The organism is Flavobacterium flevense (assembly GCF_900142775.1).
GTDB classification, from domain to species: Bacteria; Bacteroidota; Bacteroidia; order Flavobacteriales; family Flavobacteriaceae; genus Flavobacterium; species Flavobacterium flevense.
In genome coordinates this window covers 1-57,671 of the sequence record NZ_FRCC01000006.1, presented here as the reverse complement: position 1 = coordinate 57,671, position 57,671 = coordinate 1, and the positions used below count along the sequence as shown (strand labels likewise).

Annotated in this window: 58 protein-coding genes, 3 tRNA genes and 1 pseudogene (1 of these 62 running past the window's edge); 47 read left to right on the top strand and 15 right to left on the bottom strand. The window is 34.2% G+C overall.

Going from position 1 to position 57,671, the window contains the following annotated elements; genetic code table 11:
- Positions 1–482 carry the 5' end (the start) of a heavy metal translocating P-type ATPase gene (locus BUB89_RS11160; RefSeq protein ID WP_073245382.1) on the bottom strand. Its footprint begins 1,924 nt before the window's first position, so only the first 482 of its 2,406 coding nucleotides appear in the window; its start codon is at positions 480–482; its stop codon lies beyond the left edge, outside the window.
- A gap of 109 nt (positions 483–591) precedes the next feature.
- Between BUB89_RS11160 and BUB89_RS11155 the strand changes: the two genes are divergently transcribed.
- The 19 genes from BUB89_RS11155 to BUB89_RS11060 all read left to right on the top strand — a co-directional run bounded on the left by BUB89_RS11155 (position 592) and on the right by BUB89_RS11060 (position 18,889).
- A complete protein-coding gene (locus BUB89_RS11155; protein ID WP_073245065.1) occupies positions 592–1,269 on the top strand; it encodes a Crp/Fnr family transcriptional regulator in 678 nt (225 codons plus the stop codon).
- A 250-nt stretch (positions 1,270–1,519) separates the two neighbouring features.
- Complete coding sequence (locus BUB89_RS11150; protein ID WP_141384603.1) at positions 1,520–1,972, top strand: hypothetical protein; 453 nt, start codon at positions 1,520–1,522, stop codon at positions 1,970–1,972.
- Between the two features lie 58 nt (positions 1,973–2,030).
- Positions 2,031–2,612, top strand: a complete 582-nt coding sequence (locus tag BUB89_RS11145) for an O-methyltransferase (RefSeq protein ID WP_073245061.1) — start codon at positions 2,031–2,033, stop codon at positions 2,610–2,612.
- Positions 2,613–2,699: 87 nt separating this feature from the next.
- Positions 2,700–3,029 carry a hypothetical protein gene (locus BUB89_RS11140; protein WP_073245059.1) on the top strand — a complete coding sequence of 110 codons (330 nt, stop codon included), beginning with the start codon at positions 2,700–2,702 and terminating at the stop codon, positions 3,027–3,029.
- An 894-nt stretch (positions 3,030–3,923) separates the two neighbouring features.
- The gene (locus BUB89_RS11130; RefSeq protein WP_073245055.1) at positions 3,924–4,685 is read left to right on the top strand and encodes a DeoR/GlpR family DNA-binding transcription regulator; all 762 of its coding nucleotides are present in this window, start codon (positions 3,924–3,926) and stop codon (positions 4,683–4,685) included.
- 49 nt (positions 4,686–4,734) lie between these two features.
- Positions 4,735–6,138 (top strand): L-fucose/L-arabinose isomerase family protein, encoded by a 1,404-nt coding sequence (locus BUB89_RS11125; RefSeq protein WP_073245053.1) that lies wholly within the window; start codon positions 4,735–4,737, stop codon positions 6,136–6,138.
- Positions 6,139–6,153: 15 nt separating this feature from the next.
- Complete coding sequence (locus BUB89_RS11120) at positions 6,154–6,993, top strand: transketolase (RefSeq protein ID WP_073245052.1); 840 nt, start codon at positions 6,154–6,156, stop codon at positions 6,991–6,993.
- A complete protein-coding gene (locus BUB89_RS11115) occupies positions 6,993–7,955 on the top strand; it encodes a transketolase family protein (protein ID WP_073245039.1) in 963 nt (320 codons plus the stop codon). The genes BUB89_RS11120 and BUB89_RS11115 overlap by 1 nt, the downstream gene beginning before the upstream one ends.
- A complete protein-coding gene (locus BUB89_RS11110) occupies positions 7,952–8,872 on the top strand; it encodes a D-ribose ABC transporter substrate-binding protein (protein WP_073245038.1) in 921 nt (306 codons plus the stop codon). The genes BUB89_RS11115 and BUB89_RS11110 overlap by 4 nt, the downstream gene beginning before the upstream one ends.
- A 1-nt stretch (position 8,873) precedes the next feature.
- Complete coding sequence (locus BUB89_RS11105) at positions 8,874–9,485, top strand: DUF2291 domain-containing protein (RefSeq protein ID WP_073245037.1); 612 nt, start codon at positions 8,874–8,876, stop codon at positions 9,483–9,485.
- Between the two features lies 1 nt (position 9,486).
- A complete protein-coding gene (locus BUB89_RS11100) occupies positions 9,487–10,977 on the top strand; it encodes a sugar ABC transporter ATP-binding protein (protein ID WP_073245036.1) in 1,491 nt (496 codons plus the stop codon).
- Between the two features lie 2 nt (positions 10,978–10,979).
- Positions 10,980–11,954 (top strand): ABC transporter permease, encoded by a 975-nt coding sequence (locus BUB89_RS11095; protein ID WP_073245035.1) that lies wholly within the window; start codon positions 10,980–10,982, stop codon positions 11,952–11,954.
- Between the two features lie 550 nt (positions 11,955–12,504).
- Entirely contained in the window at positions 12,505–14,004 is a 1,500-nt protein-coding gene (locus BUB89_RS11090) for an FGGY family carbohydrate kinase (RefSeq protein ID WP_073245034.1), read from the top strand.
- A gap of 73 nt (positions 14,005–14,077) precedes the next feature.
- Positions 14,078–14,545, top strand: coding sequence for an SRPBCC domain-containing protein (locus BUB89_RS11085; RefSeq protein WP_073245033.1), 468 nt, complete (start codon positions 14,078–14,080; stop codon positions 14,543–14,545).
- 360 nt (positions 14,546–14,905) lie between these two features.
- Positions 14,906–15,202: a nucleotidyltransferase family protein gene (locus BUB89_RS11080; RefSeq protein WP_073245031.1), complete on the top strand. Its 297-nt coding sequence runs from the start codon at positions 14,906–14,908 to the stop codon at positions 15,200–15,202.
- Entirely contained in the window at positions 15,195–15,533 is a 339-nt protein-coding gene (locus BUB89_RS11075; protein WP_073245029.1) for a HepT-like ribonuclease domain-containing protein, read from the top strand. The genes BUB89_RS11080 and BUB89_RS11075 overlap by 8 nt, the downstream gene beginning before the upstream one ends.
- Before the next feature lie 375 nt (positions 15,534–15,908).
- Positions 15,909–17,564, top strand: a complete 1,656-nt coding sequence (locus BUB89_RS11070) for a sensor histidine kinase (protein ID WP_083552707.1) — start codon at positions 15,909–15,911, stop codon at positions 17,562–17,564.
- Positions 17,565–17,649: 85 nt separating this feature from the next.
- Positions 17,650–18,282 carry a response regulator gene (locus BUB89_RS11065; RefSeq protein WP_073245025.1) on the top strand — a complete coding sequence of 211 codons (633 nt, stop codon included), beginning with the start codon at positions 17,650–17,652 and terminating at the stop codon, positions 18,280–18,282.
- Positions 18,283–18,568: 286 nt separating this feature from the next.
- Complete coding sequence (locus BUB89_RS11060) at positions 18,569–18,889, top strand: hypothetical protein (RefSeq protein WP_073245023.1); 321 nt, start codon at positions 18,569–18,571, stop codon at positions 18,887–18,889.
- A gap of 132 nt (positions 18,890–19,021) precedes the next feature.
- Here BUB89_RS11060 and BUB89_RS11055 read toward each other — a convergent pair whose 3' ends face one another.
- The 4 genes from BUB89_RS11055 to def all read right to left on the bottom strand — a co-directional run bounded on the left by BUB89_RS11055 (position 19,022) and on the right by def (position 22,688).
- Positions 19,022–20,209, bottom strand: a complete 1,188-nt coding sequence (locus BUB89_RS11055) for a transglutaminase-like domain-containing protein (RefSeq protein ID WP_073245021.1) — start codon at positions 20,207–20,209, stop codon at positions 19,022–19,024.
- 484 nt (positions 20,210–20,693) lie between these two features.
- Positions 20,694–21,467 (bottom strand): nucleoside triphosphate pyrophosphohydrolase, encoded by a 774-nt coding sequence (mazG, locus tag BUB89_RS11050; protein ID WP_073245019.1) that lies wholly within the window; start codon positions 21,465–21,467, stop codon positions 20,694–20,696.
- Positions 21,468–21,550: 83 nt separating this feature from the next.
- The gene (locus tag BUB89_RS11045) at positions 21,551–22,021 is read right to left on the bottom strand and encodes a DUF5606 family protein (protein WP_073245017.1); all 471 of its coding nucleotides are present in this window, start codon (positions 22,019–22,021) and stop codon (positions 21,551–21,553) included.
- Between the two features lie 79 nt (positions 22,022–22,100).
- On the bottom strand, positions 22,101–22,688 hold the full coding sequence (def, locus tag BUB89_RS11040) for a peptide deformylase (protein WP_073245015.1): 588 nt from the start codon (positions 22,686–22,688) through the stop codon (positions 22,101–22,103).
- Positions 22,689–22,883: 195 nt separating this feature from the next.
- On the opposite strand from def, the gene BUB89_RS11035 reads away from it, so the two are divergent.
- Entirely contained in the window at positions 22,884–25,133 is a 2,250-nt protein-coding gene (locus BUB89_RS11035) for an FUSC family protein (protein ID WP_073245013.1), read from the top strand.
- Positions 25,134–25,198: 65 nt separating this feature from the next.
- On the opposite strand, the gene ychF is transcribed toward BUB89_RS11035, so the two are convergent.
- Positions 25,199–26,293 (bottom strand): redox-regulated ATPase YchF, encoded by a 1,095-nt coding sequence (gene ychF / locus BUB89_RS11030; RefSeq protein WP_073245011.1) that lies wholly within the window; start codon positions 26,291–26,293, stop codon positions 25,199–25,201.
- Between the two features lie 278 nt (positions 26,294–26,571).
- Between ychF and BUB89_RS11025 the strand changes: the two genes are divergently transcribed.
- A complete protein-coding gene (locus BUB89_RS11025; protein WP_073245009.1) occupies positions 26,572–27,315 on the top strand; it encodes a class I SAM-dependent DNA methyltransferase in 744 nt (247 codons plus the stop codon).
- A gap of 44 nt (positions 27,316–27,359) precedes the next feature.
- Here the strand turns inward: BUB89_RS11025 and BUB89_RS11020 are convergent, their stop codons facing one another.
- Positions 27,360–27,710: a 4Fe-4S dicluster domain-containing protein gene (locus BUB89_RS11020; protein WP_073245007.1), complete on the bottom strand. Its 351-nt coding sequence runs from the start codon at positions 27,708–27,710 to the stop codon at positions 27,360–27,362.
- A gap of 159 nt (positions 27,711–27,869) precedes the next feature.
- Between BUB89_RS11020 and BUB89_RS11015 the strand changes: the two genes are divergently transcribed.
- From BUB89_RS11015 to BUB89_RS10990, 6 genes are all read left to right on the top strand, one after another.
- Complete coding sequence (locus tag BUB89_RS11015; protein ID WP_073245005.1) at positions 27,870–28,928, top strand: acyl-CoA reductase; 1,059 nt, start codon at positions 27,870–27,872, stop codon at positions 28,926–28,928.
- Positions 28,929–29,021: 93 nt separating this feature from the next.
- The gene (gene serC, locus BUB89_RS11010) at positions 29,022–30,092 is read left to right on the top strand and encodes a 3-phosphoserine/phosphohydroxythreonine transaminase (protein ID WP_073245003.1); all 1,071 of its coding nucleotides are present in this window, start codon (positions 29,022–29,024) and stop codon (positions 30,090–30,092) included.
- Positions 30,093–30,301: 209 nt separating this feature from the next.
- Positions 30,302–31,252: a D-2-hydroxyacid dehydrogenase gene (locus BUB89_RS11005; RefSeq protein ID WP_073245001.1), complete on the top strand. Its 951-nt coding sequence runs from the start codon at positions 30,302–30,304 to the stop codon at positions 31,250–31,252.
- Between the two features lie 97 nt (positions 31,253–31,349).
- Positions 31,350–31,907 carry a hypothetical protein gene (locus tag BUB89_RS11000; RefSeq protein WP_073244999.1) on the top strand — a complete coding sequence of 186 codons (558 nt, stop codon included), beginning with the start codon at positions 31,350–31,352 and terminating at the stop codon, positions 31,905–31,907.
- A 74-nt stretch (positions 31,908–31,981) separates the two neighbouring features.
- Positions 31,982–32,419, top strand: a complete 438-nt coding sequence (locus BUB89_RS10995) for a DUF6146 family protein (RefSeq protein ID WP_073245380.1) — start codon at positions 31,982–31,984, stop codon at positions 32,417–32,419.
- A 32-nt stretch (positions 32,420–32,451) separates the two neighbouring features.
- Positions 32,452–32,766 carry a DUF6787 family protein gene (locus BUB89_RS10990; protein ID WP_073245378.1) on the top strand — a complete coding sequence of 105 codons (315 nt, stop codon included), beginning with the start codon at positions 32,452–32,454 and terminating at the stop codon, positions 32,764–32,766.
- Here the strand turns inward: BUB89_RS10990 and BUB89_RS10985 are convergent.
- Both BUB89_RS10985 and msrA read right to left on the bottom strand, forming a co-directional pair.
- Positions 32,763–33,029 (bottom strand): hypothetical protein, encoded by a 267-nt coding sequence (locus BUB89_RS10985; protein WP_073244997.1) that lies wholly within the window; start codon positions 33,027–33,029, stop codon positions 32,763–32,765. The two genes, BUB89_RS10990 and BUB89_RS10985, sit on opposite strands and share 4 nt — an antisense overlap.
- Positions 33,030–33,040: 11 nt before the next feature.
- Entirely contained in the window at positions 33,041–33,589 is a 549-nt protein-coding gene (gene msrA, locus BUB89_RS10980) for a peptide-methionine (S)-S-oxide reductase MsrA (protein ID WP_073244995.1), read from the bottom strand.
- Between the two features lie 130 nt (positions 33,590–33,719).
- Between msrA and BUB89_RS10975 the strand changes: the two genes are divergently transcribed.
- Both BUB89_RS10975 and BUB89_RS10970 read left to right on the top strand, forming a co-directional pair.
- Complete coding sequence (locus BUB89_RS10975) at positions 33,720–34,409, top strand: ABC transporter ATP-binding protein (protein WP_073244993.1); 690 nt, start codon at positions 33,720–33,722, stop codon at positions 34,407–34,409.
- Positions 34,410–34,500: 91 nt separating this feature from the next.
- Positions 34,501–35,265: a TIGR02757 family protein gene (locus BUB89_RS10970; protein ID WP_073244991.1), complete on the top strand. Its 765-nt coding sequence runs from the start codon at positions 34,501–34,503 to the stop codon at positions 35,263–35,265.
- Here BUB89_RS10970 and BUB89_RS10965 read toward each other — a convergent pair.
- Entirely contained in the window at positions 35,262–35,555 is a 294-nt protein-coding gene (locus BUB89_RS10965; protein ID WP_073244989.1) for a hypothetical protein, read from the bottom strand. The two genes, BUB89_RS10970 and BUB89_RS10965, sit on opposite strands and share 4 nt — an antisense overlap.
- 626 nt (positions 35,556–36,181) lie before the next feature.
- Here BUB89_RS10965 and BUB89_RS10960 point away from each other — a divergent pair.
- The 6 genes from BUB89_RS10960 to BUB89_RS10935 all read left to right on the top strand — a co-directional run bounded on the left by BUB89_RS10960 (position 36,182) and on the right by BUB89_RS10935 (position 44,545).
- Complete coding sequence (locus BUB89_RS10960) at positions 36,182–36,550, top strand: response regulator transcription factor (protein ID WP_073244987.1); 369 nt, start codon at positions 36,182–36,184, stop codon at positions 36,548–36,550.
- Between the two features lie 18 nt (positions 36,551–36,568).
- On the top strand, positions 36,569–37,672 hold the full coding sequence (locus BUB89_RS10955) for a HEAT repeat domain-containing protein (protein ID WP_073244985.1): 1,104 nt from the start codon (positions 36,569–36,571) through the stop codon (positions 37,670–37,672).
- Between the two features lie 128 nt (positions 37,673–37,800).
- Entirely contained in the window at positions 37,801–39,105 is a 1,305-nt protein-coding gene (locus BUB89_RS10950; protein ID WP_141384569.1) for a glycosyltransferase family 2 protein, read from the top strand.
- 30 nt (positions 39,106–39,135) lie between these two features.
- Positions 39,136–41,565: an LTA synthase family protein gene (locus BUB89_RS10945; RefSeq protein ID WP_073244981.1), complete on the top strand. Its 2,430-nt coding sequence runs from the start codon at positions 39,136–39,138 to the stop codon at positions 41,563–41,565.
- Entirely contained in the window at positions 41,562–42,827 is a 1,266-nt protein-coding gene (locus BUB89_RS10940; protein WP_234982626.1) for a YaiO family outer membrane beta-barrel protein, read from the top strand. The genes BUB89_RS10945 and BUB89_RS10940 overlap by 4 nt, the downstream gene beginning before the upstream one ends.
- A gap of 368 nt (positions 42,828–43,195) precedes the next feature.
- Positions 43,196–44,545, top strand: coding sequence for a DEAD/DEAH box helicase (locus tag BUB89_RS10935; protein WP_073244980.1), 1,350 nt, complete (start codon positions 43,196–43,198; stop codon positions 44,543–44,545).
- Positions 44,546–44,606: 61 nt separating this feature from the next.
- On the opposite strand, the gene BUB89_RS10930 is transcribed toward BUB89_RS10935, so the two are convergent.
- Positions 44,607–45,716: a lactonase family protein gene (locus BUB89_RS10930; protein WP_073244978.1), complete on the bottom strand. Its 1,110-nt coding sequence runs from the start codon at positions 45,714–45,716 to the stop codon at positions 44,607–44,609.
- A gap of 145 nt (positions 45,717–45,861) precedes the next feature.
- Here BUB89_RS10930 and BUB89_RS10925 point away from each other — a divergent pair, with 145 nt between their 5' ends.
- Genes BUB89_RS10925 through BUB89_RS10910 form a run of 4 tightly spaced genes read left to right on the top strand, consistent with a single transcriptional unit; the run spans position 45,862 to position 50,094 of the window.
- On the top strand, positions 45,862–47,787 hold the full coding sequence (locus tag BUB89_RS10925; protein ID WP_073244976.1) for a BatA domain-containing protein: 1,926 nt from the start codon (positions 45,862–45,864) through the stop codon (positions 47,785–47,787).
- A 15-nt stretch (positions 47,788–47,802) separates the two neighbouring features.
- Positions 47,803–49,056, top strand: coding sequence for a dihydroorotase (locus BUB89_RS10920; RefSeq protein ID WP_073244974.1), 1,254 nt, complete (start codon positions 47,803–47,805; stop codon positions 49,054–49,056).
- 5 nt (positions 49,057–49,061) lie between these two features.
- Positions 49,062–49,388: a hypothetical protein gene (locus tag BUB89_RS10915; protein WP_073244972.1), complete on the top strand. Its 327-nt coding sequence runs from the start codon at positions 49,062–49,064 to the stop codon at positions 49,386–49,388.
- Positions 49,389–49,446: 58 nt separating this feature from the next.
- Positions 49,447–50,094 (top strand): alpha/beta hydrolase, encoded by a 648-nt coding sequence (locus BUB89_RS10910; protein WP_073244970.1) that lies wholly within the window; start codon positions 49,447–49,449, stop codon positions 50,092–50,094.
- Positions 50,095–50,175: 81 nt separating this feature from the next.
- Here BUB89_RS10910 and BUB89_RS10905 read toward each other — a convergent pair whose 3' ends face one another.
- Positions 50,176–51,129 (bottom strand): BamM family beta-barrel-assembly machinery protein, encoded by a 954-nt coding sequence (locus BUB89_RS10905; protein WP_073244968.1) that lies wholly within the window; start codon positions 51,127–51,129, stop codon positions 50,176–50,178.
- A gap of 78 nt (positions 51,130–51,207) precedes the next feature.
- On the opposite strand from BUB89_RS10905, the gene BUB89_RS10900 reads away from it, so the two are divergent.
- Both BUB89_RS10900 and BUB89_RS10895 read left to right on the top strand, forming a co-directional pair.
- On the top strand, positions 51,208–51,600 hold the full coding sequence (locus BUB89_RS10900; protein ID WP_073244966.1) for an RNA-binding S4 domain-containing protein: 393 nt from the start codon (positions 51,208–51,210) through the stop codon (positions 51,598–51,600).
- Between the two features lie 52 nt (positions 51,601–51,652).
- Complete coding sequence (locus BUB89_RS10895) at positions 51,653–52,153, top strand: phosphoribosyltransferase family protein (protein WP_073244964.1); 501 nt, start codon at positions 51,653–51,655, stop codon at positions 52,151–52,153.
- Here BUB89_RS10895 and BUB89_RS10890 read toward each other — a convergent pair.
- On the bottom strand, positions 52,145–52,663 hold the full coding sequence (locus BUB89_RS10890; RefSeq protein WP_073244962.1) for a shikimate kinase: 519 nt from the start codon (positions 52,661–52,663) through the stop codon (positions 52,145–52,147). The genes BUB89_RS10895 and BUB89_RS10890 overlap by 9 nt on opposite strands.
- A 127-nt stretch (positions 52,664–52,790) precedes the next feature.
- Between BUB89_RS10890 and BUB89_RS10885 the strand changes: the two genes are divergently transcribed.
- The 3 genes from BUB89_RS10885 (at position 52,791) to BUB89_RS10875 (ending at position 53,101) form a co-directional block, all read left to right on the top strand.
- Positions 52,791–52,863: transfer RNA gene (locus tag BUB89_RS10885), tRNA-Lys, on the top strand.
- Positions 52,864–52,904: 41 nt separating this feature from the next.
- Positions 52,905–52,977: transfer RNA gene (locus tag BUB89_RS10880), tRNA-Lys, on the top strand.
- Positions 52,978–53,018: 41 nt separating this feature from the next.
- A tRNA-Leu gene (locus BUB89_RS10875) sits at positions 53,019–53,101 on the top strand.
- Between the two features lie 595 nt (positions 53,102–53,696).
- Here BUB89_RS10875 and BUB89_RS18240 read toward each other — a convergent pair.
- Positions 53,697–54,629, bottom strand: a pseudogene (locus BUB89_RS18240) (recombinase family protein); the annotation flags it as partial.
- Between the two features lie 63 nt (positions 54,630–54,692).
- A complete protein-coding gene (locus BUB89_RS18160; RefSeq protein WP_170215522.1) occupies positions 54,693–54,851 on the bottom strand; it encodes a hypothetical protein in 159 nt (52 codons plus the stop codon).
- A gap of 743 nt (positions 54,852–55,594) precedes the next feature.
- Here BUB89_RS18160 and BUB89_RS10865 point away from each other — a divergent pair.
- From BUB89_RS10865 to BUB89_RS10850, 3 genes are all read left to right on the top strand, one after another.
- The gene (locus BUB89_RS10865; RefSeq protein ID WP_073244960.1) at positions 55,595–55,987 is read left to right on the top strand and encodes a single-stranded DNA-binding protein; all 393 of its coding nucleotides are present in this window, start codon (positions 55,595–55,597) and stop codon (positions 55,985–55,987) included.
- A 43-nt stretch (positions 55,988–56,030) separates the two neighbouring features.
- Positions 56,031–57,125: a DUF932 domain-containing protein gene (locus BUB89_RS10860; RefSeq protein ID WP_073244958.1), complete on the top strand. Its 1,095-nt coding sequence runs from the start codon at positions 56,031–56,033 to the stop codon at positions 57,123–57,125.
- A 193-nt stretch (positions 57,126–57,318) separates the two neighbouring features.
- The coding region (locus BUB89_RS10850; protein WP_143161161.1) for a PRTRC system protein E at positions 57,319–57,671 on the top strand (353 nt) is incomplete at its 3' end.

Genomic DNA, 57,671 nt, shown 5'->3' with positions numbered 1-57,671 from the left:
TTTTGAGTTTCGTAATTTTCTAAACTAATATAAGGTTCATACCCAATAGAACTTAGCAAATACACCAATTCACTCAGCGAAACCTGAGCTGAATTATAAACAATACGCACTTTTTTCTCCGGAAAATTAACCTGCGAACTGCTTATTCCTTTTTGAAGGCGTTGTAAATTTTCCAGAATCCAAATACAAGAGCTGCAATGTATATGAGGAATGCTAAGTGAAACAATAGCGGTTGTATCCTCCTGAAATTCCAATATTTTTGAAACGATGTTTTCATTGTCTAAAAAATCATATTTCCCTTTAATTTCCTGCGGAGTTGCTCCCGGTGATTTTTCAAAATCATAATAGCAAGTCAAATCATTAAGACTAAAAATTTCGTACACGGTTTTACAGCCGTTGCAACAAAATGTTTTTGCGTCAAAAATAATTTCAGCTTCTTTTACAATATCTAAACCACAATGGAAACAGTTTTTTGTGTCCATAACTTTGCTCATTTTACCTTATGCAAAGCTCCTGAATGAATCTTACACAGAATATGATATATGTCATATAAATGATTAATTTTACAACGACAATTAAACTTCCTCTAAAATGAGTAAATGCGAACAATGTATCGTTAGAGAATTCAGCTCTTTAAAAGCACTAAACAAAGACGAATTAGTGAAACTTGCCGAGTGCAAGACGTCTCGTTTGGTGAAAAAAGGCGAAGTCATTTTTGAAGAAGGAGAAAATGTAAATGGTATATTTTGTATCAAAGACGGCGTTTGCAAACTCACTAAACTGAGTCCGAATGGCAAAGACCATATTGTAAAATTAGTCACTAAAGGAGAACTTTTAGGACAACGCTCGATGATAAGCGACGAACCTGTAAACCTGAGTGCCGTAGCCCTCGAAGACATGCAGGTGTGTTTTGTTCCTAAAAGCGAAATCATGGGTTTCTTTGACAAGAACAATCAGTTTTCTATGAATGTGATGCGTACCATTTGTGGCGACTTAAAAGATGCCGATAGCCAAATGGTGAATATGGCGCAAAAAACCGTTAAAGAACGCCTTGCCGAAACCCTGCTTTATCTTCAGGATACTTTTGGGAAAAATGAAGATGACACACTTAAAATCCAACTCACCCGCGACGAACTCGCCAGCATAATTGGTACCGCTACCGAAAGCTGTATCCGTTTATTATCTGATTTTAATAAATCAGGACTTATCGAAATCAAAGGCAAAAAAATCCTCCTTAAAGATATTCCTAAACTGAAAAAGATGGTTTAAGGTTTTACCAAGTTTAAAACAAAAAACAACGATTTTTTAGCTTTCAGAAGTAAGAATACAGAACGCAGCATAGAATAATAAAAAAAATCAGAAAATAATATCCCAAATTACAGCCGCTTTTAAAGCGGCTTTTGTTGCCTCTGTAAGAAATATTTTTATTTTTGTATTGCGCAATTATAACTTATATGCATAAATTCAAAACAAGTTTATATGTATATAAAATAGTTAGGCAACATTCTAAAAAAAACCTATGAAAAAAGTATGCTCATTTATTGCTCTCATCTTGATTTTATATTCATGCTCGAATAAAGAAGAAATGATCATTAGCGGAACATTAAATCCAAATATCAGGAGCTTTATTGATTTCCAGACTGCAAATGATATTGAGATTAATAATTTCATTAAAAGAATAGATAGTTTAGCGATTAAGTTCGATGATTCTGAATTAAAATCATCGTCAAAGTTTTATTATAATTTACTAAAATACAAACTAATAAGAACTCCTTCGATATATTTGAAGCAGAAAGATAATTCGGAAATTCATGTTTTTATAAACAAAAATCAATTCGAAAAAATCAAACGATATGACTATCTGGGAAGTGACCGTAAATACAAAATCAACATTAAACTTAAATATAAAAAAATAGATGAAAACATATTTTTATCTGATAGCATTCTTGAAGTAGACATCAATAAATTTTAAATAAAGAACATCGCATAACCTCTGTCCAAAAGTTATACCTTATGTTAAAAATAAAAACATGAAAGACTCAAACATCTTAGACCTACCTAAACTTCATTTTGAAATTGAAGCAAAATCAAAAGAAATAGGTTTCACAATGCCTTCTGATTTGTTTATTGGAACATTATTGAAAACACTTATTACCTCTAAACCAAAATCAAAAATAGTAGAACTTGGTACTGGAATTGGTCTGTCGCTTTCCTGGATGATTGACGGAATGGACGCTGATTCAACATTAATTACTATTGACAACGATCCTAAACTAACTGAAATAGCTAAAAGTTATTTTGGAACAGATCAAAGAGTTGAAATTATTTGTACAGATGCAAGTGAATGGATTAAAAACTACAAAGGAGAACAATTTGATTTAGTTTTTGCAGATGCCTGGCCTGGTAAATATAGCGAAACAGATGAAATTCTGGAATTGATAAAGGTTGGTGGTTTTTATATTATTGATGATATGTTGGCACAACCAAATTGGCCTGAAGGACATCAGGAAAATGTCAATAAACTAATCGAATATCTGGAAAACCGAGAAGATTTCAACTTAACAAAATTAAACTGGTCAACAGGAATAATAATTGCAACGAAAAGATATTAGGCACAATAGCCATTTTGAATATGTTTGATATTCCTCTGGCGCAGAGGAAATATAGATGAAAGAACAAAAAGAATAGCTAACTAGCTTATGATGAAATTTGGAAATAAAAAACATCAAAAAATTGCCTTAATAATTTGTACACTACCAGTCTTTGCAGGTATTACCACTCATTTAACACAAAACTATAGATTTAGTGAAAATTTAAGACACATCTACCTTATTGGAGTTATTGCTGTTTATCTTTCTTGGGGAATTTCACTTGTATGGAGTTTAGTAAACTCTACAGAAATATTTTTCAGCAAGAACAATAAGAAATCATTTAAAATAATATGGGGAATTATTAGTCTTCTTCCGATTATATATCTGATTTCGATGCTTTTAGTAAGTATGTTTTTTGATCCTCAAGGAATGATGTGATATTACCGAGTGGAGAACATTTCACGTGAATATCAGTGATTATATTTCTTTATTTTGAACACAAGCACAGAATTGTTATTCTACAAAAAAATCCCGACAGAACTTTAACCAATTTAACAGTAGCAAACTACATTTCCCTTTTTTCGAATAACAATATGTCAATAAAAGACATTTCTTTTCTAAATAACCGACTTACTTCCTCTATTTCACACCCTCCACATGAAAGAGTTATCCAAAAATCTCACCACTGGTGAGAGAAATCAGATCGGTATCTAATTTACTGCTTTTTCTACAAGCAAAAAATCATGCAGAATTTCAACCAAACTGACGCTCGTTCAATGTCATTAAGTTAAAAGTATTTTGTGTCATTTCGACGAAGGAGAAATCACATAACGCAGATCAACTAGTGAGATTCCTCCTTCGTCGGAATGACAAAACAAAAGGGCTTTTTCTTAACTTAAGACATTGCCCATCGGGACTCCACCTCCACCACCCAATAAAAAAATGATTTAAATAAATAATAACAACTGTTAACCAGTTGCTATAATTAATTCATCTAATTATCTTGACTTATAAACAGCTCGCTCCTAAGGAGCTTACTTTCATAATGCCAATCATATTCTACAAACAGTTTGCTCCTAACGGAGCATTTTTTAGTCCCATCGGGACTTTCTGTTTGTAGCAATAAATGTTTTCCCTTTTTTAGGTTCGTAGGAGCGAACTGTTCTCTTTTATCGAATAACCATATTTGCAATAAAAGACATTTCTTTTCCCAAATAACCGAATTCCTTCCTAGATTTAGCTTCTCCTGATTAAAAATTAACGTTTATTTTCTTTTTCTTTCGTTTATTTTCTTTTATATTTGTTTTTACACTAACACTAAAGAAAAAAAACATGTTGCCAAATCAACGAAGGGAGAAAATATTAGATCTGTTAAAAGAAGACGGATTTGCCAAAGTAATCGATCTCGCCCGCTTATTTAAAGTTACCGAAGTAACGGTACGTCAGGATCTTGAGAAATTAGAAAGTGAGGGGCTAATTTTAAAAGAACACGGCGGAGCAAGTATTAAAAATGTTGAAGATCAGGTACGAAGCTTTTCGTTACAACGCCAGGAAAACCTGGAAAAAAAATCGGCAATAGCCCAAAAATGTTTAGAATTTATTGAAAACGGAGATACCATTATTCTGGACTCCGGTTCTACCACTACCGAAATAGCCAAAAAACTAAAAGGCTTTAAACAACTTACTGTAATTACCAATGCCTTAAACATTGCATTGTTATTAGGAACTGATCCTGATATTGAGGTAATTATGACAGGAGGCGAATTCAAACCGCCTACATTGTCACTAACCGGTCAAAAAGCCGCTGATTTTTTCAAAGGCCTTAATGTGCAAAAATTATTTTTGGCTACAGCCGGAATCTCTTTAAAATCAGGACTTACCTACCCTAGCATTAGCGATTTAGTTGTAAAAAAAGCGATGATTGAAGCAGCAGAAGTCACTTATCTGGTTGCTGACAGCACTAAAATGGGCAAAAGTGCTTTAGCCAGTTTAGGCGCCTTATCCTTAATTGATTACATCATAACCGATGATGAAATTGAAGAAAAACACAAGCAGGTATTCAGGGATAATGAAATAGAAGTAATCGTATCCTGATCATAAATAAAAAGACAAAAAAAAGACAAAAAACCAAAGCAATAAAAAAATGACAACATCAACATTAGGAGTAATCATAGGGAACAGAGATTTTTTTCCGGACAGTTTAGTAGAAAAAGCAAGAACCGAAATCATTGAAGTTTTTGGAAAACTAAACATCAAACCTATTTTATTAGACAGTACAGCTACAAAACTGGGCGGTGTAGAAACGTATAAAGAAGCGCAAAAATGTGCCGATTTATTCAAAAAACATCAGGATGAAATTATGGGAGTACTGGTGTTACTACCTAATTTTGGTGATGAAAAAGGAGTTGCCGATACTTTAAAATTAGCCAATCTCAATGTTCCTGTTTTAATTCAGGCTTATCCGGATGAGTTAACTAAAATGAACGTGGTAAACAGACGCGATTCCTGGTGTGGAAAAATTTCTGTTTGCAATAATTTGTACCAATACGGAATCAAATATTCGTTGACATGTCAGCATGTAATGAGTCCTTCTGATCCCATTTTTCAAAAAGATTTACTAGATTTTACCGCTGTTTGCCGAGTGGTAAAAGGAATGCGTAATGTACGAATTGGTGCTATCGGTGCAAGACCAGGTGCGTTTAATACGGTACGTTATTCTGAAAAAATATTACAACGAAATGGTATTACGGTTACTACGGTAGATTTATCTGAAATTTTAGGCAAAGCCAATAAATTAACTGCCGAGGATGAATCGGTAAAGAAACATTTAGAATCCATTAACGCTTATGTAGCACAAGGAAAAACGCCTAACGAAGCGATGTTGCAAATTGCCAAATTAGATGTGGTTTTAAAAGAATTTATGGAAGAATATGCACTTGACGCCACAGCCATTCAATGCTGGACTTCCTTACAGCAAAATTATGGTTGCAACGTATGTACGAGCATGAGTATCATGAGCGAAAACATGCTGCCAAGTGCCTGTGAGGTGGATGTTACCGGAACTTTGAGTATGTATGCGATGCAATTGGCTTCGGGTTCTCCAAGTGCTTTGGTAGATTGGAATAACAACTATGCCGATGATCCTGAAAAATGTGTTTTATTCCACTGTGGTAACTGGGCCAAATCCTTTCTGCCGGATATTTCATTAAGCACGGCTCCTATTTTAGGAACCACTGTAGGAGTTGAAAACACTTATGGTGCCTTAGACGGAAGAACGCCAGCCATGCCGCTTACTTATGGAAGAATCAGTACTGATGACCCTAAAGGAATTATCAAAGTGTACATTGGCGAAGGCGAATTAACGAATGACGAACTAAATACTTTTGGGAACAGAGCCGTAGCTCAAATACCTGACTTACAAGGATTAATGCAATACGTTTGTAAAAACGGATTCGAACACCACGTAGTTATGAATGCTTCAAAAACAGCCGCTATTTTAGAGGAAGCACTTGGAAACTATATGGGTTGGGAAGTTTACAAACACTAAAAAAAAACACAGAAAATGCAGCTAGAAGAATTAAAACGTAAATCAATCGAAAACAGAAAGAAGGTTCTCCAATACATCTATCATGCTAAGGCAGGACATACGGGAGGGAGTTTGTCTATTTTAGACATTCTGAATGTGCTGTATAATGATGTAATGAACGTTTCGCCTGAGAATTTTGATTCTAACGACAGAGACCGCTTCATTCAGAGTAAAGGACATAGTGTGGAAGCATTATATGTTGTTTTAGCCGACAAAGGCTTTTTCCCTGAAGAAGATTTGCTGACTATGTGCCAATACAATTCTCCTTACATAGGACATCCTACCAAATCCATTCCCGGGATTGAACAAAATACAGGCGGACTCGGACATGGTTTGCCTATTTCGTCCGGAGCGGCATTAGCGGCTAAAAAAGATAATTCGGCTGTAAAAGTATTTACTGTTCTGGGCGATGGAGAAATGGCCGAAGGTTCTAACTGGGAAGCAATGATGTTTGCTGCTCATTATAAACTGGACAATTTGTGTGCTATTTTAGATTATAACAAATTACAAATTACCGCTCCTAATGCTGATGTGATGGGCTTAGAGCCAATTGATCAAAAAATTGAAGCTTTTGGCTGGGCTGTAAAACATGTTGACGGACACAATCTGGAAGAGCTTTCAAAAACCTTTAACAGTTTGCCATTAGTCGAAGGAAAACCAACATTTATCATTGCACATACTACTAAAGGAAAAGGAATCAGCTACATGGAAAATGTATTAAAATGGCATCATGGCGTTCCTTCAAAAGAGCAATATGACTTAGCCATGGAAGAATTAGACCTGCAATTACAAGAACTAGAAACTGTCTTAAAATAATGGAAGAAACTAAAACAGCAGCTGCAGCAAATTTGGAAGTTTTTTCAGAAGTACTTCAAAATTTAGCCGCAACAGACAAAGATATTATGGTGGTTACGAGTGATTCTCGTGGCTCAGGAAAACTAGTACCTTTTGGGCAAAAATATCCGGAGCAAATTGTTGAAGTGGGTATTGCCGAGCAAAACTTAGTAGGCGTTGCCGCAGGATTAGCCAGTATGGGCAAGAAAGCATTTGCGGTTTCTCCTGCCTGTTTTTTAACCGCCAGAGCCTTGGAACAAATAAAAAATGACGTAGCTTATTCTGACAATTCAGTGAAATTAATCGGGATTAGTGCGGGTGTCAGTTATGGCGCTTTAGGAACTACGCACCACAGTTTGCATGATTATGCGGTGCTGAGAGCTATCAACAACATCAGTATTCTGGCTCCTGCCGATAATTTTGAAACTGCCGAAGCCATTAAAGCAGCTGCACAAATGACAAGTCCGGTTTACATTCGTTTTGGAAAAAAAGGAATGCCTGAAAATTTGCAACAAAACCCTGATCCTTCAGATTTTAAAATTGGAAAAGGACGCATAATTCAGGAAGGAAGTGATTTGATATTTATTGCTACCGGAGAAGCCGTTTTGCCTTGTGTTGAAGCTGCAAAATTATTGGAACAAGAACAGCAAATCTCCTGTAAAATAATCAGTTTACATACTATAAAACCTTTGGATACCGAATTATTATTGGCCGCTGCTGCTACCGGAAAACCAATAATTACTGTCGAAGAACATTCCGTTAATGGCGGATTAGGTGAAGCTGTGGCTTCTTTATTGTTCCAAAAAGGTTGTACTAACAAATTCCAAATTGTAGGCTTACCGGATGATCATACGGTTTCCGGTTCCCAAATTGAAATTTTTAATCATTATGGTATTTCTGGCGAAGGATTGAAAAATACTGCTTTAAACCTATTCCAACTATGAAAATAAGATCACTTGCTTTGCTCCTGTTGACTGTAATTTTTGTTTTTGGATGTTCTTCAAAAGACAAGTCCGAAAAACCGAAAATTGCGGTTGTGGTTTCTACCTTAAACAATCCGTGGTTTGTGATGCTCGCCGAATCAGCGGCTAAAAATGCTGAAAAATTGGGCTATGAAGCTAAAATATTCGATTCGCAAAACAACCCTGCGGTAGAATCAGACAATTTTGAAAACCTGATTTCTTCCGGTTACGATGCTATTTTGTTAAATCCAACCGATTCTGATGGTTCAATTTCGAATGTTTTAAAAGCCAAAACAGCTGGGATTCCGGTATTTTGCATGGACAGAGAAATCAATGCCGATGATGCGGCTACGAGCCAGATTCTTTCAGACAATTATTCCGGTTGTGTATCTATAGGAATCGAATTTGTAAAAGAACTGAAAGAGAAAGGGAATTATGTAGAAATTTTAGGTTTAGTGGGCGATAACAATACCTGGGCACGCTCGGGCGGGTTTCATTCGGTGGTTGATAAATTTCCTAATTTAAAAATGGTGGCACAGCAAAGTGGCAATTTCGACAGAAACAAAGCGATGGAAGTGCTGGAAACCATTATGCAGGCAAATCCTGATATCGATGCTGTTTTTTGTGGCAACGATGCCATGGCTATGGGTGCTTTTCAGGCTTTACAATCGGCGGGAAAAGCGTATAAGGTTAAAATATTTGGTTTTGACGGAGCGGGCGATGTAATCGAAAAAATTCGGGAGAAGAAAATTGTCGCAACCGGAATGCAATTTCCATTGATTATGGCAGAAACAGCCGCTAAATATGCCGATGAATATTTTAAAGGTCGACGTGATTTCCCTCAAAGAGTACCTGTTGAAGTAGAATTAGTAAACGCAGCAAACATAAAAGACTATTAATATGAAAAAAAGATATGCGTATATTTTAGGATTGCTGATCGTGCTGACTTTAGGATATAATTCGGTTTATTTTAAAAAACTGAGTGTGGTTAAAGCCGCTACCAAAGAAAATTTTGATTTCAAGGCTTATGCTGATTCGATCTATTACAAAGGCATTCTGAAAAGTAAAAAAATCACGTTAGGCGATTTGACCTCTTTGATGCAATCCAATCCGGAAACTACTTTTGAAAAGTATGGAAACCGTCTTGGAATAGGAAATTCGGCTTATTTTATGATTCAGAGTACCGGAAAAATTATTGATATCACAGACGGACTTTACACCATTGCCGACGAAAAAAATGGTATCGTTTACATTGATACCAAATACATTTTTGGGAATGCAATTCGGGATGCTTCGGGATTGGTAAAACTGACCGATTTTAAGACCAATGCACAATTCAATAAGGTTTCTGAATCGCTGAATGATATTATCCGAAATGATGTTATTCCAAAAGAAATCAGCAAAGTTAAACTTGGCGACAGCATTAGCTTTAGCGGAGCCATCAAACTTAGCAAAAAGCAAAATTTACGAGAGAAAATAACCGTGATTCCTTCCCAAATTAAACTTCAATAAATTGTTAGAAGCAGTTAAAATATCAAAAGAATTCCCAGGCGTAAAAGTACTGAATCAGGTAAATTTTAAATTTTATCCTGCAAAAGTAAATGCGATATTGGGAGAAAATGGTGCGGGTAAATCGACCTTGCTAAAAATTTTGACAGGTGCTTATACCGAATATGACGGTGAAATAAAATTGTACGGAGAAACGGTTCGGTTTTCGAACATCAAAGAAGCTCAGAACGCTGGAATTGCTATTATTCATCAGGAACTGAATTTAATTCCGGAACTTAGTGTAACCGAAAATTTATTTTTAGGAAGAGAAATTTTAAATGCTTTCGGACTTTTGGATACTGCCAAAATGGAGGCGGAAGCCAAAACAATTTTCGAAAAAATCCAATTGAATGTTTCCCCTAGAACCTTAGTTCAAAAACTAAAAGTGGGCGAACAGCAATTGGTCGAAATTGCCAAAGCTTTATTATCGAATGCCGATATTATTCTGATGGACGAACCCACATCAGCTTTGAGCGATAAGGAAATTGAAAACCTGCATCGTATTATTGAGCAATTAAAATCAGAAGGAAAAACCATTGTTTACATTTCGCATAAAATGGATGAATTGTTTCGAATTGCGGAACATTATACGGTTTTAAGAGACGGAAATACCATTGATGCCGGCGAAATGAAAGCGACTACCGAGCAGGATTTAATCCGTAAAATGGTGGGACGTGAAGTACTTATTGAGAAAAAAAATACTTCAACGCAATTTCATAGTACCGTTTTAAAAGTTCAGGATTTAAACCTTAATAATCCGGTTGTCAAAAACAGAAAAATACTTCAGGACATTTCTTTCGAATTAAAAAAAGGAGAAATTTTGGGGATTTTTGGATTAATGGGAGCCGGAAGAACAGAGCTTTTAGAAACTATTTTTGGCATGCACCACAACAATAGCGAAAGTACTATTGAGATTAACGGAGTAAAAGCGATTCATAAACAACCTAAAAATGCCATTGAAAACGGATTGGCTTTTGTTACCGAAGACCGAAAAACCGAAGGATTAGTTTTAGGCATGGATATTTCATCCAATATCAGCCTGACGCAGCTTGCTTCTATGGGACTTTTGAACAATACTAAAGAAAAAGCCTCGGCCAGAGATTATATTGAAAAGCTAAGCATTAAAACACCATCAGAAACACAATTGTGCCAAAACCTGAGTGGCGGAAACCAACAAAAAGTAGTTTTAGCCAAATGGCTCGCAACCAATCCACAGATTTTAATGATGGATGAGCCTACCCGCGGAATTGATATTAATGCTAAAAACGAAATTTACAACCTCATCAAAATACTCGCAGCCAACCAAATGAGTATTCTATTAGTTTCCTCTGAAATTCCCGAAATACTAGCACTTTCGGATCGGATTTTAGTGATGGCCGAAGGAAAAATAAAAGCCTCCTATTTAGCCGCAGAAGCCAACGAAGACAAATTATTAAAATCAGCCTTACCTGAATAATTATGAACATCACCTTAAACCACCCACTTGTTAAAAAATCGCAATCATTAATTGCCTTATTTCTGTTGTGTTTATTTATTAGTCTGCTGTCTGATAAGTTCATGACCAGCACGAATCTCTGGAATGTATTAAGACAAATCTCTGTAAATGTTTGTATTTCTGTCGGCATGACCTTAGTGGTTTTGATGGCGGGAATCGATCTTTCTGTGGGTTCTGTTTTAGGACTTTCGGCTGCCGTTTGTGCCGGAGTATTGAAAAACGGACTCGTATTTGAATCGCTCGATTTATTCGTGGGATTCACTGTATTGGGCGCTATTTTAACTGCCATGCTCATTGGGATGGCGCTGGGATTGTTCAACGGCTGGGTCATTACTAAATTTGCCATTCCGCCCTTTGTGGCAACACTGGCCATGCTGACAATTGCCCGCGGTTTGACCATGCTTTATACCGAAGGAATTCCTATTTCAAACTTAGGTCCTAAATTTGAATTTATAGGTTCGGGCTGGATTTTAGGCATTCCCGTTCCGGTGTGGATTTCGCTAATAATGGTATTAATTGTGGTTTTTCTAACCAATAAAACTACTTTTGGACGTTACATTTATGCCATTGGAGGCAATGAAAAAGCGGCTTTTTTATCAGGAATCAGCATTAACAAAATCAAGCTTGCCGTTTACGGTATAGCGGGAATGATGGCTGCTGTAGGCGGAATTTTAGTTACTTCGAGACTGAACTCAGCACAACCCAATGCCGGTATGAGTTACGAACTGGATTCTATTGCAGCCGTAGTGATTGGAGGAACTTCGCTATCTGGCGGTGTGGGAACGGTAACCGGAACTGTTATTGGTGCTATCATCATCGGGGTTTTAAATAACGGATTGGTATTGCTTGATGTATCGCCTTTCTGGCAACAAGTAGTAAAAGGGATTGTTATTTTATTAGCCGTGATTATTGATAAAATGAACCAGAAAAATAAGTAAAGACATTAATTTATTTACCATTAAGAAATTGAGATAGTTAAGACTTAGTGCCTGTTTAAAATTCATTAAAATTAATTCCCCTGCCCCTAAAGGGTGTAATTTTAATGAATTTTCAAGAAATTTTCCACCCTTTAGGGAGGGGAAAAAGAAAATTTCTTTTTTTAATGAATTTTAAACAGACTTCTTAATGCTCCTTAACTTCTTAATGGTGAAAAGTTTATAAATATTTTTGTTTAAGGTAAATTCATGTCAGTGTAAGCTTGTCGAAGTGCTTTAAAACAGTATTTAAAAAGTTACTAATAATGTTTTTACTAAAAGTGGAAATTAGATTTACCCATTTTCTTTTTTGCTTGATCAAAAAAGAAACAAAAAAATCAAGTCTTACACTTCCTCATCGGTCAAATTAGTTTTCGAATGCTAAAAGAAAAGAACTCGCTACGCTCAAACAGCTTTTCTTTTTACGCATCCTTCAAACATTTGACACTCGACTCCGGAAGCTAAGGACCGTTGATTATCGTAAGCAATAACAATTTGATTTATAATTAAATAAATGAAAAAATATATTCTCGCTATAGACCAAGGTACCAGCAGTACTAAAACCATCCTTTTTGACGAGTCAGGGCAGGCTGTCGCCAAAGGTAGTGTGGACTTAAAAACCAGTTATTTTGATAATGGTTTTGTGGAACAAAATCCGGAAGACATCTATCAGAATGTATTGGATTCGGTAACCGAATGTCTGAACGATTTTACACAAAAAGGCTTACACATTGCTGACATTGTTTCCTGCGGAATCAGTAATCAGAGAGAAACTTTTGTGCTTTGGGACAAGGATGGAAATGCACTGGCTCCGGCGGTGGTTTGGGCTTGTAAACGCTCCATCGCAATTTGTACTGATTTGATTGAAAAAGGGCAAAATGAAGGCATCAAACAAAAAACAGGTTTGCTGTTAGACCCTTATTTTTCGGGTACCAAATTGCTTTGGTTATTGGAAAATGATTCTGAATTAAAAGAAAAAGTGGTAAACGGCGAAGTATACTTTGGAACTGTTGATTGCTGGATTTTGTACAAACTGACGAATGGCGCTCATTTCAAAACCGATTATACGAATGCCTGCAGAACCTTGCTTTTTAATATTCATAGCTTACAATGGGATACCGAAATTCTGGAAAAATGGAAGCTTTCTAACTTAAACCTGCCACAGCCCTGCCCTTCTTCGCATGACTTTGGAATAATCAAATGGGGCGAAATTTTAAATTTGGAAACCTCCTTTTCGATACCCATGACTTCACTCATTGGTGATTCGCATGCGGCTACTTTTGGAGAAGGCTGTTTCGAAAAAGGTACTGCCAAAGTCACTCTGGGAACCGGAAGTTCGATAATGATGAATATAGGCGATAAAGCCGTTTTATCTGATTCCGGGATGTTGACTACCATTTGCTGGAGTACTGAAAATCGCGTGGACTATGCACTCGAAGGCGCCATTGTTTCCTGTGGTTCTACTATCGAATGGTTGAAAAACGAATTGCAATTGTTCTCAGCTCCTGCCGAAACTGCCGCGATGGCAACCGCAATTACTGATAATGCGGGCGTTTACCTGATTCCGGCTTTTAGCGGACTGGGTGCGCCACACTGGCAAATGAGCCGAAAAGCATCGATTGAAGGAATGACTTTTGGCACTACTAAAAATCATATTGTCAGAGCTGCTTTAGAAAGTATTCCGTACCAAATAAAAGATGTGGTGCAAGCGATGGAAAAAGACATGCAAGCCGCATTAAAATCCATTTCGGTAAATGGCGGAATGACTCAAAACCCATTTGTGATTCACTTCCTGGCAGATTTGTTAGAGATTCCGCTCAACAAACAACGAAATCCTGATGTTTCTGCCTTAGGAGCTGCCTATTTATCCGGATTAAAAAGCGGTGTGTATGAAAGTATTGAACAACTTTCGGCAATTAATAAAAAACAAACTGAACAAGTACTAGCTAACCCAAATAATGATTTACCAACAAAGGGTTATGAGGGTTGGAAAGATAAGATTGCCAGATTTTAAAATTTAGAAAACAGAAGGTAGAATAAGTAAAACATTTACTATAAAGACTTTAACCATCTAAAAATTGAAAAATATGAATATGACTCCTAATTCAGACCGTGAAATTTTCAGCTCCCGAATTTTAAACTATCCATTAGAAATTGTTTATGAGGCTTTCGCAAATCCGCTCCATCTAAAAAATTGGTGGGGACCTAATGGCTTTACAAATACAATTCACGAATTTGATTTAAAAGCCGGTGGAAAATGGATTCTTACGATGCATGGACCTGAAAAAGGTAATTATGAAAACGCTTCTGTTTTTAAAATTGTAGAACCTTTAGCATTGATTAGCTGGACAAGAGAGACACAACCCCTATTTGACATGGAAATTAAATTCAGAAAACTTAGTGATTCAAGAAGTGAAATTTCATTTTTAATGACTTTCGATACTACCGAAGAATGTCAAAAAATCAAAAAGTTTGCAGAACCAAAAAATGAAGAAAATTTCGATAGATTAGAAAACGAAATATCCAAAATACAAACTGCAAGTAAATCTGATTAAGGTAATAAATTCCAAATTACCTTAATAAAAATCTGGTGCTGTTCGCTGTCATCCGGATCAAATGTTTTCCGTACACACAGAAAGCAATCAAATACTTTATAGAGTTACTTGATGAGATGCTTCCTTCGTCAGCATTACAACTTTGTGTGTAAGTCTTGTTGAAGATTTTATTTGCTAAGTCTCAACTCTACTTCCTACTTCCAATTTTAAAGTTCTCGTCATTTAGATAATTCAGTATTACCTTTACGAATTAAATTCATCCTGCCAAATCCACTTTTAATGAATATCAAAACATTAATACTGATTTTGAACACCTGATTTTGAAAAGACAAAGTTTTGTATATTTGAAAAAAGTTTACAATGACAACAAAAGACAACATATTAAAAATACTAAAATCGAATAAGCTTAAGCTTTCGAAACTTGGTATTCGAAATGTTGGCTTATTTGGTTCCTATCTACGTAATGAACAATCAAGTGAAAGTGATATTGATTTATTGATTGATTTTGAACCTGAAAAAGAAAATTTCGATAATTATATGGCTGTTTATGATTTGTTTGAAAAACTTTTCAAAAACGAAAAAATCGAAGTCGTAACTAAAAATGGATTGAGTCCCTATATTGGTCCAAAAATTCTAAACGAAGTGCAATATGTCTAAAGATCCAAAAGAATATCTTAAACATATTCAAGACGAATGTTCATACATTATTTCTGTTAGTGGTAATTTGTTATTTGATGAATTCTTAGAAGATGAAACTTTAAAGCGAGCTGTTGTAAGAAGTTTGGAAGTTATTGGAGAAGCGACAAAGAACATTCCTTCAGATTTTAAATTGAAAAAGAATACTATTCAATGGAAAAATATGGCAGGAATGAGAGACAGACTGATTCATGATTATATGGGTGTTAATTACACAATTGTTTGGGATGTTGTGAAAAATAAAATTCCTGATATACACAAACAAATTTCTGATTTCCTAACTGAAGAGTAAATCCAATACTTTATAGAGTTACTTGATTAGATGCTTCCTTCGTAAGCATTAGACACTATCCCAAAAAGTGTGTAAGTTAAAAAGTTAAGGCTTCGGTTTATAATCGGAGCCTTTTTGGTAGTGTCTCACTAACTGTGTAAGTCTTGTTGAAGATTTTATTTGCTAACTCTACTTCTGACTCTCTACTTCTGACTCCCTACTTCTAACTTCCAACTTCTAACTTCCAACTTCTGACTTCTGACTTCTAACTTCTAACTTCCTACTTCTAACTTCTAACTTCTAACTTCGAAACATCTCCCCGTCATTTTGAGAATTTAATGTTACCTTTATGACTTGAATTCATCCTGCTAAACCCAATTTATCAAAATAGATTTAATGAACATCAAAACATTAATACTGATTATAATTAATAGTCTAATTGCATTAGTTATCGCGCTATTGTCTTTTTCATCCTACAAACAGTTTTCAAACGTTTTGAACGATCGTATTTTACTGCAATTAAATTCTATTAAAACACTCAAGCAAAACCAGATTGAGCATGTTTTAAAATCAGAATGGGAGCGATTTGAAGCTTCGGGATTATACAATCAAAGCATTGACACTACTTTGTTAAAGCTTCCGGATAGTATTAAAAACAGTAACGGAATTCACGATTTTACAGCTTATCATGTTGCTAAAAAAACAACAATAGGTTTTATCTCCCATTCGAAAAAAGGAACAAAGATTAAAGTTCTAGATTATGACAAAATAAAAAAAATACTACTGGAACGTACCGGAATGGGTGACAGTGGCGAATCCTATCTGGTAGGTCAGGATTTTCGAATGCGTTCTCAATCCCGTTTTTATCCCAATAAAATTCCTTACACCATATCTGTTAAGACAAAGGGTGTTACCAATGCTTTTAAAGGGATAAATGGCAGAGGGGTTTTTGAGGATTACAGAGGGATTGAGGTGTATAGTGTGTACAGTTTGATAGAGGTGGGAAAGCTAAAAATGGTTATTCTGTCAGAAATAGATGTTGACGAAGTTACGATTCCCTTACAAGAATTAAAACAAAGACTTGCGGGTTTAACGCTTGCTATTTTTTTACTGGCTGTAATGCTTTCTCTTTTTCTGACCCGAATTATTACCAATCCAATTAAGAATATGCAAAAAAGTCTTCGGATTATGGCCGAAGGAGATTATAATCAAACCAATGAATTTATAAAAAATTCGAAGGAGATAAAGGAAATGTTTGATGCTTTGGCCAATTTAAAAGCTTCCTTGCAAGGCGCTGTTAAATTCTCGGATGATATAGGTAAAATGAATTTGCACAGCGATTTTAAACCTAAAAGTTCTAATGATTTGCTGGGGATAAGTCTTTTAGCGATGCGGGATAAGTTGATAGAATTTAGAAATAATGAAGAAAATACCCGAATAGTCTCTAAACGGATGTTAGTAAACGGAATGGAAAATGAAAGACGCCGACTTTCGCGGGAACTCCATGATGGTATAGGTCCGTACTTAACCTCTTTGAAGCACTACATTGAAAACCGGGTTAAAAATGAAGACAAGAAAGCAGAAATGAAAAAAATAGTGGATGATACCATTTCGGAAATCAGATTGATGTCAAATGCCCTGATGCCTGCTTCGATAGATGATTTTGGAATAGGAGTTACGTTAACCAACTTTATCGAAAGTCTGAAAAAATCAACCACTGTAACTATTGAATATGAAGATTTAACCCAACAGGAAAATTCAAATATTACAAACCATCAGGCGATAAATCTTTTTAGAATAAGCCAGGAACTAATTAATAATTCCTTAAAACATGCTGACGCAAAAAATATCCGGATTACACTTTCAGAATTTGATGAGTTTATTTCTCTGTTTTATTTTGATGATGGAATTGGGTTTGATATCAATACTGTTAAATTAGGTTTAGGAATCATTAACATCAAAGAGCGTGTAGAAATTTGCAATGGTACCATTACCATCCATTCAACGCCCGGAAACACGAGTTTTGAAATCGAATTACCCATAGAATTATGAAATTAGCATCAACATAAATGGATCGCAAAACCAAAGAAAACAGGCAAATTACATTTGACCGGTAAAAAACAATAAATAGCACCAAATGAACGAAATCAAATTAATAATAGCTGATGATCATGAGCTTTTTAGAAACGGACTTGCAGAGCTGTTAAGAAAGCATGACGAAATAAAAATAGTCAAGAGTGTTGCTGATGGCTTAGAATTTATGGAACTTATCAATACGCAATTTGAGGCAGATATTGTACTGCTGGACATTACGATGCCCAATATGGATGGTTTTCAGGTTTTAAAAGAATTAAAAAACTTGAATTCTACTATAAAACCCATTGTGATTTCGATGCACAATGATGGTAATTATATTGCTAAATGCGCTAAAATGGGTGCTTACGGTTACCTGTTAAAAAACACTGATGAAGCTGAATTAATCCTTGCCATAAGAAGCGTTAATAAAGGAAAAAAATATTTCAGTGCCGAAATTTCTGAAAAGATGATCAACTTTATGTCGACACAAAGCATCAGTGAAAATGTTTTATCGAATAAAGAAAACGAAGTTTTAGGATTAATTGCTAAAGGCTTAACCACTAAAGAAATTGCCGAAAAACTATTTGTGAGTTCGCGTACCATAGAAACCCATCGTGCCAATATTTTAAAAAAATTAGAAGTAAAAAACACGGCTGAACTCATTAAAAAAGCCGCAAAAATGAATTTAATATAATATGACTGTCCGCTTAGCGGACTAAATAAAAAATAGGCCACAGATAACACTGATTGAACAGATAAAAACGGATTTTTATGGCTCTTTGTAAATCACAATCTGCGATAATCTGTTAAAATCCGTTTCATCTGTGTGCCATTCTCAATGATTGGTATAAGAAACGGATAGTCATAATATATAAAAACACCAATATCCGTATAAATACGGATGCAAATTGGGTAGATTCACATAATCCTGAAAACTTATTACTGATTGTAACTTTGAAAAAAACATAAAAGTAACAGTCATGAAAAAGATAGCATTAATTTTAGGAGTTTTATTAATTTCTTTTGGTGCATTTGCGCAAGAGGGAAATAATGTGAAACAAAGTGATTTAAAAGGTCCGGCTTATAAAAATTATAAACACTGGATGCATAAAACAGTGCCAACTAAAATATATTCAGAAAGCAATAAAGAAGCTCTTCAGGGACCGGCATACAAAAACCAACAACAGTGGAAAAACACTCCAAAAGAAGACTTGGTTGAAGTAAAAATAGGTGGTTCTGAAAGACAAAAATTAACTGGACCGGCATACAAAAACTATGGTCCATGGAGTAAAAAAGGTTAATTTATCATTATTGAAATCAGATTATCAGGTGAATTTATGACTGTACAATCTGAGTAATTTAAAGCTAAAGAGGCTGTCAGAAAAATTTCAGACAGCCTCTTTTTGTATGTCAAAACCGAAATTTACCGGATATTAATCTTTATACAATTTAAATAATTCTTCCTTATCTTTTACAGTAATATCGATGTGTTTTTCTTTGCCTTCAGTGTCTGAATAAACCAATTGATAGGAATTGTTTTTAGCTACTTTGAACTTTAAAAACTTATTTAAATCGTCTATTGGTGAAGGAGAATATCCAAAATCCAATTCTTTTCCTTCTTTTACCAGGGCAATTTTCTCTGATACTCTTTGTAAATCTTTATCTGATTTATAAAGTTGCAGACTAATCCATATTTCATCCGGTTTTAAATTTTCTAAAAGTTGCTGTTTTTCATAAACTTCAATATACCTTTTAGTCACATTTTCGGCATGAACAGCTTTAGAAAGAGTATCCCATTCTAATTGAAAATAGGTTTCTTTCGGCTTATAAGAAGACGCATAAATCCAGTGCCTTGGATTGGATATATCGGCTCTGCCAGCATCGGCGATAAACCAGCTTTTATTTAAATCCTCGGGATAATATTCGGTAAAATACCATTCGCCATCAACCCATACTTCTACCCAGCTGTGATTTCCTTTCATATTGGTCCACATAGGAGTACCCGCCATTCGGGCAGGAATCCCAACAGACCGGAAAGCATCTACCAATAAAAATGAAAGTCCTGTACAGGTAGCCATTTTTTCCTTCATAGATTGAAACGGACTAATATTTACAATACTGCGATTGGTATTATAATCCACTGATAAAATGTTTCTGATGTTAGCATTCACAGCTTTAATTGCCTGTCGAACATCTTTAGAATCTTTGACAAGTGGTGCAAATTTTAAATAAAAGTCATTTCTCCAATTGTCCCTGTCTTCGTCAAAACAATAATAAGGCAATACTTCATTAAAAAAAATGGAATCAGGCAATTTAGCACACCATGAAAATTCTTTCCTTACTTTATAAGCACCATCAAGCTGATCTTGAATATAGGGTATTGATAAGGATTTTAAATCACGTTCAGGCATGTAGGCGATTAAAAAAGAAGCGGCTTCATACTGATGCATCGGCACTGTATTTAAAAAATACTGCAAAGAGTCTTTCCTCTCACCCGATTTCTCTAATGCGGTATGTAATAATGCATCGTATTTAGGTAAAAAAGCTCTGTTTTTAATTTGGCTGAAAGCAAAAAAAGGAATGATAATAAAAACGAAAACAAGGCAACTGAATTTCTTCATGGATTAAAAGGAGTTTGAATATACAAACTTTTAAAAAACATACAGTTTGTATCCGATTAGCTTAAAAAATTGAATTTTGAAAACTAAAAATAGTAAAAAACGATACAGTAATGCAATTGAAAATTAAAATGATGGTAATATTTAACATATCGAAATACCGCATTAAATAAGATATAAATCCCGGAATAAACAGCTGTTTTAGTAAATTAATAATTAGGAATGCTTTAATTTTTTTTATCAAAAAATTCCATTATTCTTTACTGTCTATTCCCTAAATTATTTCGTTTTGACAAAATTATGTTTTCATCGAAATGCAGAAACCTTTTTGCACAATAATTAACAAATATTGTATGAAAAAACTTGAGTTAAATTTAATAAACCCCAATGGAAATCCAACTTCTAACTTCCAACTTCTAACTTCTAACTTCCAACTTCCAACTTCTAACTTCTAACTTCTAACTTCCAACTTCCAACTTCCAACTTCTTAAATCTTCTTCGCTTCTTCCCAAAAAATATCCATCTCCGCAAGTGTCATATCCATTAGGGATTTTCCTAATTCGCCTGCTTTGCTTTCCAGATATTGGAAACGTTTAATAAATTTTTTATTAGTTCGTTCCAAAGCGTCTTCTGGATTCACATTCAGGAAACGGGCATAATTAATCATGGAAAACAAGACATCGCCAAATTCGGCTTCTATTTTATCCTGATTTCCTGCTTTTACCTCCACTTGCAGTTCTTCTAATTCTTCCTGTACCTTGTCCCAAACCTGATGTGATTCTTCCCAGTCAAATCCCACTCCTTTTACCTTATCCTGAATTCTGCTGGCTTTGACTAATGCAGGCAAACTTTTAGGAACGCCTTCTAAAACAGATTTTTTTCCTTCTTTGAGTTTGAGTTTTTCCCAGTTTTGCTTAACCTCTTCTTCGTCTTTTACCACCGTATCACTATAAATGTGCGGATGACGGTGAATGAGTTTTTCACAAATTTCGTTGCACACATCGGCAATATCAAAAGCATCGGTTTCGCTGCCTATTTTAGCATAAAAAACAATATGCAATAACAAATCGCCCAATTCTTTTTTGACTTCATTCAAATCATTATCTAAAATGGCATCACCCAGTTCATAGGTTTCTTCGATAGTAAGATGCCTCAGGGTTTGCAGGGTTTGCTTTTTATCCCAAGGACATTTTTCACGTAAATCGTCCATGATATCTAATAATCTTTCAAAAGCCTGTAGTTGAATTTGTCTCGCGTTCATTGGATTTAGTTTTGTGTAAAAATAAGAAATCCTGTGTTCTAAGCGGTTTAGAACACAGGATTTTTATATCATTCAGAAAGGAATTATTCTGTTACTTTTTTAGCTTTCTTTGGTTTTTCAGCCGGAGCTGCCTCAGCTACTGTTGCTTCAACTACTTCTTCAGCAGCTGTTTCGTCAACAACTAATCCTTTTGACTGTAAAGTGTTGTACCAGTTTAAAATTTTCTTAATATCCGAAGCATAAACTCTTTCTTCATCATAAGTAGGTAAAACTTCTTTGAAATAAGCTGCTAAAGTTGCAGGATCTTCTTTATGAGAAATAGCTGCACCTTTATTTTCTTTTTCAGCGATACTGGTCATCACTTCTTTCAATGGTTTTTCACCTTCGTAAGTGTATACCGAAATTTCAGATAACAAACTCACATTACTTTTTAAGTTTACAGTGATTTTTTTACCATCTGTTAATGATTCTGCTACAAAACCAGTACGTGTTTGTACTTTTAAAACATATAAACCCGGTTTTCCCGAAATCGCTAATACTTTATCTAAATTCATGCTTTTTTAATTATTATTAAGAATTCATTTTATTTTTTTCTGCTGTTACTCTTTGTCAAAAACAATACCAAAAAAGATTTTATCTTCCTTTTTTAGCAAAGAATCGCATTCTGTAATCCTGAAACGTTTTTCCTTCCATGATGTTTTTCAACTTTCCTTTGATCAATCGTTTTTTAAGAGACGAAATTTTATCGGTAAACAACACACCCTCAATATGATCGTATTCGTGCTGGATTACTCTGGCAATCAATCCGTCAAAAACTTCCGTTTTCATTACAAAATCTTCTTCACAATATTCGATAGTAATTTTTTCTTTGCGATATACATCTTCACGAACATCGGGAATACTCAGGCAACCTTCGTTAAAAGCCCAGTCATTTCCTTCTTCTTTTAAGATTTTAGCATTAATAAAAGTACGTTTGAAACCTTTTAATTGTTTTTGCTGATCAGCATGTAAATCTTCGTCATCACTAAAAGGGGTAGCGTCTATTACAAATAAACGAATTGCTATTCCTACTTGTGGCGCTGCCAGTCCTACTCCGGATGCGTTATACATTGTTTCGTACATATTGGCAATCGTCTCTTTCAAATTAGGATATTCGGCTGTTATTTCCTCTCCTACTTTTCTTAAAACCGGATCACCATATCCTACAATTGGTAAAATCATTGTTGTTGTATTAAAATTATTAACCTGATAAAGATTGTAACGCCTAAATTAGGATTGCCAAAAATAGTAAAATTTAAACAATGCTTAAAGTGAATAAGAATAAATAGTATTTTTAAATTTAATCTTAAAAAACAATTTCATTTATCTCATTGATAAATCGTACAATTCATACCTTTGTAGATAATCCCAAAACTTATGATTGCAAAAATTCAGAAATTTATATCGAGTACTGAATTCAGTAATGCCCTAAAAGTTACCATTGCCGCTGTTTCTCCTGTTTTATTATTTTCGTATCTGGACAATTTTCAGATAGGCTTTACTATTGCTTTGGGTGCTTTTTTTACTTTTCCAAGTGATATTCCCAGTAATTTAAAACATAAAATTAATGGTTTACTGGTTACCTCCTTTATTATAGCGGGTGTCAACCTGATTATAAATCTTTGTTATCCGTTGCCGTGGTTGTTTTATCCGGTACTACTTTTACTGGTTTTTGGTGTTTCGATGATTTTAGTCTACGGACAACGGGCTACTATGGTTTCATTTTCGGCATTGTTATCCCTTTCATTGGCTTTTGCACATTTAAATTCGGGTTGGGAAATGCTTCAGTATTCCGGATTACTATTATTGGGAGGACTGTTTTATACGTTAATTTCGATTATTTTTTTCCATATAAAACCCAATCGGTATGTAGAATTACAAATGGCGGAATGCATGCGGCTCACCGCTAAATACCTGAAATTACGGGGCGATTTATGGGAATTGAATTCCGACAGAAAAGCCATTACCAAGAAACAACTGCATTTTCAGGTGGAACTGAATGTGTTACACGAAAACATTCGGGAAATACTTGTTACTAGCAGAACCAAATCAGGTTCATCAAGTCAAAACCGTAAAATGCTGTTGAGTTTTATTTCCTTAGTCGAAGTTCTGGAACTCGCGATGGCCACTTCTTTTGACCATAATAAATTGCATCAAAAATTTGATGGTTATCCAAGAGCGTTGCAAACCTATCAGAACTTAGCTTATAACCTTGCCAAAAGTTTAAAACTACTGTCAAAAAGTATCGAAGACGGCAAAGCTTATGAGTCCAGACACAATTTAATTGAAGATTTACAGCAGTTTGAAAGTACTATTAAGGATTACAAAAAAAACATCCAGACCGAATCTTCATCAGAAGAAGTTTTAATGCTGATAACCATGTTGCATTATGCCGAAAAGCAGGTGGAAAAAATCATCACTCTGGAACGTGCTTACACTAACAACATCAACCCTAAAGACCTGAAAGGAAGAGATAAGGACATTGAAAAATTCATCAAACCCCAATATTATCCGCTAAGTACATTTGTTGAGAATTTAAGTTTTTCATCAACTGTTTTCAGACATTCGCTCCGGATAACCATTACCATATTACTGGGTTATATGATAGGAAAAGTGCTTCCGCTGGAAAATGTGTATTGGATCATCCTGACTATTGTGGTTATTATGAAACAAGGATTTGGGCTTACTAATGAACGAACCTATCATCGTATTTTTGGGACATTAGTGGGTGGCGTTATTGCTTTTGGAATTCTCTCGGTAGTTCATGATTCTTATGTCATTAGTACTATTGCCATTGTTGCCATGCTTTTGGGTTTTTCATTCAATCCTACTAACTACAAAATCGGAGCTACTTTTATTACTATTTATGTAATTCTAATTTATGGAATTCTGGCTCCTGATAATGGCAACGTAATTGAATATCGCATTTTAGATACAATTGTGGGAGCCACATTGTGTTTACTGGCTAATTATCTTTTATGGCCTTCATGGGAGTTTTTAAATCTGCCTGAATACATAAAAAATGCAATCGAAGCCAACAGGAATTATTTAAAAGAAATCTCAACGCTGTACAATAAAAAAGGAGAAGTACCTACGGAATACCGCTTAGCGCGAAAACAGGCTTTTATCGAAATTGGAAATTTAATGGCTTCTTTCCAGCGGATGTTACAGGAACCAAAGTCCAAGCAAAACAAGCTTCCGCAGGTGTATAAACTCACTGTTTTGAATCATTCGCTCTTGTCATCCATTGCTTCTTTAGGGACTTATATTCAATCCCATAAAACAACAGAAGCCTCAAAAGCCTTTAATGTTGTAGTGGATAAAGTGATCGAAAACTTAGAGTTTGCTATGAATATACTCGAAAAACAACATTTTGATTCGAATACCATAGCTTCCAACGAAGATTTAGACAAGCGACTTACAGAATTGAAAAACATTCGAGCCAAAGAACTCAAACAGATAAAACTTATCGATGAAGAAGCGTACCAAATCAAAATGCAGGAAGCCCAATTAGTTATTGAACAACTCATCTGGATGACTAATTTATCTGAAAATATTGTGAAAACCGCACAGATATTAATGACTGTTACTCCTAAAAACGAGACCGTTTATAACACATCCCTTTAATACCAAAACAAAAATGAGGCTGTCTTTTCAGGGACAGCCTCATCATTTTCTATTTATATCTACGATTATACGTTAAATCTAAAGTGCATTACATCACCATCTTTAACCACATATTCTTTTCCTTCAACTTTAAACTTACCGGCTTCTTTAGCTTTTGCTTCTGAACCATAAGTAACATAATCTTCATACGAAATAACTTCAGCACGAATAAATCCTTTTTCAAAATCAGTGTGAATTACTCCGGCAGCCTGTGGTGCTGTTGCTCCAATATTGATGGTCCAGGCACGCACTTCTTTGACACCGGCTGTAAAATACGTTTGTTGCTTTAACAACTTGTAAGCAGCACGAATTAAAACAGAAGCACCCGGCTCAGTTAATCCCATATCTTCCAGGAAAACCTGACGCTCTTCATAACTTTCTAATTCAGTAATATCAGCTTCAGCACCTACTGAAAGAATAATTACTTCGGCATCTTCATCTTTTACTAATTCTTTAACCTGCTCCACATATTTATTACCGTTTACCGCCGAATTTTCATCAACATTACATACATATAAAACCGGTTTTGCCGTAATTAACTGGAAACTTTCCATTAAAACCTCTTCATCATTACTTTGTGGCGTAATGGTTCGGGCTGATTTTGCCTGTAATAATGCTTCTCTGATTCTGTCTAAAAGTGCTTTTTCAGTTTGCGCTTCTTTATTACCTGTTTTAGCCGCACGATTTACTTTTTCCAAACGTTTTTCAACAGTTTCTAAATCTTTCAACTGCAATTCGATATCGATGGTTTCCTTATCACGAATAGGGTTTACATTTCCATCAACGTGAACAATATTATCATTATCAAAACAACGCAATACGTGAATAATAGCGTTACATTCTCTAATATTTCCAAGAAATTGATTTCCTAAACCTTCTCCTTTACTGGCACCTTTTACTAAACCTGCAATATCAACAATATCCACAGTTGCCATTTGCACGCGTTCCGGCTTTACTAACTCTTCTAATTTATTGATACGAGGATCAGGTACATTTACTACACCAATATTAGGTTCTATTGTACAAAACGGAAAGTTTGCACTTTGCGCCTTAGCATTAGACAAACAATTAAATAAAGTTGATTTCCCTACATTTGGTAATCCTACAATTCCTGCTTTCATGATCGTATTGTTTACAGCCAGCGTTTTTTGCTAAGCGTTTAAATTTTGATTTTAAAAGTTGCAAATATAATATATAAAATCTATAGATAGCATAAATCCAAAATTTATACCGCGTCTCTTTTTCAGCCACTCCATTCACTTATATATTGTACTCCAGTTTCCATTATTCTCCAGTTAATTTAACTTATTCTAAACACATTTAGTACAAAGCTTTCGGTAAAAAAAGCTTATATTGTAATCTCTTTCGATACCAACAACTTCATTAATCGTAAAATCCTATGAGCAGTCTCTATCCTGATGAAATGGCCGAAATATATGACGCTATGTACCAAAGCTTCATAGACTACAAAAATGAATATATCTTTTATAATACGCTGCTGCAAAAATACCATCCTGAAAACATTCTGGAAATAGGAAGCGGAACAGGAAATCTTGCACGCCATTTTATTGAAAACCATCAAAATTACACCGGACTGGATTACAGCAAGAGCATGATTGCTATTTCTAAAAAAAGAAATCCAAACGGGAGTTTTATTCACGGCGATATGCGCGATTTTAATTTGGAACAAAAAACAGATGCCATCATTATTACCAGCCGTTCTACGAGTTATTTAATTTCAAATAATGATATCAACGACACTTTTAAAAGTCTGTACAATAATTTAAATCCAAACGGAATTGTGATTTTTGATTTTATTGATGCCAATCGTTTTATTCCTTACCTTAAAGAAAATGACACAATTATACACGCTGCCAAATACAAAGAGGTCAATTATATTCGAAAAAGCAATTGGGAAGTAAGTTCTCAGGATAATTTCACACTGGAATGGACCGCTAAATATTACCGAAACGAAGTGGATGACCATCAAATAATTGCTAATGATTATGCGACTGTCCGGGTTTTTACGCTTAACGAAATGCAATTGTTTTTGTATCTCAATAATTTTGAAATCCTGGAAACGATTGACAGGAAAACCTATGCTTATGATACGTATGTAATTGTAGCTCAAAAAAAATCCTGAACAATATGCTCAGGATTTTTTGTAAATTGATAGTATATAGTAAACTATTCGTTATGCAGAAAAGCTTGTCTGCTTAACAACGTTTCTTCATCCTCTACGTGATTATCATCCGGTATACAACAATCAACAGGACATACCGCAGCACATTGAGGTTCATCATGAAACCCTTTACACTCCGTACATTTTCCCGGAACAATATAATACACTTCATCAGAAATAGGAGTTTGAGCTTCATCAGCATCCACTTCAGTTCCGTCAGGAAGTACTACTTTTCCATTTAAAGCTGTTCCGTCTTTGTATCTCCAATCATCAGCTCCTTCATAAATTGCTGTATTTGGACATTCCGGTTCACATGCACCACAGTTGATACATTCGTCTGTTATGATAATTGCCATTCTTATTAGTCTTAAAGTTATAAAGTCTCCAAGTTAACAAGTCTTTTCAAATCGTTTTACACAAACTTTTTGTCTTTCGACTTTCGACTTTTGACTTTAGATTTTATTATGATTACTTTTGTGCAAAATTACAATCAAAACATTTCATAAACAAACATTATGACATTAGAAAACAAAAAAAATATTTTTATAGAATTAGGAACGTTTTTAAGCCAGTTTTCCGAAGCCAAAAACCACCAAAAAGAAGGGGTTTCAGGCAATGCCATTTTTTTTGATTCTTTTATTGATTTAATTCATCTTTCCCAATCGCATAATGGCTGGTACACTCCTGAACAGGTGTATTATGCTGTTGCTTCCTGGGCACAAGCGCTAAACAAAGAAAACCTTGACAAGTGGCTGGATGGGTATGATTTTACCGCTGTAAAACCTAAAAAAATTGCACTCATACTAGCCGGAAATATTCCACTGGTAGGTTTTCATGATTTCCTGTCGGTTTTAATAACCGGACATGATGTCATTGTAAAGACGTCATCAAACGACCAGCATTTATTGCCTTTTTTAGCAAAATATTTGATTCATATAGCTCCGGAATTAGAAAACAAAATCACTTTTAGCGAAGGTAAATTAGAAAATTTTGATGCTGTAATAGCTACCGGAAGCAACAATACAGCCCGTTATTTTGAATATTATTTTAAAGACAAACCTTCCATTATTCGAAAAAGCCGAAATTCGGTTGCTGTTTTAAATGGTGAGGAAACTAAAGAGCAATTAATTGCTTTAGGAGAAGATATTTTCAGGTATTTTGGGTTAGGCTGTCGCAATGTTTCTAAATTATTTGTTCCAAAGGGATATAGCTTTAACGCTTTTTTTGAAGCCATTTTTGAATATCAGGATATTATCAAATATGAAAAATATGCTAATAATTACGATTATAATAAAGCCGTTTTTCTAATGAGCAACTTCAAATTGCTGGATAATGGTTTTTTAACCATCAAAGAAGACAGCAGCCATGCCTCTCCTATTTCGAGTGTGTTTTACGAATATTATGAAACCCTTTCGGATTTAGAACAAAAATTAGAAGCAGAAGCTGAGAATATTCAATGTATTGTGAGCAATAATTTAATAAAAAACAGTGTTGCCTTTGGACAAACGCAACAGCCTAAATTATGGGATTATGCGGATAATACTGATACTATATCGTTTTTGTTAATAACATAGAAAATTTTTTAATAATTATTATGAATATTTTAATGCTTATTCGAGTCCTATTACCGAAATTTGCATTTTAATTTTTTGGACTTAAACTACACCATGAAAAAACACAATTACAGCGCAGGACCATCTATCTTACCACAAGAAGTTTTTGAAAAATCAGCACAAGCTATTTTAGACTTCAATAATTCAGGATTATCAATTTTAGAAATTTCGCACAGAAGCAAAGATTTTGTTGCTGTTATGGATGAAGCCAGAGCTTTAGCTCTTGAGTTATTAGGATTAGAAGGAAAAGGATACCAGGCTCTTTTTCTTGGAGGTGGAGCCAGCCTTGAATTTTTAATGGTTCCTTACAACTTGATGAAAGAAGGTGGAAAAGCGGCTTATTTAGATTCAGGAACATGGGCTACTGCAGCTATTAAAGAAGCAAAACTTTTTGGAGAAACAGTTATTGTAGCTTCTTCAAAAGATGATAATTACACGTATGTACCAAAAGGATATGAAATTCCTGCTGATGCAGATTATTTTCACTGTACTTCAAACAATACCATTTTTGGTACTCAAATGAAATCATTTCCTCAAACGAATGTTCCATTGGTTTGTGATATGAGTTCAGATATTTTCTCCAGACAACTGGATTTTTCTCAATTTGATATTATCTATGCCGGAGCTCAAAAAAATATGGGACCTGCCGGAGCTGCATTAGTAGTTATCAAAGAAGAAATCATCGGTAGAAGCGGTCGTGCTATTCCTAGCATGCTGGATTATGCCAAACACGTTAAAGCGGATAGTATGTTCAACACTCCTCCTGTATTCTCTGTGTACGCGTCTCTGTTGACATTGAGATGGATCAAGGAAAAAGGCGGAATTGCAGCGGTTGAGAAACTAAACAACGCTAAAGCAGAATTGCTTTATAACGAAATTGACAACAATCCATTATTTAAAGGAGCAGCGGCTAAGGAAGATCGTTCTAATATGAATGTTACTTTCTTACTGACTAATCCTGAGCACACAGAAACATTTGACAAAATGTGGAAAGAGGCTGGAATTTCAGGATTACCTGGACACCGCTCTGTAGGTGGTTACAGAGCATCTATCTACAACTCTATGCCTATTGAAAGCGTACAGGTTTTAGTGGATGTGATGCAAGCTTTGGGAAAAGCAGTTTAATTCTCATTTAGTATTTGGGCATTTTAATATTGAAATTGCCATTGAAATTGAATTTGAGAAAGCTAGCAGAGGCTCTAGCCCCGATAGAAGTGGAAATCCTTGTGGAGGCAGGCATCTACGCCGACACAAGATTGAAACGGATAGCGGGAAACAGTTTCTAAACCATTCAATTAATTTGAGGATAAAACCTCGTAATGTAATAAAAAAACATGAAAGTATTAGCAAACGACGGGATTTCAAAAAGTGGAATCTTAGCTTTAGAAAAAGGTGGTTTTGAAGTAATCACTACAAAAGTTGCTCAGGAACAAGTAGCGAATTACATTAACGAAAATAACGTGAGCGTTATTCTTGTTCGTAGTGCTACTAAAGTTCGTAAGGACATTATTGATGCTTGTCCGGGCATTAAAATCATTGGTCGCGGTGGTGTAGGTATGGATAATATTGATGTGGATTATGCTAAAAGCAAAGGAATTCACGTAATCAATACTCCTGCTTCTTCATCAGAATCTGTGGCTGAATTAGTTTTTGCTCACTTATTATCAGGTGTTCGTTTCTTACACGATTCTAACAGAAACATGCCGTTAGAAGGAGATACAAAATTCAATGATTTGAAAAAAGCGTATGCTAATGGTGTTGAATTAAGAGGTAAAACGTTAGGGATTGTAGGTATTGGCCGTATTGGTCAGGCTACTGCTAAAATGGCTCTTGGTTTAGGTATGAAAGTTATCGCAGCAGATAGTTTTATTCCTTCAGTAGATGTTAAAGTTGAATTTTTTGACGGACAATCTATCACAACGACTATTGTTCCTCAATCATTAGAATCTCTTTTCCAGGAAGCTGATTTTATTTCTTTCCATGTACCTGCTCAAAACGGATACATTTTGACTGAAAAAGAATTTGCTACTATGAAAGATGGTGTAGGTATTGTAAACTGTGCCCGTGGCGGAGTTATCAACGAAGTAGATTTAGTAAATGCTTTAGACAGCGGAAAAGTTGCTTTTGCAGGTTTAGATGTTTTCGAAAATGAACCAACTCCAGCAACACAACTTTTAATGCACCCGAAAATCTCTTTGACTCCACACATTGGAGCTGCTACAGGAGAAGCTCAGGACAGAATTGGAACTGAACTTGCTTCACAAATTATTACTTTATTGAGCTAATAATTTAAAGCTTTTATAACACAAAAGGACTCATTGCAAATTGCTAATGAGTCCTTTTTTTTATTATATTTGGGAGTAAACTTATAAAACAAATCTTATGTTAGATCAATTAGCACAATTAGTAAAGGAATTTGGTCAGGATGCAGTTGTAAAAAACGAAGCCATCCCAAACGATAAAAATAATGCAGTACTGGAAGAAACGGGTAACTCTCTTTTTTCGAGTCTTCAAAAAATAGCATCACAAGGTGATTTATCTCAAATAGCAGGCCTTTTACAAGGAAAGGATATTGATAAAAACAACCCTACTGTAAAAGAAATCACAAATCAGGTGTCTCATTCCTTAACCGAAAAACTAGGTATCAATCAGGCTACAGCAACCAGCACAGTGACAGCTATGATTCCGCAAATTTTGGGTTCCTTAATTTCTAAAGCTAAAGATCCTAAAGATAACAGCTTAAACATTTCCGATCTTCTAAGCTCTTTGACTGGCGGAAACAGTGCGGAAAACGCCGGAATTATGGAAGCCATTTCTACTTATGGAGTTCATTTTGGGCTGGATCAAAATGCAGATGGAAAAGTAGATCTTGATGATGCTGCCGAGCTTACAAAAAAAGGCGGACTAGGCGGAATGCTGGGGAAACTTTTTGGGAAATAAATCACAATTAAATATAAATGCCATTTAGTATCAATTAAATGGCATTTGCATTTAATAAAAACACATTGATTGCCATGAAAAATACGCTCTACATATCCATGCTAATTTTAGGTGTCATTTTAATAAGTTGCACCGCTCAAAAAACAAGTATTACAAAAACCCAAAATCAAAATCTGAGCAGTAATGACACCATCAGGATTGCTAATGATTCTTTAGAATACGAAGTAATCATTATTGATCCGGGTTTTAATATCTGGCTCGCATCCAGAGCGCATCCCAGATGGTATTACACACAGGAATATCTGGAGAATAAAAATCAGATATATGTAAATGAGTGGAATAATCGTGTCTTACAACCACAACGTTACAATCCTAATTTATATGAAATGACCATTAATTATGATTCCAATATCGATTACGGTTATGAGGTCAATTATTTAATCTATAACTATATGGTTTATTTTCAAAATAATTACAACCAAAGGCTTTTTGGTCGTGTTCCTCTAAGATAATCTTGTTATATTTGTTGTCATCTTAAATGGATATGGAGAAATTAAAGAGACGCTGGGGAATAACTTCTAATTATGATTTAGTAATTATTTTTATAGTTTTTGCTATAAACGGTTCACTATCTGCAAAAATCTCCAGCTATTTGATGAATCTTTTAAATATAAATCAGGAAAACACCCACTGGTTTTTTTATTACCTGATACTGATTGTTTTAGTATTGCCCTTATACCCTTTCTTATTAATGTTTTTTGGTTATCTTTTTGGTCAGTCAAAATTCTTTTTCCCTTTCTCTAAAAAAATGCTTCGGGGAATAGGACTGGGATTTATATTCAAAGACAAAAAAAATTAACTTTCTTTTTTTATAAGATAACAATAAATCCACGTTAACGTAAAAGTGGGAATCACATCCGTAAAAGGAAAAAGCTCTTCAATAAAAGAAACAATTCCTGCCACTTTTCCCAAACTGCCTTTATACATTCGGGCGATTAAAAAGCTTGAAACAGGAGCCCAGACCACATCTGAAAATTCACCTAAAAAAGGAATAGAAAAAGAAATCATTCCGATCGCATCGAAAACAATTCCTAAAATTAGTTTTTTATATCGCTCTTCCATTTTCAGTACTATTAGTCTTTTAATTTATCTTTAAAATACTGTCTCACTTTATTGATTTTTGGAGTAATTACAAATGAGCAATATCCCTGAGTCTGATTTTGATTGTAATAATTCTGATGGTAATCTTCGGCTTCAAAAAATGTTGAAACAGGAGAAAGCTTCGTTACAATTGGCTTGTCAAAAACATTTTCTTCATTCAAAAAAGCAATAAAATCGGCTGTCATTTTTCGTTGTTCTTCATTGTGATAGAAAACTTCACTACGGTATTGAGTTCCCACATCATTTCCCTGTCTGTTCAAAGTGGTAGGATCATGGGTTGCAAAAAACAATTCTAACAGTTCACCAAAAGAAATAACTTCCGGATCATAAGTTATCTCAATGGCTTCGGCGTGACCGGTATCACCCTCACAAATTTCTTTGTAAGTGGGATTCGTCGTTTTTCCGCCAATATAACCCGAAACCACTTTTTCAACCCCTTTTAATTCTAAAAATACCGCTTCGGTACACCAAAAACAACCTCCTGCAAAAGTGGCTGTCTCATTTTTTATATTATTTTCCATATCTTCTATTTTAATAACCTCTTATTATTATGTTCGACTAACTCAAATTTATTGCTTTTTGACCAAAAAATATAGCTTATCGCATTTTATAATCCTTAAAATCTTTGTTTCTTTGTAAAAACTGTCAACAATGATACAAGCCAAAAACTTACATAAATATTACGATCAGCTTCATGTACTCAAAGGAGTTGATATACATATACAAAAAGGAGAAATTGTATCTATTGTAGGTGCATCGGGAGCCGGAAAAACAACACTTTTACAAATTCTGGGAACATTAGACAAACCAAATACCTCTGTTAATAAAGGAGCTATCAATTCTGAAAACGAAATTGAACTTCTAATTAATAATGAAAATATTCTGTCTATGAATGACAGAAATTTATCTAAATTCAGAAATTTAAATTTGGGGTTCATTTTTCAGTTTCACCAGTTATTACCTGAATTTACTGCTTTAGAAAACGTATGCATTCCTGCTTTTATTGCTAAAAAGTCAAAAAAAGAAACTGAAGAAGAAGCCATAAAATTATTAACTTATCTTGGTCTATCTCATCGGATTCATCATAAGCCCAATGAACTTTCGGGAGGAGAACAACAACGTGTGGCTGTGGCGAGAGCACTGATTAACAGACCCGCCGTTATTTTTGCCGATGAACCTTCAGGAAATCTGGACACCCATTCAGCCGAAAATTTACACCAGTTGTTCTTTAAATTAAGAGATGAATTTGGACAAACCTTTGTTATTGTAACTCATAACGAAGAATTAGCCAATATGGCTGACAGGAAACTGCTAATGGTTGACGGACAAATTAGTTTTTAAAAAGTAACTGAGTGGCTAAGAATCTAAGATACTGCCAAACTCATTACTTGCATTTTAAACTTTTAAACCTTTAAGCTTCTCCAACAAAAGAATGAACAAAGCTGAACTCAAAGATTTTCTGGACGAAAAAGTATTGCAATACAATACACTTGATTTTATTGAAAGTGATCCGGTGCAAATTCCGCATTTATTTACTCAAAAAGAAGATATAGAGATTGCCGGTTTTTTAAGCGCTACGATTGCCTGGGGAAACAGAAAGATGATCATTAAGAATAGCCATCGCATGATGGAATTGATGGGCAATGCGCCTTATGATTTTGTGATGTCTCATACTGACACTGACTTAGAACGACTTGAAAACTTTGTACACCGTACCTTTAATGGTCAGGATTTTATCGGTTTTATCCAATCATTACAAAACATCTACAAAAATCATGGCGGACTGGAAGCTGTTTTTTCAAAAAACCAGGAAGCCCATTCCATGCAAAAAAGCATCTCTGAATTCAAGAAAATCTTTTTTGAAATTCCGCATGCAGCCCGCACCCAAAAACATATTTCTGATCCATTAAATAATTCTGCGGCTAAACGGATTAACATGTACCTGCGTTGGATGTGTCGTCAGGACAACAAAAGTGTGGATTTAGGGATTTGGAAAAGCATTCCTCCTGCTCTGCTTTCTTGTCCGCTGGATGTACATTCTGGAAATGTAGCCCGAAAATTAGGTATTCTTAGTCGCAAACAGAATGACGGCAAAGCACTTTTTGAACTGGATTCTAAACTTAGAGAATTAGATCCTCATGATCCGGTGAAATATGATTTTGCACTTTTTGGGCTGGGCGTTTTTGAAGGGTTTTAAATATCAATTTTAAAATATTCATTATTACCAATTCTCGTTAATTCAATTGTATTAAAATTGACTGTATATGTGAAATTTTCTTCAAAATTTACAATATAATATTTTAAACAAGCCAATACATTATTTACAATATTATCAACATTATAGGCGGGCAGGGTAATTAAACTACTATCACCCATTTTTAAATCTTTTTTAATAGTCAATAATGTAGCTATATTCCAACTTGCTCTGGCTTCATCAGAATTCCAAACAGCATCATTTGTCCCATCAATTTCAATTCTATTTTTCATTTTGTTTCCTAATTTAATTTAAGATAAGACAAAGTTACGAGAGATATTTAAATAATAAAAAAGTATTAAACTCAAGATTCAAATCAAATTTCCTGACAACAAAAACTCGGAAAGATACTTTTTTGCTCTTTTAGGACTTGGAGCACTTGAAGGTTTTTAAACAGATTTACTAAAAAAATTATTGCATACGCAAAAAATCATTTTACAATAATTTTTTTTTACACTTTAACAAATGGCAACTTTTAAGTTGCCATTTTTTTTATACCAGATTCCAAATCTAAAACCTTAATTTCTGACTACTTCACTACAATCCAAAACTATCCTGTAAAATATGATTTTGCACTTTTTGGGCTGGGCGTTTTTGAAGGGTTTTGATAACTATCAATCTACATTGTCTTGTAAGTTTATATTCTCTTTAAATTTTTCCTTTTTTACCATTTTTTAAAATTACCTTTCTCTCTCTTTTTTAAATATTTTTATTTTATAAACAGATTTATTTTATTACAAAAAATTAAAAAAAAGTGCATTTCATCGATATTTTTAGTCACTTTATCGATTTTATCATAAAACTTTAATACATTTGGATTAAGAAAAAACGCCCCAAATCTTAACCTAACTTAAACCAAATGAATCTTTCAAAAAAAATTGTTCTTGCAGAGGATAATTCTATTCTTTCAAAACTCTTACAATTCAAATTAGAAAAAGAAGGATACCAACTCTTAATAGCCACCAATGGAAAAGAAGCTGTAAATCTTATTGAAGACAACAGACCTGACATGATTCTTACCGATATCATGATGCCTTTTATAAGTGGACTCGAAGTAATAAGTCATGTAAGAAACAAACTGGAAATGAAAACTCCTATTGTAGTTTTTTCTTCAGCAGGTCAGGAAGAAATGGTTTTAAACGCTTTTAATTTAGGCGCTAATGACTTCATGAGTAAACCTTTTAGTCCCAATGAATTAGTTATTCGTATTAAAAGGTTATTGCAATAAAGCTCTAAACCAACTATTATGTCAGATTTAATCCAAAATAGTATTGATGCGTTTCAAAATTCGCATCCAATCATCCAGTTTTGTGCTTATGTATCTTTCCTTTTTATGGCAATCATAATGGGTTTAATGATATATTTAAAAAGTCTTAGAAGCCGATTGAGAATAAAAGGACGAATAGAAGCTACGTATAAAAAAAAATACGAAGCAGATTTAATCGAATATTTATATGCTGATGATGATCCGGAAAATAATGAACAGCAACAAAAAATAATAGCTTATTTAGCTAAATCTTCGCATAATCGTTTGAAACGAAAACTTATTATTAATACTTTTTTAAAATTAAAGAATGAAATTTCAGGAGAAACTGCTGATGCAATTCAAAATTTATATTATAAAACAGGTTTGATTAATTCAGCTACATCTACACTAAAAAGTAAAAAATGGGATGCTGTAGCTCGTTCTGTCAGGGAGTTAACACAATTTGAAATTAAAGAAGCTCATGACGAAATTATCCCATTGATTAATCATCCTAAAAAAGAAGTTCGTAATGAAATTCAAAAATACTTAGTGAAGTTATTCCGTTTTGACGGACTGGAGTTTTTAGATGTATTAGAAAGCAATTTATCCGAATGGGATCAAATTCAATTATTAGAAATTTTAAATAAATTCAATAATCTGGAGATTCCCGATATGTCTAAATGGTTGCTCTCTAAAAACGATTCTGTAGTTTTGTTTACTTTAAAATTAGCACGAATCTACAATCAATATGAAGCGCAAGAAGCTATTAAATCACTTTTGAACCATACTAATACCGAAATCAGGATTGAAGCCATAAATATCGTCAATCATTTAGGAATTTTTGAAGCGGTTGAAATAATTAAAACAGATCTCTTTAGCAGATGCCTGGAGGAACAAATAGCCTTTTTTAAAATGATGGAAGAAATGGCCATGCCAGACGACATCCCATTTATTAAAGAACACATACAGCATGAGAATTTTTATATCAGAGTCTCTGTAATGAAAATCATGAATTTAATTACTGTTGACACCGATAATACGTTTAAAGTCAATACAATTACCCCTGATTTTTCAATAGACAAAGACCTAACCATAGCTAGTTAATTATGACTCTAAATATACCCCAACAGCTTATAGATATTTTTGACTATTTCTTTTTTGGATTTGCAATAGCAGCTATTTTATCCTACATTATTTTAGCTATCATATCCGCCTTTGAAACAGTAAATTACATGAAGAAAAATAGCTTTGTAAACTATTCTAATATTTTATCTTCTTCTATTTCTCCTTCTATTTCAATTATTGCCCCTGCTTACAATGAAAGTTTAAATATTGTAGAAAATGTTCGCTCATTACTTTCTAATCATTATGTAAATTATGATGTTATCATTGTAAATGATGGTAGTAAAGATGATAGTTTAGAGAAACTTATTGTGGCTTATGATTTGGTTAAGGTAGATTATTTAATTAATTATCAAATTGAAACAAAACCACTTAGACAAGGGGTTTTCAAATCGACTAACCCCGCATTTGAAAAATTAATTGTAGTAGATAAAGAAAATGGCGGAAAAGCTGATGCTCTAAATTTAGGATTAAACATTAGTACCAATAAGTATGTTGCTTGTATAGATGTTGACTGTTTACTACTTGAAGATTCATTACAAAAAATGGTAAAACCTTTTCTTGAAGCTACTGATGAAAAAGTTATTGCTGCCGGTGGTGTGATTAGAATTGCCAATTCCTGCACAATAAAAGACGGAAAATTACTGGATATCAATTTCCCGAAAAACAGAATTGTTAGAGGGCAAATTTTAGAATATCTGAGAGCTTTTTTATTAGGTCGTATGGCTTGGAGTAAACTCAATGGACTATTAGTAATCTCTGGAGCTTTTGGATTATTTGATAAAAAAATAGCCTTGGAAGTAGGCGGATACGACACTAAAACTGTAGGTGAAGACATGGAAATCATTGTAAGAATGAGACGCCACATGGAAGAAAAAAAAGTCAAATACAGAGTAGCCTATATTCCTGACCCACTTTGCTGGACGGAAGCACCTGATACTTATAAAATATTTATTTCACAAAGAAACCGATGGACTCGCGGGACTATAGAAACCCTAAAAAAACATAAAAAAATTGGATTTAATCCTAAATACCATGCTTTAGGAACAATTAGTTATCCATATTGGTTTTTATTTGAAAGAGCAGCTCCTATTGTTGAAATTTTAGGATTATTTTACTTTTCTTTGCTTATTGTAACAAACAATGTTCTTTGGGATTATGCTTTACTGTTTTTATTTGTTGCCTATCTTTTTACGGTAATGTTTTCTATAATTACCATAATAACAGAAGAACTTACCTATCATCAATATCGTAAAAAAGGGATGGGCTTACAACTTATAAAAACAGCTTTTACTGAGCCAATATTGAATCATCCATTCATCTTATATGCTGCCTTAAAAGGAAATTTTGACTACTATTTTAATAAAAAAATTAAATGGGGCGAAATGACACGCAAAGGAATGACTACTAACTAACCAATTTAAAAAACACAAAATTTTCATTAAATGGATAACAATCAACAATTAAAGAATTCCTTTAATTACGGCTTCTTGTGCCTTTCCATGGCATTCACTTTCTGGTTGATTAGCATTTTTGAAATAATTGCTAAATGCTATATCGGAATTAAAATTCCCAATATTGGCAGCACCTTATTTTACAAACTAATTAATGATTTCTGGACTATATTCATCATTAGTCTTTTATGTCTGCCTATTTACATTGCTTTATATTACACTAAAAAAAGCTGGAAAGATCTTCCTGTAAAAATTCTTTTTACACTTATTATTATTGGTCAATTTGCGCTGACTAAATACCATCTAACCACATTAGTTAATCTGGGAGCCGATTTTTTAGGATATTCAGCCAGCGATATATATACAACCGTTACAGCTTCGGAATCTTTTTCGATACTGTATTTTATACCATTTATTTTATTTCCATTTTTGTTTTGGACCATAAACAAATACATTTCCCGAAAAATAGTTCTAAAAAAGCTATACATAGGAACAGCAATAGCTACAGTGTTTTGTCTAGGAATTAAACTCATCATTCCTGAAGTTACTGAATCATTATTTCAAAATAAATTGGCTTATTTTTCTAATGCTATTATCCAGTTTCAAGAAGATAAAAATCAATTTAATGCAGCAAACTTAACGTACAAAAAAGAATTTCCTCTATTAAAACCATCCTCGTCAACTCCAGATGTTTTAGCTCCTTTTTTCGAAATTAATGAGGAGAAGCCTAACATCGTTATGATTATTGTTGAAGGTTTAGGTGATGAATTTATTGGGAAAAATGCCAATAGAGGTTTTACTCCCTATCTGGACTCTATGATTCCAAAATCCTTGTATTGGGAAAATTTTGTTAGTAATGCTGGTCGCACTTTTGGTGCTTTGCCTTCTATTTTAGGTTCACTTCCGTATGGAGACAAAGGATTTTTAGAAATGAAACCTTTACCTGCACACAGTTCGTTAATTAGTATTTTAAAATCTAATGGTTACAACACTGCTTTTTATTGTGGAGACGAATCCAGTTTTGACCATCGAAATAATTTTTTAGAATATAATAATATAGACAACATTATAGATATCAATAAATTTGATTCAAGTTATCATAAAACGAAAGCTAATGCTGAAGGTTTTACCTGGGGTTATCCTGATGCTGAGATTTTCAGAAAAACACTTAACGAAATTCAGTCTAAAAAAGGACCTCGTTTAGATATAATCATGACATTGACCAATCATGAACCTTTTGATTTTCCTGAAAGAGAAGCATATCTGAAAAAAGTAGATGCCATTACTGCATCCGATAAAAACATGGCGCTTTCAAAATCGGAGGTTGAAACTTATAAAAATATTTATGCTTCATTATTGTACACGGATCATTCGATACAAACTTTTATGGAAGCTTATGCAAAAAGACCTGATTACAACAATACTATTTTTGTAATTACAGGAGATCACCGTTTGATTCCAATTGAACAAAAAGACAAATTGTGTCGTTTTCATGTCCCGCTATATATTTATAGTCCAATGTTGAAAAAAACACAGACTTTTAAATCTGTTTCATCACATTGGGACATTACCCCAAGTTTAGTTTCCTTTTTAATGAACAATTATAAAATGGATAACAAAATTGAAAAAATAGCCTGGATGAGTTCAGGATTAGATACTGTGAAAAGTTTTAGAAACATTCATAAAATTCCCATTATGCAAAACAAAGGAATTATTAATGAATTTATCTATAAAGATTATTTATACTCTAACGGTGATTTATTTCAAATAGATGAAAACTTTGAAACTTCTAAAATTAGTAATCGTGAGTTGCTTAAAACTATTGAAGATAGTCTACAGGAAACTAAAAAACTGAATGCTTATCTGACTCAAAAAAATAAAATTCTACCAAAATCATTACTTATTTACAGCAAGGCTTCCTTTGAATTTTCGAAAGAAGAACTAGCAGTAATCAGAAAAGAAACCAAAGGATTAAATTACGATCAGATTTTCCTTAAAGCCAGAGAATTAGCCTTTAACAACAAACGAAAAGAAGCCCGCATTTTGTGCAATTACATTTTAAACGAACTTCCTAATTATGCTGATGTAAGAACCTTAAAAGGCAGGACATTAGCTTGGGACAAAGATTATAAAAACGCTGAAAAAGAGCTATTAGAGGTTGTTAAAAGAACACCCTATTATTATGACAGCTACCTTGCCTTAATGGATATTTATTGGTGGTCAAATCAAGATAACAAGGGAATTGACATTGCTAAAAAAGCATTAAAAAACGAAGTTAAAAATCCAGAATTAGGTATTAAATTAGCCAAAGCATACCAAAGAACGAATCATTTAGCCCTGGCAAAAAAATCGATTGACAGTATGCTTCAAAAATACCCTAACAACAGTGAATTTATGAAATTTAAAAACGAATTAAGATGATGATAAGCAAACCTATTATCAAATTATCAATATTATTTACTTTTGCCTGGTTTTTACAAACGCAAGCTCAGGTAAGTTACAATGGAAACCCTGATGCTTCATTTGAAACAGCACGCAATCTGGCTTTTAATCAGCAAAGAAAACAAGCGCAAGATACCCTAGAAAACATTTTAACAAAATACCCCAACTACCATGAAATTCGTACTTTTCTGGCTTCTACATATTCCTGGGATGGTAATTATAAAAAAGCCCGAAAAGAGTTTGCTTATGTTATCGAAAAAGCACCTGAAAACAAGGAAAACTGGATTGCTGCCATTAAAAATGAATCCTGGAGCGATGCGCCTTATCAGGCAATAGAGATGTCTAAATCAGCATTAAAAATTTTCCCAAACGACCCTGAGATTACTTTATTGGAAGCTGGTGCATTAAAAAATACTAAAAATCCGCTGGAAGCACAAAGTGTGATAAAAGACCTTATAGCTAAAAATCCCGAAAATCAGGATGCACAAGATTTTCTGGAGAGTCTAAACAGTACCCTTAGAACAAATACTATCGGAGTACGAGCTTCTGTCGATTTATATTCTAAAGTGTTTGACCCGATGCAGTATTATACGTTGAGTTATGGTAAACAAACAAAGTACGGAAGCATTATTGGTAAACTAAATTTCAATCGACGCTTTAATGAAAACGGAGCTCAGGTTGAAATAGATATGTACCCAAAAATAGCTAAAGGATTATACGCTTATCTAAATGTAGGATATGCTAATAGTTTTATTTTTCCTGACTTTAGATACGGAGCTGAATTGTATAAATCATTACCCCATAGTTTAGAAATTTCAGCTGGATTCAGAACCTTACAATACAGTACAACAACCACAATTTATACAGGTGCCATTGGCTGGTATACCGGAAACAGTTATTGGTCATTACGTCCTTATTTCACTCCTGGTGACAGTGGCACTAGTACTTCGGCAGCATTAAATTACAGAAAATACCGTAGTAATGCTGATAACTATATTAGTATCTTATTTAGTATGGGGATTTCTCCGGAAGTAAACCAGTTTATATTTGATGCCAATGACGCTGCCATTATTAATTTAAAGACACAACGTTTAAATTTGGGATATTTCTTTACCACTACAAAAGATAAAAATGCCTGGGGAATACAATTTGATGTTGCACATCAGGAAATCAGTTTTGATCCCGGGAATTATTTCTGGATATACTCAATTACTGCTTCCTGGGATTTAAGATTTAAATAATATAACGCGTTGGGTGTAATTAGTTTTTGATGATAATTTTTTGTCAGTTCGAGTGATTTTCGATAGAAAATTATATCGAGAACAAGAAAAATTTCATTAAAAACGGTTCTCGACACATTTTTTGTTTCGTTATACTCCACAAAAAGCACTCGAACGGACGTTTTTAATAATTGCACCCAACGGGTTACTATAGATAGCACAAAGACTCGCAAAGAAGTCGCAAAACATAAATAAAAAACTTTGTGAAACTCTTGTCTTACTCTGTGAATCTTTTTGAATCTTTTTGAAATAACACTAAAAACTGGTATTTAAAAAACAATGAAGCGGTTCCTTTCAAAAAGACTATCTTTGCACAAAATATACGTTTTATGGCCACTTTCGAGCAATTCAATCTTCCTAAATCATTACAAAAAGCAATAGATGGATTAGGAATTACAACTCCTACTCCTATTCAGCAGAAATCTTTTTCTGTAATTATGTCTGGAAGAGATATGATGGGAATTGCACAAACAGGAACAGGTAAAACCTTTGCCTACTTGTTACCTTTATTGAAACAATACAAATTTAGTGTTACACATACTCCTAAAATTGTCATTTTAGTACCTACCAGAGAACTTGTAGTTCAGGTTGTAGAAGAAATAGAAAAATTGACCGAATTTATGTCCATCCGGACTATCGGGATTTTTGGTGGAGTTAATATCAATACACAAAAAAAATCAGTTTATGAAGGTTCAGACATACTTGTAGGAACTCCCGGCAGAACGATGGATTTAGCGCTGGACAATGTCGTTCGTTTTGAAGACATGCAAAAACTGGTTATTGACGAATTTGACGAAATGCTTAATTTAGGCTTTCGGGTTCAGCTTACCGCCTTATTAGCGATGATGCCTAAAAAACGTCAGAATATCTTATTCTCGGCAACCATGACTGATGAAGTAGATGCTATCTTGAACGATTACTTCGATTATCCCGAAGAAGTTACTTTATCAGCATCCGGAACTCCATTAGAAAAAATCAAACAAATTACTTATAACGTTCCAAATTTCAATACCAAAGTTAACTTAATAAAACATTTATTAGCAACCAACGAAGACATGAGTCGGGTTTTGATTTTTGTAAATAACAAAAAGATTTCTGACATGCTTCACGAAAGTATTGAAGAAGATTTTGACGGTCAATTTGGTGTGATACACTCTAATAAATCACAAAATTATCGTTTGAATACAATGGCTTCTTTTCAGGAAGGAACACTTCGTGGATTAATCACCACAGATATTATGGCCAGAGGATTAGATATTTCGAATATTACTCACGTAGTTAATTTTGAAATGCCCGAAGAACCTGAATTGTACATGCACCGTATCGGTCGTACCGGTCGTGCCGATGCAACCGGAATAGCCCTAAGCTTTGTAACGCCACGTGAAGAAGAATTAAAAGTGGCTGCAGAGGTACTGATGAACATGGAGTTAGACATCGAAGATTTCCCTGAAGAAGTGGAAATTTCCACAAAATTAATTGGTCCTGAAAAAGACAGACAACCCATTAAGCTATTAATGAAAAGACCTAGATTAACAGGAGATGGTGCTTTTCAGGAAAAAAGTAAAAAGAACAAAAAAGTCAATTTGGGCGGACCCGGTATAACTAAGAAAAAAACACATGGCTCTGTTAATAGAAATATGTTGAAAAAACAAGCTGCAAAAAAGAAGAAAAAGAAATAATAAAAAAGCCTGAAAATTGAACTTTCAGGCTTTTTTAGTTTTATCAAGTACCAATTCCTTTCTATTGTTCAGTAAAAACCAGACAAACCGGGGAACACAAAGGAATTCTTTTTCCGGTATCAGTCAATTTTCCGGTATTTTTATCTCTTTTAAAAACCACAATATCATTCGTATATTGATGTGCAACTAAAAGAAAATTTCCTGTTGGGTCAATCGCAAAGTTACGGGGTCCATCTCCTAAAGTACTGTTTCTGGAAACCAATTCTAATTTTCCGTCTTTCAGAATTTTGAAACAACTAATCGTATTGGCTTCTTTTCTATTGGTAGCATATAAAAATTGTTCGTCAGGTGAAATATGGATATCAGCCGCTGAAAAACTTTCTTTAAATCCTTCTTCCACAACCGTAGTTTCCTGAATCAATTCTAATTTCCCTTTTTCATAATCAAAAACCGACAATGTTCCATCCAGTTCCTGCAACAAATACATCTTTTTGCCATTTTTGCTAAAGGTAAAATGTCTGGGACCACTACCCGCTTTCACACTAATACTGTCCTTAAGTATTAATGGTTTTGCATTTTTAGGATTGTATTGGTACAAATACATTTTGTCTGTTCCTAAATCGGTTGCTAAGACAAACTGATGGTTAGGTGAAAATTGAACCATGTGTACATGAGATTTCTCTTGACGTTTGGTATTGGGTCCTTTACCATAATGCTGATCCAATTGCTTTAATGGAGTTAAACTTCCATTTTTATTTTTTCCAAAAACAGCAACGCTACCACCGGTATAATTGGCTGTAATTACCGTTTTATCATCATTTATAATATAACAAGGGCCCGGATTTTCTACATTTTGTTTATTTACAAAATCCAGTTTCCCACTTTTAGAATCATATTTAAAAGCACTTACCGTACTTTTGGGTCCGTCTTCATTGACTGAATAAATAAAATCATTCTTTTTTGATAGCGTCAAAAAGCTGGGATTGATGACATTTTCAGTTGCGCTTTTATATTGAGCATCTCCTGTTGCAGCATCAAATTCATACACATAAATCCCTTTGCTATCGCAACTTTTAGTGTAAGTCCCAATAACCAAATTATATTTCTTTTCCTGTGCCTGTAAGCCAATGCTAAATAATACTGCTAATGCCACTAAACATCTTTTTTTCATTTTATACTTTTTTGATAACTGCTAAAATACATATAAAAACCGAACCTGTAATAGCATTTTAATCTATTTAAAAAATCCTACATTCCTCCATTAAAACTGTTTACAAATTTGTATTTTTGGATACTAAATAAAAGCCAAAATAAGAATGCAATTCAAACATCCTGAAATTTTATACTTTCTTTTTTTATTGATTGTCCCAATTTTGGTTCATTTATTTCAGTTTCGCCGTTTTAAAAAAGAATATTTCACCAATGTTCGCTTTTTAAAATCACTTACTATTCAGACTCGAAAAAGTTCCCAACTCAAAAAATGGCTGTTGCTTTGCTGTCGCCTTTTATTGCTTACTTTTATTATTTTGGCTTTTGCCCAACCCTTTTTTAAAGCAAAAGACAGCAAAAATAAATCCAACGAAATGTATATTATTCTCGACAATTCCTTTAGCATGCAAGCCAAAGGAAAAAAAGGAGAATTACTAAAAAGAACTATACAGGAATTACTGGAAGAAACTCCGGAAAACCAGAATTTTTCGTTACTTACCAATTCCGAAAGTTACTGGAATACTGATATCAAATCGATTAGAACTACGTTACAAAATATAAAATACAGTGCAATCCCTTTTGATTTAAATACTGTTTTAGCAAAAATAAATACCCGAACTACTGTAAACAAAGACATTATCATTATTACAGATGCCATTGGAATGAACCCAAAACATCTCAAAAGCATTTCTAAAAATGATACTGCTTATTTTATAATTCCACAATCAGAACAAAAAAACAATGTAAGTATTGACAGCGTTTACATCAATGAAACCACAACTAACTTCTATGATATTAAGGTCAATTTATCCGGTTCCGGAGATGATTTAAAATCAGTTCCTGTGGCGATTTATAATCAAAAAAAACTTCTGGCTAAAACAATTGCCAATCTGGAGAATAATAAAAAAACATTGCATTTTAATATCCCAAAAGAAAGTTTTCATGGCTATGTTTCTATTTCGGATAATGGGTTGAGCTATGACAACAACTATTATTTTAGTATTGCCAAAGAAAAAAAGACAAACATTATCAGCATTGGCGAAGCTCAAAAAAGCAGCTTTTTACAGCGTATTTACACCGCTGACGAATTCAATTACAGCAATTCAGAAATAAGCACTTTGGACTATAACAATCTTGAAAAACAAGATGTTGTTGTCTTAAACGAAATTGACGAAATTCCGCAGGCTTTACAAATCACCTTAAAAACATTTGTTCAAAAAGGAGGCAATCTTATTGTTATTCCTTCGGCAAAAAGTAACCCTGCAACATTAACTTCTTTTTTAGGGAATTTTGGAAGGATCCAATTCAAATCCTACGAAAAGGTAGAAAAGTTAATTTCGAAAATCAATTTCAGTCATCCATTGTTTTCGGGTGTTTTTGAAAGTAGGATTACTAATTTTCAATATCCTTCTACCAAAGCCTCTTTTGCTGTTTCCAGTTCTAATCCTGGAGCTTTAATTTATGATGATCAAACTGCTTTTTTATCTGCAATACATACAGCTGTTTCAGCAGTTTATTACTTTTCAAGTCCCATAAATACGGAAAATTCTAACTTTCAACAATCGCCATTAATTGTTCCTGTCTTTTACAAAATGGCACAATTCAATCAAAATAATGGCGTAAACGCACTGACTATTGGCAATTCGAGTCCGTTTATTGTTGATGCTTCACTTTCAAAAGACGGTATTTTAGAAGTAAAAAATAATACAGAACAATTTATTCCCATTCAGCAAATCATGAATTCTAAAGTCAAAATTACTTTTACTGATTTGCCGCTGGAAGCAGGAAATTTTGAAATTTATAATCAAAAACAATGGATAGAAAATATTAGTTTTAATTACAATCGAACAGAAAGTCAACTTAGTTCATTTGATACCAAAATCTTAGCTGATTATAATACTATCGATTCTGTTGAAAACGTTTTTCAACGCTTACAAACCGACCGAATGGATAATCAACTTTGGAAATGGTTTGTTATCTTTGCACTGCTTTTTCTGCTATGCGAAATGGCTATTATAAAATTCCTGAAATAAAAATACATGCTACTTATGAAATTAATTATCCGAAACGCCAAAATTATCGACCCACAGAGTCCTTTTCATAATCAAACGGCAGATATTTTAATTAGTAATGGAATCATTGAAAAAATAGGAGTTTCTTTGCCCAATCCTGAAAACACAGAAGAAGTAAAACTGGATAATCTTCATGTTTCCCAAGGCTGGTTTGACAGTAGTGTATCTCTGGGCGAACCCGGTTTTGAAGATCGTGAAACCATTGCAAACGGACTCGCTGTTGCTGCAAAAAGCGGTTTTACAGCTATTGCTTTACAACCTAATTCTTTCCCTGTAATAGACAATCAATCGCAAATTAATTTTGTAAAAAGTAAAGCAAACTCAAGTGCTACCCAGCTTTTTCCGATTGGTGCATTAACTAAAAATGCCGAAGGAAAAGACATGGCAGAATTATTTGACATGAAACAAGCCGGTGCAATTGCTTATGGCGATTACAACAAGAGTTTTGAAAATGCTAATTTGCTTAAAATAGCGTTACAATATACACAGGATTTTGACGGATTAGTCATTGCTTATTCTCAGGATGCTAATATTAAAGGAAACGGTGTTGCTAATGAAGGCGTTGTTTCAACACGTTTGGGACTGAAAGGAATTCCAAATTTAGCCGAAGAATTACAAATAGCGAGAAATCTGTTTTTACTGGAATATGCGGGTGGAAAAATGCATATTCCCACTATTTCTACAGCAAAATCAGTTGCTTTAATCAAAGAGGCTAAAGCCAAAGGATTGCAATTAAGCTGTAGTGTGAGTGTACATCATTTAACAATGACGGATGAAAAGCTCGACAATTTTGACACTCGTTACAAAGTAACTCCGCCATTAAGAACAGAAGCTGACAGACAAGCCTTATTAGCCGGAATTATGGACAATACTATCGATATGATTACTACAGATCATAATCCGATTGATATTGAACATAAAAAAATGGAATTTGATACCGCAAAAAATGGAACAATTGGTCTGGAAAGTGCTTTTGGAACATTGACAAAAGTGCTTCCGTTACAAAAAATAATAGAGAAACTAACTCAGGGAAAAGCTGTTTTTGGTATCGAAAATTCGATTATAAAAGAAGGAGCAATTGCTACAATCAGCTTATTCAATCCTGAAGGAAAAAGTACTTTTACGAAAAGTAACATTTTATCAAAATCTAAAAATTCTGCTTTTTTAGGAATGGAAACAGAAGGAAAAGCATACGGAATTATAAATCAGGGACAATTAATTTTAGCATAAAAAACATGAACGATACCATCGAAAAAGGAAAAACTGCTGCAATAACCAGTTACATTTTAGGGGTTGGCGTATTTATTGCCATGTCTATGAATGCCGAAGACAAGAATCCTTATGCCTCATTTCATATTCGTCAGGGATTAGGGATTACCTTAACTTTTATCTCTTTAGGTTTAATCATCAGTAATTTTGACAGCATGATGATTTCTGCCCCTATGTGGATTTTCGTTTCGGTACTTTGGGGTTATGGCATTTTTAGTGCGATAAAAGGAGAAACTCGTCCTATGCCATTAGTTGGAAATTTATATCAAAAATGGTTTAAAAGCATTTCTTAAATTCCAAAAAACTGAACACTAATCCCGAAATTCGGGACTGAACACTGAATATTTAAAAATGAATCTATCCTTAGAATACCTCATCAGAGAACCAAAAATAAAATTAGAAAAAAATCCTTTATTGCTTTTACTACACGGTTATGGCAGCAATGAAGCCGATTTATTTTCGTTTGCATCTGAACTTCCGGAGGAATATTATGTTGTTTCGGCCCGAGCACCTTATGACTTACAATACGGAAGCTACGCCTGGTATGCGATTAATTTTGATGCCAATGAAAACAAATTTTCAGATCATGAGCAAGCCAAACTATCGCGTGATTTAATTGCTACGTTTATCGAAGAATTAATTGCTAATTATCTTATTGATAAAAAACAAATTACTTTATTAGGCTTTAGCCAGGGTGCTATTTTAAGTCAGGCAATTGCTCTGTCACATCCCGATAAAGTACAGAAAGTAATTGCATTGAGCGGCTATATTAGCGAACCTATATTTGAAGAAAATTATAAAAACAATGATTTTTCTAATCTGAAAATATTTGCAGCTCACGGAACCGTAGACCAGGTGATTCCTGTAGAATGGGCCAGAAAAACAAAATCTTTTCTGACTACTCTAGGAATTGAATCTGTTTATAACGAATATCCTATTGGTCACGGAGTTTCACCTCAGGTTTTTAATGATTTTAAAAATTGGTTAACAAAGCAATAAAATTAATTTTGCTTTGCATAAAAAAATCCGGTCTCATTTTTTTAAAACGAGACCGGATTTTTTTTATTTTAAAATACTATGCTAGTGACAGCTTGGATCTAAATATTTTTTATTTCTGTCTGGATCTGTTGTATTTCCACTACAATCCGGAATTAAATCAAAAGCAGTCAATTTTCCGTTTACAGTGATTTCTCTTCTGGTCAAAAAACCATCCCCATCATCATCAGGATCATTAAAATCAGGTTTACCATCGCCATCAGTATCATCATTCGTTACATAGCCATCTCCATCAATATCTTCAAGATAAGAAAGGATTCCGTCGTTATCAAAATCATTTCGTCTTAACTCATATAATTTGAAACTAAAAACTATTGGCGTATAACTGGGTATAGCACCGCTTGCAGAACCATAATATGCTAATCCGGAAGGTAAAAACATCACTCCTGCACCAAAATCATTGTAAGTTAAAGTTCCATCTCCCAAACCTGATTCAGTATAGGTTCCTGTTCTAAACTGTGGAAAAACTTGTCGCCAACCTTCTACAAATACTCCCCTAGTACCCGTTCCATCTAAATTCCAAAGACCTTGCGGGTCAAAAGATTGATCAAAAACGGTATTATCAAGCAAAGTTCCTTTATAAGTGGCAAATATACCATCAACATTACATGGTTTTTCCCCTACACCTTCTCTTAAAACTAAATAATAAAGTTTATATGTAATATCGTCTAAATCTACATTTCTAACTAATAATTTTGGAAAAGTAGGACTATTTAAAAGTGACATTATAGATGGCTGCGTTCCACCTACAGGAATTTTAGTCATTTTGATATCCTGATCTTCCGGTTGTCCGGGAGCATTGGTAATTTCTTCTATATAATAATTGTTCAAATATTTTTCAATACTATCATTGTCTTTTGCATATTGCTCTCCATAATCCCTAAGGGGCACTTCTTCAATAGCATTATCGTCTTTCGAACATGAAAATAACGAGAGGGTTGTAATTATTAAAATAAAATAATACCTAAATTTGTTCATTATAACTGAATTTTAAGTGCGCAAGATACAATATTGATTTATTTTTGTAAACTATTTAACTCTGATTTTAGAAATTTTATGCGAATAGATAAATATCTGTGGTGTGTTCGATATTACAAGACCCGAAATATGGTTACAGAGGCCTGTAAAAAAAATCATGTCACCGTAAATGGCATTGTTGCAAAACCCTCCAAAGAAGTATTTCCTACCGATAAAATCACCTTTAGAAAAGACCAGATTACCCAAACCATTACGGTATTAGATATTCCTGAAAACCGTGTAGGTGCTAAACTGGTGGATATATACCGTAGAAATGATACGCCTGCAGAGGTGTACCAACATCTCGAATTATTGAAGTTATCTAAAGAACATTACCGTAAAACAGGAACCGGAAGACCTACTAAAAAAGACCGAAGGGATATTGATGATTACGGAAATGAAATTCATCACGACGACGAGGAAAATTTGTAATTTAGAATACAAAAACAACTGCAAATCCTAAAATTTAAACAAGAACAAAACCATGAGCAAAAATATCATTCTGACAAATCAGGAAATCAAACATAAAACCAAAAGAATTGCCTACCAAATCTACGAAACCTTTATAGATGAAGAGGAAGTAGTCCTTGCCGGGATAGCCACTAATGGTTATGTGTTTGCACAAAAAATTGCCGAAGAGCTAAAAACCATTTCTGATTTACAGATTATTTTATGCGAAGTCAATGTAGACAAGCAAAATCCAAAATTGGCAATAACAACTTCAATTGCTTCAGATAAATATGCCGATAAAGGTTTAATACTTATAGACGATGTATTGAATTCAGGCACAACCTTAATTTATGCTGTCAAGCATTTTCTGGATGTGCCTTTAAAGAAATTCAAAACTGCGGTCTTAGTGGATCGCAATCATAAAAAGTATCCTGTAAAAGCCGATTTTAAAGGAATTTCGCTTTCTACTTCCCTATTAGAACATGTACAGGTAGAATTTGACGAGGATGACAATAGCTACGCCTGGTTAAGCTAAAAGAACAAGAATATCCTTTATTGTATCTTCAATCGTCTTTTGATCTACAGTAACGGTATGTTGTGCCTGATTGTAATAATAACTTCTTTCAAATAAATGAGTAGCAATAAACTCTTTCATCTCCTCATCATTTTTATTGGCGATAAGGGGTCTGTTGCTCTTATTTAACGACAATCTGCCTACTAAAGTATCGATAGATGCTTTTAAATAAACAGAAATTACATCATCTCCTTTTAACAACTCATGATTATTAGCATAACATGGAGTTCCTCCACCTAAGCCTATTATAATGGGTTCAGTAAAATGGAGTAATTCTACAAAACATTCGTGTTCTAACTTTCTAAAATGAATCTCTCCTTTTTCAGCAAATATCGTTTTGATGGTCATTTTTACCTTTTTTTCGATAAATTCATCCAAATCAACAAAAGGAATTTCAAGCTTTTTTGATAATTCTTTGGCAATAGTTGACTTTCCACAACCCATATAACCTAGCAGTATAATTTTCTTCATAGAATAAAACCCTATAAACTAAGGTGTTAAAATTTATTATTAAAAAAAGACAAATTTATAATAAAATAGCTTGGAAATAATAAAAAAAACGCCTTATATTTGCACCCGCAATCAGGGAACGATGCAAGACTCGATAGCTCAGTTGGTAGAGCACATCACTTTTAATGATGGGGTCCTGGGTTCGAGCCCCAGTCGGGTCACAAATTAAGTGATTCACTTGAACAACGTTCTCTGATGCAATGACTCGATAGCTCAGTTGGTAGAGCACATCACTTTTAATGATGGGGTCCTGGGTTCGAGCCCCAGTCGGGTCACAAAAGGTTAAGTAATTTTTACTTAACCTTTTTTACTTTTAGGCCATGTGGAGAAACGGTAGACTCGCCATCTTGAGGGGGTGGTGCTCGCAAGGGCGTGAGGGTTCAAATCCCTCCATGGTCACTTGACAGGAGAAGGGATTAAAACAATCTCTTTCCCTGTTTTTATTTTCAGCTAAATCGCTGTTAATCTGAAAGATACGATCCACAATAACATTCATTCGGGCGGTTCGATATATCTTTCCATCAAATTCTAATTTTTCAGGAAATATCGAACCAATTATATCTCTTTTTGTATTAATACCACCTTCCTTGTAGAGTTTACCTAGGTTTGTGATACTTTGAAGCCCTTTTTCGACCAATGCATCTATGTTTACAGTTTTATCATCAGAATCATCTTTATTTAACTGTTCTTCCAGCTTTTCGATCTTTTCTTTTAAATCTTTTTTAATTTCAATATAATCCTCGTCATCAAGTATTCCTGCTAAGAGTTTATTTCTTGCTACTGATAATTTTGAATTCAACTGGTCAATTTCATCCGAAATAAATTGTTTTTGATTGGTTGGGCTTTTAACGAAAGTCTTATAATTATCTATGAAGATTTTTTTTAGATACTTTTTCATTATATCATTTATATTCAGTAGTTGCAGACCTTCTTCAAAAATCAAATTTGCTACCTCTGCTTTTTTGCGAAAACCGCACGAAGGATGACAGTGATAATAATAGTAGCGATTATTTCTACCCTTTGAAGCACTTCCCGTCAGATTACGTCCACACTTTGGGCATACCAAAAAACCTCTTAAAGGTAAGTTAACATCAGAAAGAATTTTAGTTTTTGGAAGTTCTACTCTTTTATTACCATCTAATATTCTTTGAACTCTATTAAACAATCGTTCGTCGATTAACGGTTCATGCTGCCCTTGAACAAAATAAGCTTCTTCATCTTTATATTTTTGTATAAATACCCTCCCACAATACACTGGATTACGAATAGCTACATGGAAAGAACTGCTACTTATTTTTTTTGAGCTCAAACTATTCATTTTTAATCGTATTTGATTAGCCGAATACAATCCTTTAGCTATTTCATTAAAAGCCCATTTCAAATTAGTAGCTTGGGGCTCTTGTAGTGCAATATATTTACTTCCATCTTCTTTACATTTATTAACGTAACCAAATGGAGCTGTTCCCATAACCCGACCTTCTTTTTTTGCTCTCCGCATACCATAAAAAGTATTGAGTGCTCTACGGTCATTTTCTACTTCGGGAGCAGCCAGATAAATTGCAAGCATCATTTTGTTTTCGGGAATAGAAAGATCTAAAGGTTGCTCAACAGCTTGCGGTTCTACTCCAAGGTTGATAAGTATACTAATCATTTGATAAGCATCCCCTGCATTACGACTAAAACGATCCCATTTTGTAAAAAGTAGAAGATTAGTTTTAGAACTTTTCTTTTTCAGACTATTTAAAAGTTCTATCCATTTAGGACGCTTAAATGTTTTAGCAGAATGATCTTCATAGATAACCTGTCCGATAGTAATTTTATTTGTCGAGCAAAATCGTTTTAAACGCTCTTCCTGGTCTCTTTGTGAATATCCTTTATCTGCTTGTTCGTCAGTAGACACACGTATGTACAAATCTGCTATTTTCATGGCTAATCTCTTTTCAATAAATAATAAAATGTTTTATAGGTATTAGCTAAGATACGAAATTAACTACTCTGTGTCAAAGTATTCCCGAATAACAATCATTGTGAGATTATTCAAAAATGCCATAACAAGTTCTGCTTCTTCCCTCTCCATCTCCATTCCTTCTTTTCTAAAAAACTCCATAGCCTCTTCGATTGGTATTTTCTTTAGTTCTTTCTTCTCCATCGCATCGCCTATTTTTATTTGTCTTTCTAAAATAGAGCGTTGAACAAAAAGATTAATTCTTATGGTATCTAATAGTATTATTTGTCATGCTTTGGCTGTATAGAAGAAATACACTGCCAAGGATTGGAGAATCCTATGTTTCTATCCATACAAAATCCTCAAAGCACATTTATTAATCCGCTACTCTACTTCATAAAAGAGCTTAATCGGATACCTAATAAAAGCATCTTGAAAAATCCAAATCTTCACCCAAACAATATTTTTCAAGATCCTTTTATAGGACTTTCATAGCCATATATTTAGAAAATAATGAAACTTAAAGTTTTTAGAAATTTTATCTCATTAGTTTATTTTTTCAAATCACATTGAACCATTTACTCAATGCCTTTTTAATCACTTCCACTGCTTTTTTTATTCAAGAACCAGTATGCTGTTTTGTCCCATTTCAAGAGCAAAGGTATACTAGTGTTCTTAACGCAAGAACAAGGTCATGCCCTACGGGTTTGTCAAAAAATCTCCACCCATTCGGGTTGTATTTGTTTGACAAAACCTTGCTCCTGCTAAACACTAACCTTTTATGCTCCTGAAACGAAACAAAGCATACTCCGGCTCTTTAGACGAATAAAAAAAATGTCAATAATGGAAAACAAAATCATTAGAAATGGTAATAGAATGAAACGAAACAGCTCCTCCTCTCATTGCCGAATAAATAAAATAAAATTTAACTCTAAAAAGTAAAGATTATGAACATCATCGGAAGACTGACAAGGGATGCGGAAGTACGCACAACGTCAAAAGAAAAACAAGTAGTCAACTTTTCAGTAGCTACCAACGACAGCTATCGCAACAAACAAGGCGAACGCATAGAGCAAACTACCTATTTTGATTGCTCTTACTGGATAAGTCCAAACGTAGCGAAGATACTAACCAAAGGAACTTTGGTAGAGCTTACAGGTAGAGTTAGCACAAGACCGTGGACAGCTAATAACGGAGAATTAAGAGCAAGTTTAAATTTCCATACCTCAACTATCAAACTGCATGGAGGCGGTAAGAAAACAGAAATCGCTCAGACAAGCACCAACAAACAGAAAACTAAAACTCCAAATCAGGAAGATGGAGACGATTTACCATTCTAACACAATTCATTTAATTTTTTTCAAATTTTAAAATCTCAATATCATGGCACATAATTTAAATTTCAACGAAGAAACTGGACGTTATTCTTTTTTAAACGTTCAGGAAAAAGCATGGCACGGTTTAGGGCAAATTGTACAAGATTATCCCACAAGTGCAGAAGCAATCAAACACGCAGGACTGGATTATGAGGTAATCAAAAGTCCGCTATACACAAAAGGCTCCAATATCATTGAAAACACAAACAGCGTAGAAATTAGAGACAACGAACTAAACGTACCTAATTATTTTGCTACTATGCGCACTGATGACAACACCGTTTTGGGTGTGGTAGGTAAAGACTACCATATTGTACAAAATCGGGAGGCTTTTAGTTTTTTTGATGCCATTGTTGGAGGAACTGATGGAATCTTATACGAGACCGCAGGAGCTTTAGGTAATGGAGAACGCATTTTCATAACTGCCAAACTGCCTGATTATATCCGTGTTGGTAATGGCGATGATGTAACAGAAAAATATATTTTCCTCACCACTTCGCACGATGGTAGCGGAAGTATTACCGCAGCCTTTACCCCTGTTCGAATTGTTTGCCAAAATACGCTTAACGCTTCACTTCGCAATATGAGTAACGTGGTACGCATCCGTCATACTTCGGGGGCGAAACAACGTTTGGACAATGCCCACAAAGTAATGGGATTGGCAAACGAATTCAGCAACCAATTAGAAAACATCTTCAATGACTGGGCGAAAGTAAAAGTAAGTGATAAGGAGGTTGAAAAATTGATACAGTTGGCACTTTGTCCCAATAAAGAAACCCTAGAGCATATCAAAAAAGGTAATAATGACGAAATCTCCACCGTGTTCAAAAATACTGTTGAAAATGCTTTTGCCTATGCCATGACTAATGAGACCCAACAAATGGAAACCACAAAAGGGACTTTATTTGGAGCTTATAACGCTGTGACTGGCTACTACCAAAATGTACGCAATTATAAGGATGATGAAGCCAAACTGCAATCCATTGTATTAGGCGGTACAGCACAAATAAAATCGCAAAAAGCATTTGAACTGTGTAGCTCGTTTGCAAAAATTGGTGCGAACGCTATCAACATAAATTTTTTGATGAATGGAAGTAATTGATCTGAATGGCTACGCTATTGAGGTAACCGACCTTGATGAAGCCATCAAAATAACGGCAGAATACAAAGACTATCAATAGGAGGGTAACGATTTTTCAGATTTCAATGAAAGACAAAAAGCCTATTGGATGGATATGTACGAAAAATTAACGGCAATTAAAAACGGATTAAATAACACTTTAAAAATTTAAGAGATGAACACTAATTTTTTCAATCAGATAGCACAATTAGAAATCACAGGCGATTTACAGCTAACCATATCAAGAGGAGCAGAAAACAAACTGGTCGTTTCTATTCTACTGCAAAACGAACAATGCGAAGACAATGCCAAACAACTAATCCCGCCTCTTAATCTTAGAGGAACAGCAGAAGAATTAGACGAGGGATTTTTTGAAAACATTACAGTACCCTTAAAAACCGCTTCGGGTTTAATGGTTAACATGGAAGCCTACATGAAGCAATTGGAAAATGCCCAAAAACAATCGGCAATGGAAAAGGAAAAAACCGATAAGGAGAAAAAAGCAAAGGACGAAAAAGAAAAGAAATA

What these genes read in the sequence shown, in the direction of transcription:
- BUB89_RS11155 (WP_073245065.1), top strand. Translation starts at nt 592, where the DNA reads ATGAGTAAATGCGAACAATGTATCGTTAGAGAATTCAGCTCTTTAAAA.
- BUB89_RS11150 (WP_141384603.1), top strand. Translation starts at nt 1,520, where the DNA reads ATGAAAAAAGTATGCTCATTTATTGCTCTCATCTTGATTTTATATTCA.
- BUB89_RS11145 (WP_073245061.1), top strand. Translation starts at nt 2,031, where the DNA reads ATGAAAGACTCAAACATCTTAGACCTACCTAAACTTCATTTTGAAATT.
- BUB89_RS11140 (WP_073245059.1), top strand. Translation starts at nt 2,700, where the DNA reads ATGATGAAATTTGGAAATAAAAAACATCAAAAAATTGCCTTAATAATT.
- BUB89_RS11130 (WP_073245055.1), top strand. Translation starts at nt 3,924, where the DNA reads ATGTTGCCAAATCAACGAAGGGAGAAAATATTAGATCTGTTAAAAGAA.
- BUB89_RS11125 (WP_073245053.1), top strand. Translation starts at nt 4,735, where the DNA reads ATGACAACATCAACATTAGGAGTAATCATAGGGAACAGAGATTTTTTT.
- BUB89_RS11120 (WP_073245052.1), top strand. Translation starts at nt 6,154, where the DNA reads ATGCAGCTAGAAGAATTAAAACGTAAATCAATCGAAAACAGAAAGAAG.
- BUB89_RS11115 (WP_073245039.1), top strand. Translation starts at nt 6,993, where the DNA reads ATGGAAGAAACTAAAACAGCAGCTGCAGCAAATTTGGAAGTTTTTTCA.
- BUB89_RS11110 (WP_073245038.1), top strand. Translation starts at nt 7,952, where the DNA reads ATGAAAATAAGATCACTTGCTTTGCTCCTGTTGACTGTAATTTTTGTT.
- BUB89_RS11105 (WP_073245037.1), top strand. Translation starts at nt 8,874, where the DNA reads ATGAAAAAAAGATATGCGTATATTTTAGGATTGCTGATCGTGCTGACT.
- BUB89_RS11095 (WP_073245035.1), top strand. Translation starts at nt 10,980, where the DNA reads ATGAACATCACCTTAAACCACCCACTTGTTAAAAAATCGCAATCATTA.
- BUB89_RS11090 (WP_073245034.1), top strand. Translation starts at nt 12,505, where the DNA reads ATGAAAAAATATATTCTCGCTATAGACCAAGGTACCAGCAGTACTAAA.
- BUB89_RS11085 (WP_073245033.1), top strand. Translation starts at nt 14,078, where the DNA reads ATGAATATGACTCCTAATTCAGACCGTGAAATTTTCAGCTCCCGAATT.
- BUB89_RS11080 (WP_073245031.1), top strand. Translation starts at nt 14,906, where the DNA reads ATGACAACAAAAGACAACATATTAAAAATACTAAAATCGAATAAGCTT.
- BUB89_RS11075 (WP_073245029.1), top strand. Translation starts at nt 15,195, where the DNA reads ATGTCTAAAGATCCAAAAGAATATCTTAAACATATTCAAGACGAATGT.
- BUB89_RS11070 (WP_083552707.1), top strand. Translation starts at nt 15,909, where the DNA reads ATGAACATCAAAACATTAATACTGATTATAATTAATAGTCTAATTGCA.
- BUB89_RS11065 (WP_073245025.1), top strand. Translation starts at nt 17,650, where the DNA reads ATGAACGAAATCAAATTAATAATAGCTGATGATCATGAGCTTTTTAGA.
- BUB89_RS11060 (WP_073245023.1), top strand. Translation starts at nt 18,569, where the DNA reads ATGAAAAAGATAGCATTAATTTTAGGAGTTTTATTAATTTCTTTTGGT.
- BUB89_RS11055 (WP_073245021.1), bottom strand. Translation starts at nt 20,209, where the DNA reads ATGAAGAAATTCAGTTGCCTTGTTTTCGTTTTTATTATCATTCCTTTT.
- mazG (WP_073245019.1), bottom strand. Translation starts at nt 21,467, where the DNA reads ATGAACGCGAGACAAATTCAACTACAGGCTTTTGAAAGATTATTAGAT.
- BUB89_RS11045 (WP_073245017.1), bottom strand. Translation starts at nt 22,021, where the DNA reads ATGAATTTAGATAAAGTATTAGCGATTTCGGGAAAACCGGGTTTATAT.
- def (WP_073245015.1), bottom strand. Translation starts at nt 22,688, where the DNA reads ATGATTTTACCAATTGTAGGATATGGTGATCCGGTTTTAAGAAAAGTA.
- BUB89_RS11035 (WP_073245013.1), top strand. Translation starts at nt 22,884, where the DNA reads ATGATTGCAAAAATTCAGAAATTTATATCGAGTACTGAATTCAGTAAT.
- ychF (WP_073245011.1), bottom strand. Translation starts at nt 26,293, where the DNA reads ATGAAAGCAGGAATTGTAGGATTACCAAATGTAGGGAAATCAACTTTA.
- BUB89_RS11025 (WP_073245009.1), top strand. Translation starts at nt 26,572, where the DNA reads ATGAGCAGTCTCTATCCTGATGAAATGGCCGAAATATATGACGCTATG.
- BUB89_RS11020 (WP_073245007.1), bottom strand. Translation starts at nt 27,710, where the DNA reads ATGGCAATTATCATAACAGACGAATGTATCAACTGTGGTGCATGTGAA.
- BUB89_RS11015 (WP_073245005.1), top strand. Translation starts at nt 27,870, where the DNA reads ATGACATTAGAAAACAAAAAAAATATTTTTATAGAATTAGGAACGTTT.
- serC (WP_073245003.1), top strand. Translation starts at nt 29,022, where the DNA reads ATGAAAAAACACAATTACAGCGCAGGACCATCTATCTTACCACAAGAA.
- BUB89_RS11005 (WP_073245001.1), top strand. Translation starts at nt 30,302, where the DNA reads ATGAAAGTATTAGCAAACGACGGGATTTCAAAAAGTGGAATCTTAGCT.
- BUB89_RS11000 (WP_073244999.1), top strand. Translation starts at nt 31,350, where the DNA reads ATGTTAGATCAATTAGCACAATTAGTAAAGGAATTTGGTCAGGATGCA.
- BUB89_RS10995 (WP_073245380.1), top strand. Translation starts at nt 31,982, where the DNA reads ATGAAAAATACGCTCTACATATCCATGCTAATTTTAGGTGTCATTTTA.
- BUB89_RS10990 (WP_073245378.1), top strand. Translation starts at nt 32,452, where the DNA reads ATGGAGAAATTAAAGAGACGCTGGGGAATAACTTCTAATTATGATTTA.
- BUB89_RS10985 (WP_073244997.1), bottom strand. Translation starts at nt 33,029, where the DNA reads ATGGAAGAGCGATATAAAAAACTAATTTTAGGAATTGTTTTCGATGCG.
- msrA (WP_073244995.1), bottom strand. Translation starts at nt 33,589, where the DNA reads ATGGAAAATAATATAAAAAATGAGACAGCCACTTTTGCAGGAGGTTGT.
- BUB89_RS10975 (WP_073244993.1), top strand. Translation starts at nt 33,720, where the DNA reads ATGATACAAGCCAAAAACTTACATAAATATTACGATCAGCTTCATGTA.
- BUB89_RS10970 (WP_073244991.1), top strand. Translation starts at nt 34,501, where the DNA reads ATGAACAAAGCTGAACTCAAAGATTTTCTGGACGAAAAAGTATTGCAA.
- BUB89_RS10965 (WP_073244989.1), bottom strand. Translation starts at nt 35,555, where the DNA reads ATGAAAAATAGAATTGAAATTGATGGGACAAATGATGCTGTTTGGAAT.
- BUB89_RS10960 (WP_073244987.1), top strand. Translation starts at nt 36,182, where the DNA reads ATGAATCTTTCAAAAAAAATTGTTCTTGCAGAGGATAATTCTATTCTT.
- BUB89_RS10955 (WP_073244985.1), top strand. Translation starts at nt 36,569, where the DNA reads ATGTCAGATTTAATCCAAAATAGTATTGATGCGTTTCAAAATTCGCAT.
- BUB89_RS10950 (WP_141384569.1), top strand. Translation starts at nt 37,801, where the DNA reads ATGAAGAAAAATAGCTTTGTAAACTATTCTAATATTTTATCTTCTTCT.
- BUB89_RS10945 (WP_073244981.1), top strand. Translation starts at nt 39,136, where the DNA reads ATGGATAACAATCAACAATTAAAGAATTCCTTTAATTACGGCTTCTTG.
- BUB89_RS10940 (WP_234982626.1), top strand. Translation starts at nt 41,562, where the DNA reads ATGATGATAAGCAAACCTATTATCAAATTATCAATATTATTTACTTTT.
- BUB89_RS10935 (WP_073244980.1), top strand. Translation starts at nt 43,196, where the DNA reads ATGGCCACTTTCGAGCAATTCAATCTTCCTAAATCATTACAAAAAGCA.
- BUB89_RS10930 (WP_073244978.1), bottom strand. Translation starts at nt 45,716, where the DNA reads ATGAAAAAAAGATGTTTAGTGGCATTAGCAGTATTATTTAGCATTGGC.
- BUB89_RS10925 (WP_073244976.1), top strand. Translation starts at nt 45,862, where the DNA reads ATGCAATTCAAACATCCTGAAATTTTATACTTTCTTTTTTTATTGATT.
- BUB89_RS10920 (WP_073244974.1), top strand. Translation starts at nt 47,803, where the DNA reads ATGAAATTAATTATCCGAAACGCCAAAATTATCGACCCACAGAGTCCT.
- BUB89_RS10915 (WP_073244972.1), top strand. Translation starts at nt 49,062, where the DNA reads ATGAACGATACCATCGAAAAAGGAAAAACTGCTGCAATAACCAGTTAC.
- BUB89_RS10910 (WP_073244970.1), top strand. Translation starts at nt 49,447, where the DNA reads ATGAATCTATCCTTAGAATACCTCATCAGAGAACCAAAAATAAAATTA.
- BUB89_RS10905 (WP_073244968.1), bottom strand. Translation starts at nt 51,129, where the DNA reads ATGAACAAATTTAGGTATTATTTTATTTTAATAATTACAACCCTCTCG.
- BUB89_RS10900 (WP_073244966.1), top strand. Translation starts at nt 51,208, where the DNA reads ATGCGAATAGATAAATATCTGTGGTGTGTTCGATATTACAAGACCCGA.
- BUB89_RS10895 (WP_073244964.1), top strand. Translation starts at nt 51,653, where the DNA reads ATGAGCAAAAATATCATTCTGACAAATCAGGAAATCAAACATAAAACC.
- BUB89_RS10890 (WP_073244962.1), bottom strand. Translation starts at nt 52,663, where the DNA reads ATGAAGAAAATTATACTGCTAGGTTATATGGGTTGTGGAAAGTCAACT.
- BUB89_RS18160 (WP_170215522.1), bottom strand. Translation starts at nt 54,851, where the DNA reads ATGGAGAAGAAAGAACTAAAGAAAATACCAATCGAAGAGGCTATGGAG.
- BUB89_RS10865 (WP_073244960.1), top strand. Translation starts at nt 55,595, where the DNA reads ATGAACATCATCGGAAGACTGACAAGGGATGCGGAAGTACGCACAACG.
- BUB89_RS10860 (WP_073244958.1), top strand. Translation starts at nt 56,031, where the DNA reads ATGGCACATAATTTAAATTTCAACGAAGAAACTGGACGTTATTCTTTT.